The sequence below is a fragment of the Sulfitobacter sp. M13 genome (assembly GCF_053474885.1).
Map to the genome: position 1 here is coordinate 1,686,115 of NZ_CM130281.1, position 53,840 is coordinate 1,739,954.

63 protein-coding genes (2 of these 63 only partly in view) are annotated in these 53,840 nt (G+C 60.1%); 38 read left to right on the forward strand and 25 right to left on the reverse strand.

From position 1 onward, the window contains the following. On the forward strand, positions 1-42 hold the final stretch of the coding sequence (locus tag ACVBAU_RS08015; RefSeq protein ID WP_448325590.1) for an MHYT domain-containing protein. It extends 1,500 nt beyond the left edge of the window; 42 of the gene's 1,542 nt are visible here — the last part of the coding sequence; its start codon lies off the left edge, out of view; its stop codon occupies positions 40-42. Positions 43-128: 86 nt separating this feature from the next. Here the strand turns inward: ACVBAU_RS08015 and ACVBAU_RS08020 are convergent, their stop codons facing one another. Genes ACVBAU_RS08020 through ACVBAU_RS08030 form a run of 3 tightly spaced genes read right to left on the reverse strand, consistent with a single transcriptional unit; the run spans position 129 to position 2,162 of the window. Continuing rightward, positions 129-920: an iron chelate uptake ABC transporter family permease subunit gene (locus ACVBAU_RS08020; protein WP_448325592.1), complete on the reverse strand. Its 792-nt coding sequence runs from the start codon at positions 918-920 to the stop codon at positions 129-131. Continuing rightward, on the reverse strand, positions 910-1,683 hold the full coding sequence (locus ACVBAU_RS08025) for a metal ABC transporter ATP-binding protein (protein WP_335745487.1): 774 nt from the start codon (positions 1,681-1,683) through the stop codon (positions 910-912). Before ACVBAU_RS08025 ends, ACVBAU_RS08020 begins: the two co-directional genes overlap by 11 nt. Then, a complete protein-coding gene (locus ACVBAU_RS08030; protein WP_093733929.1) occupies positions 1,680-2,162 on the reverse strand; it encodes a Fur family transcriptional regulator in 483 nt (160 codons plus the stop codon). Before ACVBAU_RS08030 ends, ACVBAU_RS08025 begins: the two co-directional genes overlap by 4 nt. Positions 2,163-2,250: 88 nt before the next feature. Between ACVBAU_RS08030 and ACVBAU_RS08035 the strand changes: the two genes are divergently transcribed. Continuing rightward, complete coding sequence (locus ACVBAU_RS08035; protein ID WP_448325595.1) at positions 2,251-3,294, forward strand: zinc ABC transporter substrate-binding protein; 1,044 nt, start codon at positions 2,251-2,253, stop codon at positions 3,292-3,294. Positions 3,295-3,320: 26 nt separating this feature from the next. Here the strand turns inward: ACVBAU_RS08035 and ACVBAU_RS08040 are convergent, their stop codons facing one another. Both ACVBAU_RS08040 and ACVBAU_RS08045 read right to left on the reverse strand, forming a co-directional pair. Continuing rightward, positions 3,321-4,373, reverse strand: a complete 1,053-nt coding sequence (locus tag ACVBAU_RS08040) for a permease (protein WP_448325597.1) — start codon at positions 4,371-4,373, stop codon at positions 3,321-3,323. Beyond that, positions 4,370-4,684, reverse strand: coding sequence for an ArsR/SmtB family transcription factor (locus ACVBAU_RS08045; RefSeq protein ID WP_138923616.1), 315 nt, complete (start codon positions 4,682-4,684; stop codon positions 4,370-4,372). Before ACVBAU_RS08045 ends, ACVBAU_RS08040 begins: the two co-directional genes overlap by 4 nt. A 194-nt stretch (positions 4,685-4,878) precedes the next feature. On the opposite strand from ACVBAU_RS08045, the gene ACVBAU_RS08050 reads away from it, so the two are divergent. The 5 genes from ACVBAU_RS08050 to ACVBAU_RS08070 all read left to right on the forward strand — a co-directional run bounded on the left by ACVBAU_RS08050 (position 4,879) and on the right by ACVBAU_RS08070 (position 8,361). Then, positions 4,879-5,538, forward strand: coding sequence for an ATP-dependent Clp protease proteolytic subunit (locus ACVBAU_RS08050; protein WP_138923615.1), 660 nt, complete (start codon positions 4,879-4,881; stop codon positions 5,536-5,538). A gap of 132 nt (positions 5,539-5,670) precedes the next feature. After that, positions 5,671-6,936: an ATP-dependent Clp protease ATP-binding subunit ClpX gene (clpX, locus tag ACVBAU_RS08055; RefSeq protein WP_138923614.1), complete on the forward strand. Its 1,266-nt coding sequence runs from the start codon at positions 5,671-5,673 to the stop codon at positions 6,934-6,936. 145 nt (positions 6,937-7,081) lie between these two features. Next, positions 7,082-7,441, forward strand: a complete 360-nt coding sequence (locus ACVBAU_RS08060) for a RidA family protein (protein WP_005852785.1) — start codon at positions 7,082-7,084, stop codon at positions 7,439-7,441. A gap of 83 nt (positions 7,442-7,524) precedes the next feature. Beyond that, the gene (locus ACVBAU_RS08065) at positions 7,525-7,908 is read left to right on the forward strand and encodes an NADH:ubiquinone oxidoreductase subunit NDUFA12 (RefSeq protein ID WP_138923613.1); all 384 of its coding nucleotides are present in this window, start codon (positions 7,525-7,527) and stop codon (positions 7,906-7,908) included. Between the two features lie 99 nt (positions 7,909-8,007). After that, on the forward strand, positions 8,008-8,361 hold the full coding sequence (locus ACVBAU_RS08070) for a DUF2155 domain-containing protein (RefSeq protein ID WP_138923612.1): 354 nt from the start codon (positions 8,008-8,010) through the stop codon (positions 8,359-8,361). Here ACVBAU_RS08070 and aat read toward each other — a convergent pair. The 8 genes from aat to ACVBAU_RS08110 form a co-directional block, all read right to left on the reverse strand. Beyond that, positions 8,325-8,960: a leucyl/phenylalanyl-tRNA--protein transferase gene (gene aat, locus ACVBAU_RS08075; protein WP_448328936.1), complete on the reverse strand. Its 636-nt coding sequence runs from the start codon at positions 8,958-8,960 to the stop codon at positions 8,325-8,327. The two genes, ACVBAU_RS08070 and aat, sit on opposite strands and share 37 nt — an antisense overlap. After that, positions 8,953-10,305 (reverse strand): acetyl-CoA carboxylase biotin carboxylase subunit, encoded by a 1,353-nt coding sequence (accC, locus tag ACVBAU_RS08080; RefSeq protein WP_138923610.1) that lies wholly within the window; start codon positions 10,303-10,305, stop codon positions 8,953-8,955. The genes aat and accC overlap by 8 nt, the downstream gene beginning before the upstream one ends. Before the next feature lie 10 nt (positions 10,306-10,315). Continuing rightward, positions 10,316-10,813, reverse strand: a complete 498-nt coding sequence (gene accB / locus ACVBAU_RS08085; RefSeq protein WP_138923609.1) for an acetyl-CoA carboxylase biotin carboxyl carrier protein — start codon at positions 10,811-10,813, stop codon at positions 10,316-10,318. 237 nt (positions 10,814-11,050) lie between these two features. Then, entirely contained in the window at positions 11,051-11,806 is a 756-nt protein-coding gene (locus tag ACVBAU_RS08090) for an ABC transporter ATP-binding protein (protein WP_448325603.1), read from the reverse strand. 58 nt (positions 11,807-11,864) lie between these two features. Then, the gene (locus ACVBAU_RS08095) at positions 11,865-12,629 is read right to left on the reverse strand and encodes an ABC transporter ATP-binding protein (RefSeq protein WP_138923607.1); all 765 of its coding nucleotides are present in this window, start codon (positions 12,627-12,629) and stop codon (positions 11,865-11,867) included. Positions 12,630-12,644: 15 nt separating this feature from the next. Beyond that, positions 12,645-13,853, reverse strand: coding sequence for a branched-chain amino acid ABC transporter permease (locus tag ACVBAU_RS08100; protein ID WP_335745481.1), 1,209 nt, complete (start codon positions 13,851-13,853; stop codon positions 12,645-12,647). Between the two features lie 3 nt (positions 13,854-13,856). After that, positions 13,857-14,888: a branched-chain amino acid ABC transporter permease gene (locus ACVBAU_RS08105; RefSeq protein ID WP_138923605.1), complete on the reverse strand. Its 1,032-nt coding sequence runs from the start codon at positions 14,886-14,888 to the stop codon at positions 13,857-13,859. A 90-nt stretch (positions 14,889-14,978) separates the two neighbouring features. Continuing rightward, positions 14,979-16,343 (reverse strand): substrate-binding protein, encoded by a 1,365-nt coding sequence (locus tag ACVBAU_RS08110; protein ID WP_448325605.1) that lies wholly within the window; start codon positions 16,341-16,343, stop codon positions 14,979-14,981. Positions 16,344-16,574: 231 nt separating this feature from the next. On the opposite strand from ACVBAU_RS08110, the gene ACVBAU_RS08115 reads away from it, so the two are divergent. From ACVBAU_RS08115 to ACVBAU_RS08130, 4 genes are all read left to right on the forward strand, one after another. Beyond that, positions 16,575-17,870, forward strand: a complete 1,296-nt coding sequence (locus tag ACVBAU_RS08115) for a short-chain fatty acyl-CoA regulator family protein (protein ID WP_448325607.1) — start codon at positions 16,575-16,577, stop codon at positions 17,868-17,870. A 108-nt stretch (positions 17,871-17,978) separates the two neighbouring features. After that, complete coding sequence (locus tag ACVBAU_RS08120; RefSeq protein ID WP_138923602.1) at positions 17,979-18,362, forward strand: response regulator transcription factor; 384 nt, start codon at positions 17,979-17,981, stop codon at positions 18,360-18,362. Beyond that, positions 18,359-18,631 (forward strand): hypothetical protein, encoded by a 273-nt coding sequence (locus ACVBAU_RS08125; RefSeq protein WP_138923601.1) that lies wholly within the window; start codon positions 18,359-18,361, stop codon positions 18,629-18,631. The genes ACVBAU_RS08120 and ACVBAU_RS08125 overlap by 4 nt, the downstream gene beginning before the upstream one ends. Beyond that, entirely contained in the window at positions 18,631-21,324 is a 2,694-nt protein-coding gene (locus ACVBAU_RS08130) for an ATP-binding protein (RefSeq protein WP_448325610.1), read from the forward strand. The genes ACVBAU_RS08125 and ACVBAU_RS08130 overlap by 1 nt, the downstream gene beginning before the upstream one ends. 182 nt (positions 21,325-21,506) lie before the next feature. Here the strand turns inward: ACVBAU_RS08130 and ACVBAU_RS08135 are convergent, their stop codons facing one another. The 4 genes from ACVBAU_RS08135 to ACVBAU_RS08150 all read right to left on the reverse strand — a co-directional run bounded on the left by ACVBAU_RS08135 (position 21,507) and on the right by ACVBAU_RS08150 (position 23,174). Then, positions 21,507-21,929 (reverse strand): TIGR01244 family sulfur transferase, encoded by a 423-nt coding sequence (locus tag ACVBAU_RS08135; protein ID WP_138923599.1) that lies wholly within the window; start codon positions 21,927-21,929, stop codon positions 21,507-21,509. An 8-nt stretch (positions 21,930-21,937) separates the two neighbouring features. Continuing rightward, a complete protein-coding gene (locus tag ACVBAU_RS08140) occupies positions 21,938-22,369 on the reverse strand; it encodes a DUF6691 family protein (RefSeq protein WP_448325612.1) in 432 nt (143 codons plus the stop codon). Between the two features lies 1 nt (position 22,370). Continuing rightward, positions 22,371-22,802: a YeeE/YedE family protein gene (locus ACVBAU_RS08145; RefSeq protein ID WP_448325614.1), complete on the reverse strand. Its 432-nt coding sequence runs from the start codon at positions 22,800-22,802 to the stop codon at positions 22,371-22,373. Positions 22,803-22,934: 132 nt separating this feature from the next. Next, entirely contained in the window at positions 22,935-23,174 is a 240-nt protein-coding gene (locus ACVBAU_RS08150; RefSeq protein WP_448325616.1) for a hypothetical protein, read from the reverse strand. Positions 23,175-23,281: 107 nt separating this feature from the next. Here ACVBAU_RS08150 and ACVBAU_RS08155 point away from each other — a divergent pair, with 107 nt between their 5' ends. Together ACVBAU_RS08155 and tig are read left to right on the forward strand one after the other, a co-directional pair. Next, entirely contained in the window at positions 23,282-23,569 is a 288-nt protein-coding gene (locus ACVBAU_RS08155) for a DUF2312 domain-containing protein (protein WP_093733905.1), read from the forward strand. Between the two features lie 213 nt (positions 23,570-23,782). Further along, on the forward strand, positions 23,783-25,114 hold the full coding sequence (gene tig, locus ACVBAU_RS08160) for a trigger factor (protein ID WP_138923596.1): 1,332 nt from the start codon (positions 23,783-23,785) through the stop codon (positions 25,112-25,114). Positions 25,115-25,228: 114 nt separating this feature from the next. Here the strand turns inward: tig and ACVBAU_RS08165 are convergent, their stop codons facing one another. The 4 genes from ACVBAU_RS08165 to rpsF all read right to left on the reverse strand — a co-directional run bounded on the left by ACVBAU_RS08165 (position 25,229) and on the right by rpsF (position 27,148). Next, the gene (locus ACVBAU_RS08165) at positions 25,229-25,678 is read right to left on the reverse strand and encodes a transglycosylase SLT domain-containing protein (protein ID WP_138925130.1); all 450 of its coding nucleotides are present in this window, start codon (positions 25,676-25,678) and stop codon (positions 25,229-25,231) included. Between the two features lie 224 nt (positions 25,679-25,902). Further along, complete coding sequence (gene rplI, locus ACVBAU_RS08170; protein WP_138923595.1) at positions 25,903-26,517, reverse strand: 50S ribosomal protein L9; 615 nt, start codon at positions 26,515-26,517, stop codon at positions 25,903-25,905. Between the two features lie 11 nt (positions 26,518-26,528). Then, complete coding sequence (gene rpsR / locus ACVBAU_RS08175; RefSeq protein WP_005852865.1) at positions 26,529-26,756, reverse strand: 30S ribosomal protein S18; 228 nt, start codon at positions 26,754-26,756, stop codon at positions 26,529-26,531. Between the two features lie 29 nt (positions 26,757-26,785). After that, a complete protein-coding gene (gene rpsF / locus ACVBAU_RS08180) occupies positions 26,786-27,148 on the reverse strand; it encodes a 30S ribosomal protein S6 (RefSeq protein WP_138923594.1) in 363 nt (120 codons plus the stop codon). 315 nt (positions 27,149-27,463) lie between these two features. Here rpsF and ACVBAU_RS08185 point away from each other — a divergent pair, with 315 nt between their 5' ends. Then, positions 27,464-27,958 carry a hypothetical protein gene (locus tag ACVBAU_RS08185; protein ID WP_448325623.1) on the forward strand — a complete coding sequence of 165 codons (495 nt, stop codon included), beginning with the start codon at positions 27,464-27,466 and terminating at the stop codon, positions 27,956-27,958. A gap of 153 nt (positions 27,959-28,111) precedes the next feature. Continuing rightward, entirely contained in the window at positions 28,112-28,681 is a 570-nt protein-coding gene (locus ACVBAU_RS08190; protein WP_171048972.1) for a YceI family protein, read from the forward strand. A 100-nt stretch (positions 28,682-28,781) separates the two neighbouring features. Here the strand turns inward: ACVBAU_RS08190 and ACVBAU_RS08195 are convergent, their stop codons facing one another. After that, positions 28,782-29,978, reverse strand: coding sequence for a cytochrome b/b6 domain-containing protein (locus tag ACVBAU_RS08195; protein ID WP_448325625.1), 1,197 nt, complete (start codon positions 29,976-29,978; stop codon positions 28,782-28,784). A gap of 147 nt (positions 29,979-30,125) precedes the next feature. On the opposite strand from ACVBAU_RS08195, the gene fabD reads away from it, so the two are divergent. The 23 genes from fabD to cysE all read left to right on the forward strand — a co-directional run bounded on the left by fabD (position 30,126) and on the right by cysE (position 50,235). Beyond that, positions 30,126-31,058: an ACP S-malonyltransferase gene (fabD, locus tag ACVBAU_RS08200; protein WP_138923591.1), complete on the forward strand. Its 933-nt coding sequence runs from the start codon at positions 30,126-30,128 to the stop codon at positions 31,056-31,058. Between the two features lie 24 nt (positions 31,059-31,082). Beyond that, on the forward strand, positions 31,083-31,820 hold the full coding sequence (fabG, locus tag ACVBAU_RS08205) for a 3-oxoacyl-ACP reductase FabG (RefSeq protein WP_448325628.1): 738 nt from the start codon (positions 31,083-31,085) through the stop codon (positions 31,818-31,820). Positions 31,821-32,021: 201 nt separating this feature from the next. Beyond that, positions 32,022-32,255 (forward strand): acyl carrier protein, encoded by a 234-nt coding sequence (locus ACVBAU_RS08210; RefSeq protein ID WP_005852881.1) that lies wholly within the window; start codon positions 32,022-32,024, stop codon positions 32,253-32,255. 349 nt (positions 32,256-32,604) lie between these two features. Continuing rightward, on the forward strand, positions 32,605-33,864 hold the full coding sequence (fabF, locus tag ACVBAU_RS08215) for a beta-ketoacyl-ACP synthase II (protein ID WP_138923589.1): 1,260 nt from the start codon (positions 32,605-32,607) through the stop codon (positions 33,862-33,864). Continuing rightward, on the forward strand, positions 33,864-35,048 hold the full coding sequence (mltG, locus tag ACVBAU_RS08220; RefSeq protein WP_138923588.1) for an endolytic transglycosylase MltG: 1,185 nt from the start codon (positions 33,864-33,866) through the stop codon (positions 35,046-35,048). Before fabF ends, mltG begins: the two co-directional genes overlap by 1 nt. Positions 35,049-35,258: 210 nt before the next feature. Then, positions 35,259-35,603 carry a hypothetical protein gene (locus ACVBAU_RS08225; RefSeq protein ID WP_335745471.1) on the forward strand — a complete coding sequence of 115 codons (345 nt, stop codon included), beginning with the start codon at positions 35,259-35,261 and terminating at the stop codon, positions 35,601-35,603. After that, positions 35,539-36,882 (forward strand): DNA-packaging protein, encoded by a 1,344-nt coding sequence (locus tag ACVBAU_RS08230; RefSeq protein ID WP_448328939.1) that lies wholly within the window; start codon positions 35,539-35,541, stop codon positions 36,880-36,882. The genes ACVBAU_RS08225 and ACVBAU_RS08230 overlap by 65 nt, the downstream gene beginning before the upstream one ends. Before the next feature lie 148 nt (positions 36,883-37,030). Next, positions 37,031-38,206 (forward strand): phage portal protein, encoded by a 1,176-nt coding sequence (locus tag ACVBAU_RS08235; protein ID WP_335745470.1) that lies wholly within the window; start codon positions 37,031-37,033, stop codon positions 38,204-38,206. Further along, positions 38,199-38,423 carry a GTA head formation protein, RCAP_rcc01685 family gene (locus ACVBAU_RS08240; protein WP_138923585.1) on the forward strand — a complete coding sequence of 75 codons (225 nt, stop codon included), beginning with the start codon at positions 38,199-38,201 and terminating at the stop codon, positions 38,421-38,423. The genes ACVBAU_RS08235 and ACVBAU_RS08240 overlap by 8 nt, the downstream gene beginning before the upstream one ends. A gap of 25 nt (positions 38,424-38,448) precedes the next feature. Next, positions 38,449-39,063, forward strand: coding sequence for an HK97 family phage prohead protease (locus ACVBAU_RS08245; RefSeq protein ID WP_448325632.1), 615 nt, complete (start codon positions 38,449-38,451; stop codon positions 39,061-39,063). A gap of 4 nt (positions 39,064-39,067) precedes the next feature. Next, complete coding sequence (locus ACVBAU_RS08250) at positions 39,068-40,243, forward strand: phage major capsid protein (protein WP_448325634.1); 1,176 nt, start codon at positions 39,068-39,070, stop codon at positions 40,241-40,243. 159 nt (positions 40,244-40,402) lie between these two features. Beyond that, positions 40,403-40,999, forward strand: coding sequence for a head-tail connector protein (locus ACVBAU_RS08255; RefSeq protein WP_448325636.1), 597 nt, complete (start codon positions 40,403-40,405; stop codon positions 40,997-40,999). Then, positions 40,996-41,334: a head-tail adaptor protein gene (locus ACVBAU_RS08260; RefSeq protein ID WP_448325638.1), complete on the forward strand. Its 339-nt coding sequence runs from the start codon at positions 40,996-40,998 to the stop codon at positions 41,332-41,334. Before ACVBAU_RS08255 ends, ACVBAU_RS08260 begins: the two co-directional genes overlap by 4 nt. Further along, positions 41,331-41,741: a DUF3168 domain-containing protein gene (locus tag ACVBAU_RS08265; protein WP_448325640.1), complete on the forward strand. Its 411-nt coding sequence runs from the start codon at positions 41,331-41,333 to the stop codon at positions 41,739-41,741. Before ACVBAU_RS08260 ends, ACVBAU_RS08265 begins: the two co-directional genes overlap by 4 nt. 34 nt (positions 41,742-41,775) lie before the next feature. Next, positions 41,776-42,216 carry a phage major tail protein, TP901-1 family gene (locus ACVBAU_RS08270; protein WP_138923579.1) on the forward strand — a complete coding sequence of 147 codons (441 nt, stop codon included), beginning with the start codon at positions 41,776-41,778 and terminating at the stop codon, positions 42,214-42,216. 3 nt (positions 42,217-42,219) lie between these two features. Further along, entirely contained in the window at positions 42,220-42,534 is a 315-nt protein-coding gene (locus ACVBAU_RS08275) for a gene transfer agent family protein (protein ID WP_448325642.1), read from the forward strand. 40 nt (positions 42,535-42,574) lie between these two features. Beyond that, on the forward strand, positions 42,575-42,763 hold the full coding sequence (locus ACVBAU_RS08280) for a rcc01693 family protein (RefSeq protein ID WP_448325644.1): 189 nt from the start codon (positions 42,575-42,577) through the stop codon (positions 42,761-42,763). Continuing rightward, on the forward strand, positions 42,763-43,422 hold the full coding sequence (locus ACVBAU_RS08285) for a phage tail tape measure protein (RefSeq protein ID WP_448325646.1): 660 nt from the start codon (positions 42,763-42,765) through the stop codon (positions 43,420-43,422). Before ACVBAU_RS08280 ends, ACVBAU_RS08285 begins: the two co-directional genes overlap by 1 nt. Before the next feature lie 12 nt (positions 43,423-43,434). After that, complete coding sequence (locus ACVBAU_RS08290; protein WP_448325648.1) at positions 43,435-44,067, forward strand: phage distal tail protein, Rcc01695 family; 633 nt, start codon at positions 43,435-43,437, stop codon at positions 44,065-44,067. Continuing rightward, on the forward strand, positions 44,064-44,954 hold the full coding sequence (locus tag ACVBAU_RS08295; RefSeq protein WP_448325650.1) for a DUF2163 domain-containing protein: 891 nt from the start codon (positions 44,064-44,066) through the stop codon (positions 44,952-44,954). The genes ACVBAU_RS08290 and ACVBAU_RS08295 overlap by 4 nt, the downstream gene beginning before the upstream one ends. Continuing rightward, positions 44,951-45,397, forward strand: a complete 447-nt coding sequence (locus ACVBAU_RS08300) for an NlpC/P60 family protein (protein WP_335745307.1) — start codon at positions 44,951-44,953, stop codon at positions 45,395-45,397. The genes ACVBAU_RS08295 and ACVBAU_RS08300 overlap by 4 nt, the downstream gene beginning before the upstream one ends. Next, positions 45,397-49,329 carry a baseplate multidomain protein megatron gene (locus ACVBAU_RS08305; protein WP_448325652.1) on the forward strand — a complete coding sequence of 1,311 codons (3,933 nt, stop codon included), beginning with the start codon at positions 45,397-45,399 and terminating at the stop codon, positions 49,327-49,329. The genes ACVBAU_RS08300 and ACVBAU_RS08305 overlap by 1 nt, the downstream gene beginning before the upstream one ends. An 84-nt stretch (positions 49,330-49,413) precedes the next feature. After that, the gene (gene cysE / locus ACVBAU_RS08310) at positions 49,414-50,235 is read left to right on the forward strand and encodes a serine O-acetyltransferase (protein ID WP_138923571.1); all 822 of its coding nucleotides are present in this window, start codon (positions 49,414-49,416) and stop codon (positions 50,233-50,235) included. Between the two features lie 143 nt (positions 50,236-50,378). Here the strand turns inward: cysE and ACVBAU_RS08315 are convergent, their stop codons facing one another. The 3 genes in view from ACVBAU_RS08315 to pdhA are tightly spaced (at most 12 nt apart) and all read right to left on the reverse strand, a layout consistent with a single transcriptional unit that may run on beyond the window. Next, complete coding sequence (locus ACVBAU_RS08315) at positions 50,379-51,731, reverse strand: pyruvate dehydrogenase complex dihydrolipoamide acetyltransferase (RefSeq protein WP_448325654.1); 1,353 nt, start codon at positions 51,729-51,731, stop codon at positions 50,379-50,381. Between the two features lie 12 nt (positions 51,732-51,743). Then, positions 51,744-53,141, reverse strand: coding sequence for a pyruvate dehydrogenase complex E1 component subunit beta (locus ACVBAU_RS08320; RefSeq protein WP_335745304.1), 1,398 nt, complete (start codon positions 53,139-53,141; stop codon positions 51,744-51,746). 3 nt (positions 53,142-53,144) lie between these two features. Further along, on the reverse strand, positions 53,145-53,840 hold the 3' portion of the coding sequence (gene pdhA, locus ACVBAU_RS08325; protein ID WP_093733072.1) for a pyruvate dehydrogenase (acetyl-transferring) E1 component subunit alpha. It continues 315 nt past the right edge of the window; 696 of the gene's 1,011 nt are visible here — the last part of the coding sequence; the start codon falls outside the window, past its right edge; its stop codon occupies positions 53,145-53,147.

Here is a 53,840-nt window from a genome sequence, read left to right on the forward strand (position 1 = left end):
CTGGTCAGCACCGGGCGTCCGTCTTTGCCCGTGGCGGCGTGATCAGCGCGCTCCTTTAGCGTTCGAGCCAAACACCAAGGGCCGCAGCGCGATGCTGCGGCCCTTGGTGTTTGTGCCGCGCAGAAAACCTAGCGTTTCAGCAAGGGGGCCACGCCGGAGGATACGATGAACAGCAGCGCCGCGACGCTGACGATGCTGGGGCCGGTGGGCGTGTCAAATGCAAAGGACGCGGCCAGCCCGCCCAAGGCGGCGATCACCCCGATGACGCAGGCGGTCGCGGCCATGACCTCGGGCGTGCGTGCAAAGGGGCGTGCCGCGGCGGCGGGAATGATCAGCATCGCCGCGATCAGCAAAGCACCGACGACCTTGATCGCGACTGCAACGGTCACCGCCAGCGCCAGCGTCAGGATCAGTTGTTCACGCCGCGGGTTAACGCCGCTCGCTGTCGCCAGATCAGGGTTCAGCGTCGCCGATAACAATGCTTGCCAGCGCCAGACCAACAGGGCGATCGACAGCAATGCGCCGCTCCAGATGATCGCAAGATCGCCTTTGGTGACGGCCAGAATCTCTCCGAATAGATAGGCGCTAAGATCAACGCGCTGGTTGGGCAGCAGCGACACCGCGACAAGACCGATGGCCAGCGCCCCGTGGGCCAGCACCCCCAGAAGCGTATCCGTGCCTAGGCTGCGCCCGTTCAGCGCCGTCACAATCAGCGCCATCGACAGGGCGACCAACAGGACCCCGGCAAAGATCGGCAGTTCAAACGCCAAGGCCAGTGCGACCCCCAGCAAAGCCGCATGCGAGGTCGCATCGCCGAAATAAGCCATCCGCCGCCAGACCACGAAGCACCCTAAAGGGGCGGCTGCGAATGCCACGCCAATACCGGCAAGCCCGGCGCGTATCAAAAAGTCATCTAGCATCTTGGTCCCCGTGCGCGTGGTTGCAGCCCGCATCATGTGTATGGTCGTGGGTGTGATCATGCGAATGCGAATGTTCGTGCCGATACAGCGCCAGCGCCCCTTGGGTGCCAGTGCCGAACAATGCGCGGTATTCCGGCGCATCGGCGACGATTTCGGGCGTGCCTTCGCAGCAGACATGACCGTTCAGGCACAACACCCGATCCGAGGCCGCCATCACCACATGCAAATCGTGGCTGACCATCAGTACGGCGCAGCCCATATCGCGGCGCACCTCTTCGATCTGGCGGTAAAACGCGGCAGAGCCGGGCTGATCCAGCCCCTGCGTCGCTTCGTCCAGAATGAGGATATGGGGCTTGTTCAGCAGCGCGCGCGCCAACAGGACGCGTTGGAACTGACCGCCCGACAGATCGGTCATCTGCTTTTTCGCAAGGTCGGTCACCCCCGCCTGCAGCAAGGCCTGCGCCACGGTATCACGCGGCTGACGACGGGGCAGGTTCAGAAACCCGCGCACCGTCAGCGGCAGCGTCGCATCGATCTGCAGCTTTTGCGGCACATAGCCGATGCGCAAATCCGGCGCACGGGTGATTGTGCCCGCGGCAGGTTTCAGCGCGCCAATCAGGGCGCGCAGCAGGCTGGACTTGCCCGATCCGTTGGGGCCGACGATGGTGACGATCTCTCCGGCATTTACGGCAATGTCGACGTCGCGCAGCACCGTTTGACCGCCAATGCGCAGGGTCAGGTTATGGGTAGCGATCAGGCTCATACGGCGGCCTCGTTCTGACACGCGGGACAAAGGCCTTGGGCCTCGATCACCGTGCGTTCAATCTGGAACCCCGCCGCGCGGGCCGCGTCGCCCAAACGACCCTGTGTCAACGCCGTTTCGCTTTCGGCGACCGATTGGCAGCTGCGGCAGATCAGAAAGGCCGGCGTGTGGTCCAATCCGACATGGCTACAGGCGGTATAGGCATTCAGCGCCTCGATCCGGTGCGCAAGTCCGGCCTTTACCAGAAAATCCAATGCGCGATAGGCGACAGGGGGCTGCGCGCCAAGCCCTTCGGCGGACAGATGCCCCAGAATGTCATAGGCCCCAAGGGCGCGGTGTTCGGCCAGCAACAGTTCTAACACCCGGCGGCGCACCGGGGTCAGTCTTAAGTCCGAGGCCGCGCAACGCGCCTCTGCGGCGGCCATCGCGTCGTCGACACAGGCACCGTGATCATGCGTTTCAAATCCAAGGGTCGACATATTTGCCTCCGTAGCAGGGTTCGGTATTGATATGTTATAACGTGTGATCTATCAAGGTTATAGTATAACATTTTATGGGAGCCCCCTTATGCGCCGTCTGCTTTGCACCACCCTCCTTTTTTCTGCCGGACTGGCCCACGCAGAGGTACCCCGCGTCGCCACCGACATCGCGCCGGTGCATTCGTTGGTGTCTATGGTGATGCAGGGGGCAGGCAGCCCCGATCTGATCATCCCGCCCGGCGCGTCGCCCCACAGCTATGCCATGCGCCCCACCGAAGCCCGCAATCTGGCGCAGGCTGATCTGGTGGTCTGGGTCGGGCCGTCGCTGACCGCTTGGCTGGAGGGGCCTTTGGATAGTCTGGCACAGGATGCACAGCGCCTGACCCTGCAGGATGTGGACGGCATTCGCCTATTGACCAACCGCAGCGGTGTTGCGTTCGAGGCCCATGATCACGACGATGAAGCGGGGCATGAGGATCATGACGCCCACGAAGGTCATGACGACCATGAGGATCACGAAGGGCACGACCATAGCGGCGATGACCATGGCGACGATAAAGACCACGCCGATCATGAAGGCACTGACGCGCACGAAGGGCACGATCACGCGGCGGGCGCATTGGACCCGCATATGTGGCTCGACCCGCAGAATGCGATCGTCTGGCTGGATCAGATCGCGGCCATACTGTCACAGCAAGACCCTGAAAATGCAGCGATTTATGGCAATAATGCCGCACAGGCGCAGGCCCGTCTGACGGATTTGCAAGCCGATCTACAGGCAGAGTTGGCGCCGCTTGCGGGGCAGAAGTTCATCGTTTTCCACGATGCCTATCACTATTTCGAAGCCCGCTTTGGCGTAGAGGCAAGCGCGTCGATCTCCCTGAGCGATGGGGCGGCCCCCAGTGCTGCACGATTGGCCGACGTGCGCGATGTGGTGAAAGAGACACAAGCCGCCTGCGTGTTCACAGAGCCGCAGTTCAACGCGGGCCTGATCGAGGCCCTGCAAGACGGCGCACCCCTAAAGTCTGCCTCGCTTGACCCGATCGGCGCGCAGCTGGCACCGGGCGTCGAGATGTATCCATCCCTGCTGCGCGATCTGTCGGCGGCTTTCGCCAGCTGTCTGGCAAAGTAACGACCAGCTTTGGGTGTTTTTGGGTGTTACAGTGATACCCAAAGCTGGAACAGCAGCCCCGACACAAACGACCCTGTCAACGCGATCCCGATATACAGCGCAAAGACAGGGCGTTTGACCAACGCCCAAACAGCGATGGCCGCGGGCAGGGACGTGACCCCGCCTGCGACCAGAAACGCGAGCCCCGCACCGGGTGCCATGCCCTGACCAAGCAGCCCGCCGACCAACGGCAGCGCCGCATAGCCGTTCAGATAGGCCGGTACCCCGACCAATGTCGCGACCCCGATTGGTACGATTCCGGTGCCGCCAAGGGCGCGGGTCACCAGCTCTGCGGGAATCCACGCCAGCATGAGGCTCTCGAGCAAGAACGCCAGCGCCAGCCATTTGGTCAGGAACAACGTGGTCTTAACGGCTTCGCGCAGGAATTTTGCCACCCGCGTGTCGTCGTGCCAAAAGGCCCAGACGACCGGCTGGGGCGCGCGCACCTTTGACGCACCGCAGCCGCCATTGCCGACACCGTCGCGCAACGGGTCTGCCAAGGCTCCAGCGCGCGACAAGGCGTGCACGACGGTCCCTCCGAAGATGCCGAGCCCCACGGCGGCAAGGGTTTTGGCGATGGCAAACTCTGCCCCCATAACGCCGGTGGTGAGCATGAACATCGTCGGGTCCATCACAGGCGACGCCAGCCAAAAGGCCATGACAGCGGATAGGGGAACCCCCATGGCAAGAAGCGCCGCGATCAACGGGATCACCCCGCAAGAACAGAACGGCGACAGCCCGCCCGCCACGGCTGCGACGGCGATCATCACGGCGGGCGATCCGGTAAAAGCGCGTGCAATCAACCCGTCGGCCCCTGTCGCGCTGGCGTAGGCAGCGACGCCGATAGACAAGAGCAAGAACGGCGCAACATCGATCAGGTTGCGGATTGTGAACTGCACGCTGCTGGCCCCCAGCGGTGCGTCGACCACAAAGACCACCGCCAGCAGGCCAGCAAAGGCCAGCCATACACGTTCACGGGTCCAGATGTGATGCACCGCGTCGCGCAAGGCACTGCGGGAGGGGTGGGAATGATCGGTCATGCGGCGGCATCCTTATTGAGCGAAACGCCGGTGCAGCATTCCGAGGTCAGAAACGAAAGCGTTGCGCGCATGGCGTCGAAGTCCACGCGGTTGACGACGCTCCGCCCGTCCCGCCGCTGGATAATCAGCCCGGCATCGACAAGCGCCCCAAGATGGTGCGCAAGAGTGGAAGGGGCGGCGTTCAGGTGAGCCCCGATTTCACCCACGGTCAGCGCGTCGTCTCCGGCGCGCACAAGAAGGCGAAAGATCTCGAGGCGGGTGTCGTGGCCAAGGGCGGCGAGCGCGCGCGCGGTTTTTTGATGTGCTGTCATGTAACTGAGATAAAACTATAAAACTAGTTTTGTAAAGATGATTCGGGCGATGCGCACTGCATAACCAGGCCGTAGAATCCTCAGCCAGCCAGATGATCGGACCTGCCCCCCTTGAACCCCTTAGATGCCGCGATTAATCTTAAGCCAAGGTTTCGCGGGTATGGTCCGGCGAACGGCAATATCAGGCAGGCTTTATGAACGATCCACACGATACATATATGAACACGCTGGTCCCTATGGTGGTTGAACAGACCAGCCGGGGCGAACGTGCGTACGACATCTTCTCGCGTCTGCTGAAAGAGCGGATCATTTTCCTGAACGGGCCTGTCCATGACGGTATGTCCTCGCTCATCGTTGCACAGCTTTTGCACCTCGAGGCAGAGAACCCCTCCAAAGAAATCTCTATGTATATCAATAGCCCAGGCGGTGTTGTGACCTCCGGTCTGTCGATCTACGACACGATGCAGTATATCAAACCGAAGGTATCGACGCTGGTCATCGGGCAAGCGGCGTCCATGGGGTCGTTGTTGTTGCAAGCGGGTGAAAAGGGCATGCGATTCTCGTTGCCCAACAGCCGCGTCATGGTCCACCAGCCGTCCGGCGGGTATCAGGGTCAGGCGACAGACATCATGATTCACGCGCAGGAAACGCAAAAGTTGAAAACGCGCCTGAACGAGATTTATGTCAAACACACCGGTCAGCCGCTGGAAAAAGTCGAAGCAGCACTTGAGCGGGACAACTTTATGTCTCCCGAGGAAGCCAAAGACTGGGGCCTGATCGACGAGATCGTCGAAAATCGTGGCAAGATGGATGATCCTGACGCGCCAAAAGCTGGCAACAAAAAAGGCAAGTAAATAAGGCGTGCGTGGCCCGTTATTTTACGATTGTGGACCACGCACCGCTGGCCTAAGCTGGCACCGAGCAAAAAAATATAGATGGCTGCCGTATGGCGGGCACGATCAAACGACAGACCTGAAAGGGTTGAAATGGCTAATACTTCGAGCGGCGACAGCAAAAACACACTTTATTGCAGCTTTTGTGGCAAAAGTCAGCATGAGGTGCGCAAGCTGATTGCAGGTCCGACCGTCTTCATTTGTGACGAATGCGTCGAACTTTGCATGGATATCATCCGCGAGGAAACCAAAGCCTCGGGGCTGAAAGCCACCGATGGCGTGCCGACGCCCAAGGACATCTGTGATGTTCTGGACGATTACGTGATCGGGCAGGCAATGGCCAAGCGGGTTTTATCGGTTGCCGTGCACAACCACTATAAGCGTCTGAACCACGCCCAGAAGGGTGGGGACATTGAGCTGGCGAAATCCAACATTCTGCTGATCGGCCCGACCGGTTGTGGTAAAACGCTGCTGGCGCAAACGCTTGCACGTATTCTGGATGTGCCGTTCACCATGGCCGATGCGACGACACTGACCGAAGCAGGCTATGTCGGCGAAGATGTTGAAAACATCATCCTCAAGCTGTTGCAGTCGTCGGAATATAACGTTGAACGCGCACAGCGCGGGATCGTCTATATTGACGAAGTCGATAAAATTACGCGCAAGTCCGAAAACCCCAGCATCACCCGTGACGTCTCGGGCGAGGGCGTGCAGCAGGCATTGCTGAAACTGATGGAAGGCACCGTCGCCTCTGTTCCGCCGCAAGGTGGGCGCAAGCATCCGCAGCAGGAATTCCTGCAAGTGGATACCACGAACATCCTGTTCATCTGTGGTGGTGCTTTTGCCGGTCTGGACCGGATCATTGCAGCGCGCGGCAAAGGGTCTGCCATGGGCTTTGGTGCCGATGTGCGTGACAAGGATTCCCGCGGTATCGGCGAGATTTTCACCGACCTTGAACCCGAAGATCTGCTGAAATTCGGCCTGATTCCGGAATTCGTTGGCCGTTTGCCGGTTCTGGCAACGCTCGAGGATCTGGACGAGGATGCGCTGGTCACAATTCTGACCGAACCGAAAAACGCATTGGTCAAACAGTACCAACGTCTGTTCGAGATCGAGGACACGCAGCTGACCTTTACCGATGATGCGCTTTCGGCAATTGCGAAACGTGCTATCCTACGCAAAACCGGTGCACGTGGTCTGCGCTCTATCCTCGAAGATATCCTGCTGAACACGATGTTCGATCTGCCCGGCATGGACAGTGTGACCGAAGTGGTTGTCAACGAAGAGGCCGTAAACTCTGACGCGGCACCGCTGATGATCCACGCCGATGCCGAGAAAGAGCCCGCTACCGCAGGCTAATATCGACTGCATATTATCCGATCAAGGCGCGCCTGAGATGGTGCGCCTTTTTCACATCCAGCCGCAGGTTCCAGCTTTGCCGCTTGACCTCTGGCGGGCCAAGCGCTTTGACAGAGGCGTAGGCATGACAGACAAGAGGCGCATCATGACAAGACGTATTTTTTCGGGCGGTGAATTTGAGGCCAAGATCGGCTATTGCCGCGCCGTTGTGGCGGGGGGCTTTGTTCATGTGGCGGGCACCGTGGGGCAGGGCGATACTGTGACCGACCAATGCCGCGCCGCCCTTGCGACCATCGAAGGGGCCCTGCGCGAGGCAGGCTGCACCATGGCCGATGTGGTTCGCGTGAATTACTACCTGCCAGATCGCGCCGAATTTGAACCCTGCTGGCCGATCCTGTCAGAGGTTTTTGGCGATGCGCCACCAGCGGCAACCATGATCGAATGTGGCCTGATCGATGACAAATACCGCATCGAAATCGAAGTCACCGCCTGCCTACCCGGCTGAAAACCGCGGCTATGCGCCCCGAAGCCCGCTAGACCTTTGCGCGGCCTTGGTGCATATATCCATCAAAGCTTCAGGAGACCACTATGGGCATTCTCAACTCTCTTTTGCGCGGCGTGACGTGGTGGAACGGCCAGACGCTAAACACACAGCTGTTCACGTGGCGCAAGGGCATCAAGGTCGGCGAAGACGCCGAGGGCAATGTGTACTACCGCAACGCGGACAGCAGCAAACGCTGGGTCATCTTCAACGGCGAGATCGAAGCGACCCGCGTGAATGCTGACTGGCACGGCTGGCTGCACCATTCGTGGGATGAAACCCCGCAAGATCGCCCGCTGGTACATAAGACGTGGGAAAAGCCCCACCAAGAGAACCTGACCGGCACCGCGCTGGCCTATGCGCCTGCGGGATCAATCCGCCGTGAAAAGCCTGCCGACCGCGGTGACTACGAGGCATGGCAGCCCGAATAAAAGCCCCCGTGCGCCTTTACGGGGGCGCACGAAGCTGCGGACGTCTGGCCGGTGCGTGGCACTGAAAGACGCCGTTTTGACGTTCAAGGAACCCATGTGATGCGCAAGATTTTGATGATCCTCGCCGTGATGGCCGCACCCGTGCAGGCACAGCAAGTCGCCAGCGCCGAGGGCGGCGTCTTGCGGGCGCTGGACAAGGTATCGGGCGTGTCGCGTGACGTGGAGATGCAGCGCGGAGAGACTTCGCGCGTGGGCAGCCTGAATGTGACCCTGAACGAATGTCGCTATCCTGCGGGCAACCCTGCGGGCGACGCCTATGCCGAGCTTGATATCGTCGAGACGGGCGACGAGAACCGGCTTTTTGCCGGCTGGATGATCGCCTCTGCGCCCGCGCTTTCAGCGCTGGAGCATCCGCGCTATGATATCTGGGTCATCCGCTGCACCACATCTTGAGGTGTGGCAGCAACAGGCGCGGTAAAGTCCGCGTTTTTCATCAAGGCCATTTCTAGCCGGGCGTGATAGGCGGCGCGGGTTATTTCCTGCGCACCAAGAGACGCCAGATGCGGCGTCAGGAACTGGGTATCAAACAGGGTAAACCCGCCTCGGGTCAGCCGATCCACCAGGCAGGCCAGCGCGATCTTCGATGCATTATCGCGCCGCGAGAACATGCTTTCGCCAAAAAACGCCCGCCCCAGTGTGACGCCGTAGACGCCACCCACCAATACATCACCTTCCCAGACCTCAAGCGCATGGGCTTGGCCTTGGGCATGTAGCCGCGCGTACAGCGCAAAAATCTCGGCGTTGATCCATGTATCGGCGCGGTCGGCGCATCCGGATACGACGTCTTCAAATGCGGTGTTGATGCTGATGGTAAAGTGGGTCCGCCGCATCGCGCGCGCTAGGGACCGCGAGATGTGGAACCCGTCTAGGGGGAAGATGCCCCGCCGCCGCGGATCGACCCAGAAGATTTCCGGGTCGTCGCGGTGTTCGGCCATGGGGAAGATCCCCATGGAATAGCCGTGCAATAACAGCTCTGGCGTCAGGTCAGGCATTGCCCAGATTTGTTTCAAGCCAATGCTCAAGCCAGTGGATGTTATAGTCCCCTGTCAGCACGTCCTGTTCGTCAAGCAGCGCATGGAACAGCGGGATCGTCGTGTCGACCCCGTCCACGATCAGCTCTCCCAAGGCACGGCGCAGACGCGCCAGCGCTTCGGGACGGTCGCGCCCGTGAACGATCAGCTTGCCGATCAGGCTGTCGTAGTAGGGCGGGATTTTATAGCCGTCATACAGCGCACTATCCATCCGCACACCAAGCCCGCCTGGGGCATGATACTGCGTGATCTTGCCCGGGCAGGGCGAGAAGTTAGGCAATTTTTCAGCGTTGATCCGGACCTCGATCGCGTGTCCGTTGATCTTCAGGTCTTCTTGGGTAAAGGACAGATCCATTCCGGCAGCGACGCGAATTTGTTCGCGCACCAGGTCGACCCCAAAGATGGCTTCGGTGACGGGGTGTTCGACCTGCAAACGCGTGTTCATTTCGATGAAATAGAACTCGCCGTTTTCATACAGGAATTCGACCGTGCCCGCGCCGATGTAGTTGATGTTGGCCATCGCATCTGCACAGACCTTGCCGATACGCGCACGTTCTTCGGCGGTGATCGACGGGCCGGGGGCTTCTTCGAAGACCTTCTGGTGGCGGCGTTGCAGCGAACAGTCGCGTTCGCCCAGATGGACAGCGCGACCTTTGCCATCGCCGAACACCTGAATTTCGATGTGGCGCGGCGTGGTGAGGTATTTCTCGATATAGACTTCGTCGTTGCCGAAGTTCGATTTCCCTTCGGCGCGGGCAGTCATGAAGGCACGTTCCATTTCAGCGGCGGTTTTCGCCACTTTCATGCCCTTGCCACCACCACCGGCGGTTGCCTTGATGATCACCGGATAGCCGATTTCCTCGCCGATACGCTTGGCGTCGGCCAGTGTGGGCACGCCACCGTCAGACCCGGGAACGCAGGGCACGCCAAGCTCTTTCATAGTGTCTTTGGCGGTGATCTTGTCGCCCATAATGCGGATGTGTGCCGCTGTGGGTCCGATAAAAGTCAGGTCGTGGTCTTCGACGATCTGCACAAAGCCCGCGTTTTCGGACAAAAAGCCGTATCCGGGGTGAATGGCCTCTGCGCCGGTGATTTCGCACGCGGCGATGATCGACGGAATCGACAGATAGGATTGCTGCGAGGAGGGCGGGCCGATGCAGACAGATTCGTCTGCCATGCGCACATGCATCGCATCGCTGTCTGCCGTCGAATGGACCGCGACAGACCCGATGCCCATCTCGCGGGCCGCACGGATCACGCGCAACGCGATCTCGCCGCGGTTTGCGACTAGGATTTTTTTGAACATAGGTTTCGCCTTATTCCAGGATCACCAAGGGCGCGCCAAATTCAACGGCGGCGCCGTCATCTACCAAAATCCGCTTTACCGTGCCGGAACGTGGCGCTGGAATGTGGTTCATTGTTTTCATCGCTTCAACGATCAGCAGCGTGTCCCCTTCGGAAACGGAGGTCCCGACAGAGATAAACGAAGGCGCGCCAGGTTCGGCTTGCATATATACCGTCCCCACCATCGGAGAGACGACAGCACCGGGGTGGTCCGCGGGATCGCTGGCTTCTGCTGCAGGGGCTGCGGCTGCCGGGGCGGCGGGCGCGGGCGCTGCATAGTGCGCAGGGGCCGATTGCGCCTGATGCGGTGCTACGATCTGTTGCGGTGGTTTGCGGCTGACGCGCACATTCAGGCTGTCATCCTCGGCGTAATCCCGCTTGACCTGCAATTCGGTCAGATCGTTTTCGTTCAGCAACTCGGCGAGCGCCTGGATAAAAGCCACATCGGCGTCATGGGTGTTTTTTGTCATATTTTCCTCAGCCAGTCAAAGTCGATAGGGCGCTGCCTGTGCCCTTGAATTGCTGCCTTATAGGGCATGGGCGCAGTCATGAAAAGCAAGCAGTTGCCTAACGTCACCTTGGCCGCGAGAGGCGGCGGACCGGGGCAGGGGGTATATGCAATGGGGCAAGGGGGCGCAGGCGCGGGAAAGTGCTGGTATGAAACGCATGTTTCGCCAGAACGTCCCGCGCCCGTAAAGTGTTAGTCGTCAGATCGCCAGATATTCGGAGCGCAATTCGGCGTTGTTCAGCACCTCGTCGGCGGTGCCATCAAAGACCACGCCGCCGGTATCAAGGATCACCGCACGATCCGCGAGCTTGAGCGCACGCACGGCGTTTTGTTCAACCAGAATGGTGGTGATGCCTTGGGATTTGATCAGCGACAGGGTCTTTTCGATCTCGTCCACGATGACAGGGGCAAGCCCCTCATAGGGTTCGTCCAGCAGCAGCACCTTGATGTCACGGGCCAGCGCGCGGGCAATCGCCAGCATCTGTTGTTCGCCGCCCGAAAGGGTCACGCCTTCTTGCTTGCGGCGCTCTTTCAGACGGGGAAACAGGTCATAGATGCGTTCAAGCGACCAGCCGATCGGCGGGGCGATCTGCGCCAGTTGCAGGTTTTCCTCGACCGTGAGGCCCGCGATGATGCGGCGGTCTTCGGGGACAAGCGCCAGACCGTTGGCGGCGGCCTCGTGGCTGGCCATTTTGTGCAGCGGCTTGTGGTCGAGCCAGACCTCGCCCTTGCGCAATTCGGGGTCGCCAATCTGGGCGATGGCCCGCAGGGTCGATGTTTTGCCCGCGCCGTTGCGGCCCAAAAGCGCCAGAATTTCGCCCTCATGGACGTTAAAGCTGACGCCCTGCACAATATAGCTTTCGCCGTAGTAGGCGTGGATGTCCCATACCGACAGATAGGCGGGCGCAGTAGAGGCATGGTTGGCGCTGTTCGAGAAATCGGGTTTCGTGTTCATGTTCTTATCCTTGCAAAGCCGAGGTGCTGTGGCGGGGGCGGGGACCTGCGCCCCCGCATCAGGCGGCGTCTTGGGATTCGCCCAAATACGCCTCGCGCACCTTGGGGTGGCCTTTAATGTTGTCGGGTGTGTCTTCGACCAGCGGCGTGCCTTGAGCCAACACGGTGATCCGTTCCGCCAATGAGAACACCACATGCATGTCGTGTTCGATGATGGCGATGGTGATATTGCGTTCGTCCTTGATCTGTTTGAGCAGGTCGATGGTGTTGTTGGTATCGGCCCGCGCCATACCCGCTGTGGGTTCATCCAGCAGCAAAAGCCGCGGATCTTGCGAAAGGCACATCGCAATTTCCAACCGGCGTTTATCGCCGCGTGACATAGAAGCCGCGTGCATATGGCGTTTGTCGGCGAGCTTCATCTCGACCAGCATTTCTTCGGCTTTTTCGATCACGTCGCGCTGGCTGGACACCGAGGACAGCGCATTCATCTGGAATGCGCCATCGCGTTTGGCAAAGCAGGGGATCAGCATGTTTTCCTGCACACTGAGATCGCCGAAGATCTCGGGCGTCTGGAACACGCGCGAAATCCCCATCTGGTTGATCTCGTAGGGCTTGCGCCCCAGCACCGACTGCCCGTCGAACATGACCGATCCGGTATCGGGGATCAGCTTGCCCACTAAACAGTTCAGCAGCGTGGACTTACCCGCCCCGTTCGGCCCGATAATGGCATGGACCGAATTTTCCGCAACGCTGAGGTTCACGTTGCTCAGCGCTTGCAACCCGCCGAAACGTTTGCCGACATTTTTGACTTCGAGAATGGCCATTTGTTCAGCTCCTTCTTATTCGGCTGGGGGTGTGTTGCGTTGTGCGGCGGCGTCGGCTTCGACCGATCCCGCGTTCCGGTCCTTGCGGCGGAACACGCGACCGATGCGTTGGCCACCTTCGACCAGACCACCGGGCAAGAAGATCACGACCAGCATGAACAGCAGACCCAAGGTCAGGTGCCAGCCCTTGCCGACAAAGGGGTGGATCACCGCGATCAGCATGTCTTCAAGCCCATCGGGCATGAAAGAGAACCAGCCGTGCAGAACGTTATCGTTGATCTTGGAAAAGATGTTTTCAAAATACTTGATAAAGCCCGCGCCCAGTACCGGCCCCAGAAGGGTGCCCGCACCGCCAAGGATCGTCATCAGCACGACCTCGCCAGAGGCTGTCCACTGCATCCGCTCGGCCCCGGCAAGCGGGTCCATTGCGGCCAGCAAACCACCCGCCAGACCGGCATACATGCCAGAGATAACAAAGGCCGCCAGCGTGTAGGGTTTGGTGTTCAGGCCGGTATAGTTCATCCGTTGCTGGTTCGATTTCACGGCCCGCAGCATCATCCCGAAGGGCGACCGGAAGACGCGGATCGAGATATAGAACGCCAGCAGCATGATCACGGCGCACAGGTAATACCCGACCGAGAAGGTGAAGGACCAAGCCCCGAAATCCAACGTCGTCGCGGCATTCATCTGCGCCCCGAAAAGGTTGGGGTAGCTGGGCGCGTTTGCACCGTCCAGAATGCGCGGATCGCTGAGCGAGATTTGCAGCCCGGTTTCGCCATTGGTGATCGGCGTCAGGACCGAATAGGCAAGGTTGAACGACATCTGCGCAAAGGCGAGCGTGAGGATCGAAAAGTAGATCCCCGACCGGCGCAGCGAGACAAAGCCGATCACGACGGAGAACAACCCCGCGACGATCACCGACAACACAATCGCGGGGATCACGTTCATCGACAACAGCTTCATCATCCACACGGCAGAGTAGGAACCGACCCCCAGAAAGGCCGCGTGGCCAAAGGACAGGTATCCGGTCAGCCCGAACAGAATGTTGAACCCGATGGCAAAGATGCCAAAGATCACAAAGCGTTGCATCAGGTCAGGGTAGCCGGCGTTGAATTGTGCAAGTCCGGAGCTCGCAGGGAAGGGGTTCAGGATGACGGGGGCTGCCATGGTCAGGAATGCCACCACCAACAGAAGGAGAAAGTCTTTTTTAGTGAGTGATTGCATGGGTTATTCCTCCATCACGCCTTTGCGGCCCATTAGGCCACGGGGGCGTGTCAGCAAGATAAGGATCGCGACAACGTAAATGATGATCTGGTCAATGCCGGGCAGGATGTTCTTGACCTCGTTCATCGAGGCAAAGGATTCTAGGACACCCAGCAAGAACCCCGCCAGAACGGCCCCGGGCAAAGACCCCATGCCGCCGACAACGACGACCACAAAGCTCAGCACCAGAAAATCCATGCCCATGTGGTAGTTGGGCGAATTGATCGGCGCATACATGACGCCTGCCAGCCCAGCCACCGCCGCGGCGATGCCGAACATAATGGTAAATCGCTTGTCGATGTTGATGCCCAGCAGACCCACGGTTTCGCGGTCAGCCATGCCGGCGCGCACAACCATCCCAAAGGTGGTGAATTGCAAGAAGGCGAAGACGCCGCCGATGATCAGCGCCGAGAAGGCGAAATAGATCAGACGCCAATAGGGATAGATGATCGCATTGGGATCAAAGCCCAGCAACACGCCGAAATCGAACGACCCGCGAAAGGCTTCGGGGGCAGAGGTCGGGATCGGGTTGGCACCGTAGAAGTACTTGATCACCTCTTGCAGCACGATCGCCAGACCGAAAGTCACAAGGATCTGGTCCGCGTGGGGGCGTTTGTAGAAGTGTTTGATCAACCCGCGTTCCATGACAAAGCCGATGACCAGCATGATCGGCACGGCAAAGAGGATCGACAGGGGAACCGACCAATCCAGCAGCCACGCACCGGCTGCATCGCCGAACCACTCTTTGATATACAGCACGTCTTCGAATTTCGGGTTGCCCAAAAAGTCGGTACCAGAGGATTCCGCGGCCTTGTGGCTTAGGTTGAAAATCTTGCTTAGGGTCACAGCACAGAATGCGCCGATCATGAACAATGCCCCGTGGGCAAAGTTGACGACACCCAAGGTGCCAAAGATCAGGGTCAGACCAAGCGCGATGAGCGCATAAGCTGAACCTTTGTCCAACCCGTTAAGAAGTTGCAAAAGAATGGCGTCCATCGCGGTGCCCTCGAATTTTTAAGAAGTGAAAGACGGAAAAATTCCGCCGGCAAGGTAAGGCAGGGGAAGCCCCCCGCCTTAGACTTGGATTTAAGCGCCGGGGTTACAGTCGCCCAACGCGCCGCCTGCAAACATCGGGTGGTCGACGTCATAGGTGACTTGCTCGGCTGGTGTGACTTCGACGATTTCCACGAGGTCGAATTCGTTCTCGGGGTTCTCTTTGCCGCGCACAACCACAACGTCCTTAAAGCACTGGTGGTCGCCAGCACGGTACAGCGTTGGACCGTTGCCCAGGCCGTCGAATTCGAAACCGGCAAGGGCTTCGCCAACGGCGCATGGGTTGAACGAACCGGCACGGGCCACAGCATCCGCATAAAGCAGCGTTTGCGCATAGCATGTCTGAGCCGCCTGGCTGGGTGGGAAGCCGTATTTTTCGCCAAAGGACTGAACGAAAGCGTTTGTTCCTTTATAGCGGTCGCCCATCTGGTTTTCGAGCTTCCAGTCCCAGTTTTGCGAACCGACGATACCGGTGATGTTCTCACCCGCACCGCGGGCCATCAGCTCGGAATACAGCGGCACAACGATTTCGAAGTTTTTGCCGTTCACCTGCTTATCGCGCAGGCCGAACTGCACGGCGTTGGTCAGCGAGTTGACCATGTTTCCGCCGTAGTGGTTCAGAACCAGAACATCGGCACCGGAATTCAGCACAGGCGCGATGTAGGACGAAAAATCGGTCGCGGCGAGCGGCGTACGCACATCGTTGATGGTTTCCCAGCCCATGGCTTCCGTCGCGGCCTGAATGGATTCCTGCTGTGTCCAGCCCCATGTGTAGTCGGCTGTCAGACTATAGACCTTGCGGTCGTCGCCATAGAGGTTCTTTAGCACCGGTGCCAAAGCGGCAGCGGACATGTAAGCGTTAAAGAAGTGGCGGAAGCCATTGGCCTTCTTGTCTTTGCCTGTTGTGTCGTTCGAGTGGGTCAGACCCGCCATAAAGATGACGCCAGCCTCTTGGCAGAGACCCTGAACAGCAACAGCCACACCGGAGGACGAGCCGCCCGAGATCATGATCGCGCCGTCTTTCTGGATCATCGACTGCGCCGATGCGCGGGCCGCGTCCGATTTCGTCTGCGTGTCGCCGGTGACGAACTGGACCTTCTTGCCCATGATCCCGTTACCTTCTAGCGCCTTGGAGCTGAAGGTGTTCAGCATGCCGCCGTCGCCCTGACCGTTCAGGTGTTCGACCGCCAGCTCGAACGCGCGCAGTTCGTCTGCGCCCTCGTCCGCGTAGGGGCCTGATTGTGGCACGTTAAAGCCCAGCGTCACCGTGTCGCCCGTTGGCGCGTTCGTAAAACCTGAATGCGCGGCAGCGCTTAGATACGTCGGCAAGGCCAGACCAGCACCGGCAGCAGCGCCGGTTTTGATCACGCCGCGACGCGTCAAGTTAGAAAATGTCATGTATTTCCTCCCAAATATTGAAACCACGGCCCGATTATTTTTCCGGGTCCATGATGCACAGAGGTGCAAATATGATATGAGAGGAAAACTGAAAACCGATCAACAAGCCCCTTGATAAAAACAACTATTCTGTAAATATATTCGCAGAGGCCTAGGGGGATTTGTAAATTTAATGATATTGCAGCGCAGAAAGCCGTTGATAATGCGGTATAAATCCGGCAGCTGTGTCGCATGACCCGCGATGCGTTGACCGGCAGTCGCATCCGCGAGCGGCGGGTGATGGCAGGGCAAAAGCAGGCTGATCTGGCCAAGCGGATCGGCATTTCGGCCAGCTATCTGAACTTAATCGAACACAACCGGCGCAGAATCGGCGGGAAACTGCTGCTGAACATCGCAGGCGCGCTTGGGGTGGAGCCGACGGCGCTGACCGAAGGGGCTGAAGCCGCCTTGATTGCTACCCTGCGCGAGGCCGCGGATGATGCGCGGCTGAGCGGGCCAGAGGTGAACCGCGCCGACGAATTTGCCGGACGTTTTCCCGGTTGGGCCGATGTGCTGGCCAGCGCGCAACGCCGGATCGCCACGCTTGAACGCACCGTCGAGACGCTGACCGACCGTTTGGCCCATGACCCGCATCTGGCGGCCTCTATGCACGAACTGCTGACCACCGCGGCGGCGATCCGGTCAACCGCGTCGATCCTTGCCGATACCAAGACGCTTGAACCCGAATGGCGCGACCGGTTTCACATCAACATCGATCAGGACAGCCGCCGCCTTGCGGATAGCGCGCAGGCGCTTGTGGGGTACCTTGAGGCCGACCCCGAGATCACCCCCGCCGCCAACTCTCCGCAAGAGGAGGTCGAAGCGTTTCTGGCCGCGCACCGCTATCGTTTTGCAACGCTGGAGGTCACGGATGGGGATGCAGGGGCCATCGAGACGTTGATCCAGGCCGCCCCCGACCTGCAAAGCGTTGCTGCACGGCATATCGCGCGCGATGTTTTACAGCAGATTTCAATCGATGCAGAGGCGCTGCCGATTGCCGGGCTGACCCAAGCACTCGGTCACCTAGGGCCGGACCCCGTCGCACTTGCCGCGCTGCTGCGGCAGCCCGTCGCGCGTGTTTTGCGCCGTATGGCGACGGTGCCGGAACTGGGCGCAGGACTGGTCGTTTGCGACCGGTCGGGTACGTTGATCTTTCGCAAATCCATCGACGGGTTTGTCGTGCCCCGCTTTGGCGCGTGCTGCCCGCTGTGGCCGTTGTTCAGCGTCTTGGGCAGCCCCGGCATGGTGCAGAAACAACGGGTGGCGCAGCTGGGGCGGGGATATGCGTCGTTTGATTGTTATGCGACCTGCGAACCCCAGAACGTGCGCGATTACAACGCGATGCCTTTGCTGCAGTCGGTCATGTTGATCCTACCCGCCAGCCCCGAAACCGTAGCTGTGCACGATGTCGGTGCCACGTGCCGGGTTTGTCCGCGCACCGAATGTCCTGCACGCCGCGAGCCGTCAATCTTGAATGATGGTGTATAAGGGCGGGTAACAGGCTTTTGACAGGGCAGGGTTTTCCGTGCATCCTGCCTCTCGGCCTACCAAGATCGCGTTATAATGCGACCAGGGCCACAGGGAGGGATTTTGCCAATGGGCAAACACGTCGTGCTCGTAGAAGACGAGACGAACATCGCCGAGGCGATACGATTTTTATTGGGTCGCGAAGGCTGGCGCGTCGAAACGCTGGCCAACGGGGCCACCGCTGTCGAGGTCATCCGCAATGCCAGTCCCGATCTGGTGATGCTGGATGTGATGCTGCCCGGTAAAAGCGGTTTCGAAATCCTTAAAGAGCTACGCGCGGACGCAGCGCTGGCCGATCTGCCTATTCTGATGCTGACCGCCCGCGGCCAGACCCGCGACCGCGAAATCGCGCTAGAGGCGGGCGTCAGCCGCTTTATGACCAAACCTTTCTCTAATGCCGATATGCTGGCGGCCGTGCGCGATCTAACAGCTGCAGGCACCGCAGAAGCATGAGTAAACTGCCCGGCTCGCCGCTGTTTCTTGAACGGCGCAGCTACAGGTTTCGCCGCATGATGGACGCCGTTCGGCTGCTGCCGCTGCTGGTGCTGGGGTTCTGGATGGTACCGCTTTTGTGGCCGGTGCAAGATACCTCTGCGGGCGATGCTGTCCCCATGTCACATGCGCTGCGCTATGTCTTTGGCGTTTGGCTGATCGGGATCGCCTGCTGCTTTTTGCTGTGGCGGCGGACAGCGCGTCAGATCGAACAGGAAACCCAAGGCTGATGGTGTCGCTGAACCAGCTGGTTGCCGTCTGTTTGCTGTATGTGGTGGGGCTGTTTGCCGTGGCCTTTGCCGCTGAACGCGCTGCCGCCCGCGGGCGTGGAGACTGGCTGTTGCGCTCGCCGTTGGTCTATACGCTGTCGCTGTCGATCTATTGCACCGCTTGGACGTTTTATGGCGCGGTCGGCTATGCGGCGCGATCAGGGCTGGAATTCGTGACGATCTATCTTGGCCCGTCGCTGGTGATGATCGGCTGGTGGTGGATCTTGCGCCGTTTGGTGCGCATCGGTCGGTCCCATCGCGTGACCTCGGTCGCGGATCTTATTTCTTCGCGATACGGGAAATCGAACCTCTTGGCGATATTGGTCACGATCATGGCAGTCATCGGGGTGACGCCCTATATTGCACTGCAACTACAGTCAGTTACCCTGTCCTTGTCGATCTTTGCCAGCGCCGAGCCACAGGCCACGACCGGGGGCAGCCAGATCAATTCGGCACAGGCGGCGTTTTGGGTCGCGGTGGGGCTGGCGCTGTTCACTGTGTTGTTCGGCACCCGTAATTTGAACGCCAACGAACGCCATCACGGCGTGGTCATCGCCATCGCAGTAGAAGCGGTGGTCAAGCTGCTGGCACTGCTGGCGGTTGGTGCTTTCGTGGTCTGGGGGGTCGCAGGTGGTGTCGAACAGACACTGGCGCAGATTGACCGGTCCGCGATCGGGCAATGGCAGGTCGAAGGGGGCCGGTGGACCGCGTTGACGCTGCTGGCCGCTGCGGCCTTTATCTGCCTGCCGCGCATGTTTCAGGTCTTGGTCGTGGAGAACGGCGACGAGCGCCACTTGCAGACCGCCAGCTGGGCTTTCCCGCTGTATCTCATGCTGATGAGCCTGTTCGTCGTGCCCATTGCCGTGGTCGGGCTCGATCTGCTGCCCGAAGGGTCGAACCCTGATTTGTTCGTCCTGAGCCTGCCGCTGAGCCAGGGGCAGAATTCGCTCGCGATGTTCGCCTTTCTCGGTGGGTTTTCCTCTGCCACATCGATGGTGATTGTCGCGACACTGGCGCTGTCGACAATGGTGAGCAACCATATCGTTATGCCAATCTGGCTGACCTATGGACAAAAAACGGTCCAGCAGTCGGGCGACGTGCGTCACGTGGTGATCCTGTCGCGGCGGTTGTCGATCCTGCTGATCATCTCGCTGGGGTATTGCTATTACCGGCTGTCGGGCGGGGGCGGTGCGCTTGCGGCGATCGGGACAATCTCTTTCGGGGGGGTGGCGCAGTTTTTGCCGGTGCTGCTGGGGGGCATCTTCTGGCGCGGTGCAACGCGGACGGGGGCGATCTGCGGGCTGACCATCGGCTTTGCGTTGTGGGTCTATACGATGCTGTTGCCAAGCTTTGGCGCAGGGGCCGCGCTGTCGGCGTCTACCTTTCAGGACGGGTTGTTCGGCTTGCAGTGGCTGCGACCCGAGGCCTTATTTGGGATCAATGGGTTAGATCCGACAGTTCATGCCGTTCTCTGGAGCCTTTCGATCAACACTTTGGTTTTTGTCACCGTGTCCCTGTTCAGCTTTCCTGCCCCCGTAGAGCGGCTGCAAGGTGCGCAATTCGTGAATATCTTTGACCATTCCACGGCCGCACGCGGATGGAGCGCGTCGGTCGCGGCGAGCGAGGATCTGATGATCATGGCACAGCGCATTTTGGGCGCTGCAGAGGCGCAAGGCTTCTTTCGGGCGCAAGCGCAGTTGCAAGAAAAACACGATGGCCTACCCGAACCGACACCGCGATTTGTTCAGGCGCTAGAACGCGAGCTCGCAGCATCTGTGGGGGCCGCCACGGCGCATGCAATGGTGGCGCAACTGGTGGGCGGGGCCTCTGTTTCGGTTCAGGATCTGCTCGCTGTGGCGGACGAATCGGCGCAGATGCTGGAATATTCCAGCCAGCTGGAAATCAAATCCCGTGCGCTGACAGATACCGCTGCGAAACTGCGCAGCGCCAATGACAAGCTGACCCAACTGTCACATCAAAAAGATAGTTTTCTAAGCCAGATCAGCCATGAATTGCGCACGCCCATGACCTCTATCCGCGCATTTTCAGAGATTTTGCGCGATGCCGAAGGGTTGGGGCCGGAAGAAAAGACCCGCTACGCGTCGATTATTCACTCCGAAACCATCCGGCTTACACGCTTGTTGGATGATCTGCTGGACTTGTCTGTGCTTGAAAACGGCGAGGTCTCATTGAACCGGCAACGCGGCGTTTTGCGCGATGTGTTGGATCAGGCGGTCATCACAGCGCGGGCGGCGAATACGCGTGTGATCAAGATTGATCGGGAAAGCGCGGGTGAAGATATCGTGCTGGATACCGATCTGGATCGTTTGGTGCAGGTTTTCATAAACTTGATTACTAATGCACAGAAATATTGTGTGGCCGATGACCCGCAGCTGTCCATACGGGCACATCAGCGTGGGCGGCGTATCATCGTTGATCTGATAGACAATGGCGTAGGAATTGACGCCGCTTCGCAAGCACTGATTTTTGAAAAATTTAGTCGTTTACCGGGGCAAGGCGGTGAGGGGGCCGGTCTGGGTCTTGCCATTTGCCGCGAGATTATCAAGCGGTTACAGGGGGATATATCGTATCTCACTGATGTCTCGGGCACCGGATTCCGTGTTGAGCTGCCGATCGCGCAGACTGACGTTTAAGCCGATTTCTCATCGCATCTAAGCAGATTCGTAACCTTTGTGCGTCATCTTGAAGGGGATGAAGCAGCGGTAAAGGATGCGCACTATGGGATGATGTAGATGAACGTGGCTGTGTGGGGGATAGCGCCAAAGCGGCGCTATCTGCTGTCGTGACGGACCAGGCGCGCCCTTGTGCGCGGCTCTTAGGCGTAGGGGGCGCTGAGCACGTCGCGCATATGGCTCAGGTCATAGCCGCCGGCACGGGCGGCTTCTATCAGCGTGTCAGCCGGTTGTTTGCCAGCCTGACCCAAAGCCCAAGCAATCGTGGACCGTGTGCCAGAGGCGCAATAGCCCAGAACGACTTCGTCCTGCGCCACGCCGATTTCGCGATTGTGGGCAATGACGTCGGGGGTCATCGTTTGATGGGTCAACTCCTGAAACGCGAAACGCAGTCCGGCAGCCTCTGCGGCGGCTTGAATGGCCGCATGTTGATGGCTGGGGGGAACCTCGGCGTCGGGGCGGTTGCACAAAATTAAGGTGATGCCGGCCTCTTTGATCGCGCCCATATCGGACGGGTCGATCTGAGGGGAAGCATAGAAGCGGGGGGTGATTTTACGAATATCCATAGCTTGATTTATCCAGCCGTCCGCGGTGTGTCTAGTATCCGCCGCGCTTTGGGGGCGATCATCATGCCTGCCAGCATGGCGATCAGGAAAATAATGCCGCCCAAGCCGCCAAAACCCAGCGACGCCAGCGCCGGACCCGGGCACAGCCCGACCAATCCCCAGCCTGCGCCAAACAGCACTGCGCCGATAATCAACTTGCGATCCAAGCGCGCATCGGGGCGGGCGGGAAAGTCACCACCGGTAACAGGGCGACGGGTACGGGTCATCGCCCACGCCACCGCCATAGGCAGAATGGCCCCTCCCATGACAAAGGCTAATGTCGGGTCCCAGCTGCCAAGGAAATCCAGAAACCCCTGGACCTTTTGGGTGTCTGTCATGCCAGACAGGTACAGTCCGGTGCCAAACAGAGCGCCCGCAAGCGCGGCAATCATGTTACGCATCTCAAATCCCTCCGACAAAGCTGCGCAAGACGACGACCATCAAGGCCCCCGCCGCAATATAGACCAACGTGGCGACGATGCCGCGGGGGCTCAGCCGCGAAATCCCGCAAACGCCGTGGCCGGACGTGCAGCCGTTGCCAATACGGGTGCCCAGACCGACCAACAGCCCTGCCACGCCAACCAGCCAAAGGTTTTCGGTCAGGTGGGTCGTCGCTTGGGTCGGGGCCAAGGCCGCGATTGCCGCGGGAATAACAATCAGGGCGGCCAAAAAGCTGACGCGTTCGGCCCAAGTGCTTCGGCCCGACCCGTCGACCAGCCCGCCCACGATGCCACTGGCCCCCATGATGCGGCCGTTGCCCAGCAGATACACCGCGCCACCAAATCCAATCAACAGTCCGCCAATCAGGCCCCAAATCCAATCTGCTTCAATCATATGCTATTTCGCCCTCAAAGACCGCCATAAGTGGCAGGTGTCAGAGAAACATATAGTGACTTTTGAATGTGTGGCAAGGCGCAAGCGTTGTGAGCGCGGCCGGCAGAGCGCGCGATGCCCTGCAAACAAGCGTTACGCGAGGATAATACCCACGACGACCATCATCAGCCCGATCACCGACAACAGCAACGCGCCAAGGTTTAACGGCAGGACTTTCTGCAAGACGACGCGCATCTCTTCTTCGGACAGGGCGGCGCGTTTGGCGCGGGCCACGCGCACGATACACCACACAAGCCCGACCAGCCCAACAAATGAGATAGCTGCGCCAGCCCAGATTAGGGCGTCAAAGATAGATAGAGATGCGTTTTCCATAGGGCGCGAGCTATCCGAATTCCGCCCAATGGGCAAGAGTGGCTTGCGGCAGGGCAGGCACGGGGGTAGTCACTGCGCTGACCCATTCAAGACATAGGACGCCCCAGATGAGCGACAGTGCTACCAATCCCGAATCCGCAGACGCCATCGGTGATGCAACGTATCGTGTCACCGCAAACGAACTTCGCCAGTTCGTAGAGCGGATCGAGCGGCTGGATGCAGAAAAGAAAGACCTGGCCGAGCAGCAAAAAGAGGTCATGGCAGAGGCCAAGTCGCGCGGTTACGACACCAAAGTTCTGCGCAAGGTCATCGCGCTGCGCAAGCGTGAGGCGGATGATATCGCCGAAGAAGAAGCCGTCCTTGAGATGTATAAAGAAGCACTGGGCATGACCTAGGCTTGATCGGGGCCTGAGGCGGTGACCCTTCGCCGCTTGAGGACCACGCGAGACGTTATTTACCACCGGTAGGCGGGGGCAGGGGGCAAATTGCCCCGTCCCACGGGACCCCCGCCGCCAAATCCGCTTGCGCCCAAGCGCAGGCCCCAATAGAAGAGCGGAAATTTTTCCGCCCGCGCCACGCAATGCGCGGCCTTACCCTATGGAGCAAACATGCAGGTCAACGAGACGCTGAACGAAGGTCTGAAACGCGGCTATGCCATCACTGTGACAGCAGCTGAGCTGGAGGCCAAGGTCAACGAAAAGCTGGCCGAAGCGCAGCCCGAAGTCGAGATGAAGGGTTTCCGCAAAGGTAAAGTGCCAATGGCGCTGCTGAAAAAGCAGTTCGGCCAGAAGGTTACGGGCGAAGCCATGCAGGAAAGCATTGATGGCGCCATGCAGGAACACTTTGAAAAGTCCGGCGATCGCCCCGCGATGCAGCCTGACGTCAAAATGGCGAACGAAGACTGGAAAGAAGGCGACGACGTCGAGGTCACCATGACCTATGAAGCGCTGCCAGAAATCCCCGAAGTCGACCTGTCGTCCATCACGCTGGACAAAATGGTTGTCAAAGCTGACGACGCTGCCGTCGATGAAGCGCTGGCCAATCTGGCAGAGACCGCTCAAGACTTTGAAGCCCGCGAAGAGGGTGCCAAGGCCGAAGATGGCGATCAGATCACATTTGATTTCCTCGGCAAGGTAGACGGCGAAGCCTTTGAAGGCGGCGCTGCAGAAGACTACCCGCTGGTTCTGGGTTCCAACTCGTTCATCCCCGGCTTTGAAGAGCAGCTGGTCGGTGTTGTTGCGGGCGACGAAAAAGACGTCACCGTGTCCTTCCCCGAAGATTACCAAGCACCTCACCTCGCGGGCAAAGAAGCCGTATTCGAGTGCAAAGTTAAAGAAGTGAAAAAGCCCGTCGCTGCCAAAATCGACGACGAGCTGGCCAAGAAATTCGGTGCAGAAGACCTCGCCGCGTTGAAAAGCCAGATCGCAGAGCGTCTGGAAGCGGAATATACCGGTGCCTCGCGCGCTGTTATGAAACGCGGCCTGCTGGACGAGCTGGACAAAATGGTCAGCTTTGATCTGCCCCCGTCGTTGGTTGAAGCCGAAGCCGGCCAGATCGCGCACCAGCTGTGGCACGAAGACAACCCCGAAGTTGAAGGCCACGATCACCCCGAGATCGAGACCACAGACGAGCACAAGAAGCTGGCCGAGCGCCGCGTGCGTCTTGGGCTGCTGCTGGCCGAGCTGGGTCAGAAAGCCGAAGTTCAGGTGACCGACGCGGAAATGACCCAAGCGATTATGAACCAGGCACGTCAGTACCCTGGTCAGGAGCGTCAGTTCTTTGAATTCGTTCAACAAAACCAGCAGATGCAGCAGCAGATGCGCGCACCGTTGTTCGAAGATAAAGTGGTCGACCACGTGTTCGAACAAGCGACATTGAACGAAAAAGAAGTGTCGAAAGAAGATCTGCAGAAAGCCGTAGAAGAGCTGGACGACGAATAAGTCTTTCACCCTCGCCGGTGACGTAAAAAGAAAGGGCCGCCCGATTGGGTGGCCCTTTTGCTATCTGGGGGGCGATGCTGGCAGCGGCCTCGTGCCGGACGTCAGCGCAGCGGCTCAGCCCTTGCGCAGGCCGGTTTCAACCAACATGCCGCGCCGTTTTGCTTCGTAATAGTAACCGCGGGCGTACCATTTGATTGCTGTGGCGTGATCGCCATTGGACAGCAGCCAAGCGCCGCGCAGGTATTTTACGCCGTACTTCAAATTGACATCAGGATTTAAAAGTTCGCCGGCGTCGCCGCTAAAGCCCATGCCGCGTGCGGTAGCGGGCAGGATCTGAAGTAGGCCGAAATACGGCCCATTGCGCGCCTCTGGACGGTGCGTGCTTTCGCGGATGGCAAGGCGGTGGACCAAGGGGCGGGGCACTTCGTAGTGATCGGCCCATTTGTTGATCAGGCCACGCAGCTCTGGCGTCTCGTTCGGGTGTAAGGGCATTTTACGGGCCACGGCGGGCGGTTCTGCTTCGGTACTTGCGCAGGCGGATAGGGCGGGTGCGCAAAGCAACATCTGACAAAGGGAGCGGCGTGTGAGCGTATTCATGCGGGTGACTCGCATCGTTGATGGGAGCCCCATGCATACAATCCATGAGATGCTGCGCAACAATGCCGGTTTCGGATGGGCAGGGCGTCGCTTACCTAAGGGCGGCATGTCGCCGATTGGACAACGAAAAACGCCGCCGCTGAAGGCTCAGCGGCGGCGTTTCATTTGGAATCAGGTCGAAAGACTTGAGCTTACGCTTCGTCTTCGTCCGATTTCTCGTTTGTTTGTGGCAGATCATCGTCGTCGGATGCGGCGGAGCCGAGATCGTCAAACAGTTCAGAGATCTCGAATTCGGCTGCAGCTTCTTCTTCTGCGGCCAATTCCTGGATCGACTTGCCAGCAGCCTGAAGCTCGGCCTCTTCGGCGGAACGTGCAACGTTCAGCTGAATGGTGACTTCGACTTCGGGGTGCAGAACGACGGTAACGTCGTGCAGGCCCAGATCTTTGATGGGGCTGCCCAGAATGACCTGCTTGCGGTCGACTGTGAAGCCTTCGGCTGTTGCCACATCTGATGCGTCACGTGTTGTGACGGAACCGTACAGAGCGCCCGAATCGGAAGCTGAGCGGATCACAACGAACTGCTGACCGTTCAGCTTGTCCGCCATGGCTTCGGCTTCTTTTTTGGTTTCGAGGTTGTCAGCTTCAAGCTGTGCCTTGCGGCCCTCGAACGCTTCGATGTTGGCTTTGGAAGCCGACAGCGCTTTGCCCTGAGGCAGCAGATAGTTGCGTGCGTAGCCTGGCTTTACGTCCACGACTTCGCCCATTTGGCCCAGCTTGGACACACGTTCCAGAAGGATAACTTGCATGTGCTTTCTCCTTACTTAACGGCGTAGGGCAGCAAGGCGAGGAAGCGGGCGCGTTTGATGGCACGGGCCAATTCACGCTGCTTTTTCGCGGAGACTGCGGTGATACGGGAAGGAACGATTTTGCCGCGCTCAGAGATGTAGCGCTGCAGAAGACGTGTGTCTTTATAATCGATTGCCGGTGCGTTGTCGCCCGAGAAGGGGCAGACCTTACGGCGGCGGAAAAATGGTTTAGCGGCCATGGTTTATGTCCTTTATTGCAAGCTGATGATCAACGACGTTCGCGGCGTTCGCCACGCTCGGGGCGTTCGTCACGTTTTTGCATCTGGACCGATGGCAGCTCTTTGTGCTCATCAACTTTGATGGTCAAAATGCGCATCACGTCATCATGCAAACGCATCAGGCGTTCCATTTCCTGAACGGCGGTCGCAGGTGCGTCCGAACGCAGGAAGGCATAGTGGCCCTTGCGGTTTTTGTTGATCTTGTAGGCCATCGTTTTGACGCCCCAGTATTCGCTGTCGACGAGCTTGCCGTCGTTGTCAGCCAAAACTGTGCCAAAATGTTCGATAAGACCTTCTGCTTGCGTGTTGGACAAGTCCTGACGCGCAATCATAACATGCTCATAAAGCGGCATGTGCACTCCTATTTATATCAAGGCGCATTTCATAGGTAGGGCATTTGCGTTTTGCGGCCCCACCACGAGAGTCTGCGCGGTTCAAAAGATAATGCAAAACGAAGGGTCGATATACACGGTTTTGCGGGCAGGGCAAGGGCGCGTGACGCGCAGGGACACACGGACCTCGGGTTTGTCACAGACGTATCTTTGGACGGACGTTTGAATAGGTCCACCTTGATCACGGATGGGTCACGAGTGCGCCTCTTTTTCGTCATGAACTCATACGAGAACTGATGGGGAGAGAACATAGGTTGATGAAGGTTGGTCAGAGCAATGGGCGCAGTAACGAATTTTACAGCAGACAGCGTGCAGTTTTCCACGCAGGCCGGAATGGTGGATGGATCGCGGGCAGTGCTGCGCAGCGGTCAGCGGGTGCTCGGGGTGGCTTTGGTGCTGGCAGCGACGGGGCTGTGGCTGACGCCGAGGTCGAACTTTGGCTCTGATGTGATGTTGTTCAAGGTGGGGCTGTCTGTGCTTTCGCTTATGCTGGGCGCAAGCCTGATGCTATCAGGGCAAAAGCCCGCGTTGCCCGACATACAGATTGATACGCTGCGCCGCGAGCTGCGTCTTGTACGCCCCCGCGCGGTCGGGGCCAAACGCGTGCTGCACCGGTGCAACTTTTGCGATCTGGGACGGGTAGAGCGTATCGGCCGGAATTTCCACTTTTGGGACGGGCGGGGCAATTTCATTGTGGATGTTCATATCGCAGAACGTCGTGTGGTCGATAATCTGACCTTTAGCCTGCGGGATTCCGGTCAGGTGGTCTGATCCTATCCGGGTGTTGTACGGCAAAGCGGGCACCTAAAGGGCGCGCGACTGTTCGCCAATGCGCACTAACTGTTGAACGCTGCTGGGTTGCTGAAATGTTGAAATGCTTCATGTATACTCCAGACACACGCCAACAGGAGAATTCCAATGAACATGAAGTCTGTCCTTCTTGCTACTGCCCTTACACTGGGTGCCACATCCGCGTTCGCAGCCGAGAAATACGTGCTGGACGCAAGCCACAGCCAGATCGTTTTCACCTATAACCACCTTGGGTTCTCGACCACCACGTCGATGTTCAGCGGTTTTGACGGTGAAATCATGATGGACGAAGCGGAGCCCGCGAATTCCTCCGTTTCGGTATCGTTCCCCGTCAAAGACATGATCACGGGCTGGGATCCGCGCACCGAGCACTTTATGACAGGTGACTTCTTTGGGGCCGAAGATGGCGACATGGTGACATTTGTCTCCACGGGCATCGAAGTCACGGGCGAGAAAACTGCCTTGATCACCGGCGACCTGACCATGAATGACGTCACCAAATCCGTTGTGCTGGACGCCAAGCTGAACCAGATGGGCGAGCATCCAATGGCCAAAAAGCCTTGGGCCGGTTTCGACGCGACCACCACTGTGACGCGCACCGACTTTAACCTCGGTCAGTTCGCGCCTTTCGTCGGCGACGAAGTACAAGTGAACATCTCTATCGAAGCGATGAAGGCTGAATAAGCTTTTTTTTGATTGAGAAAACGAAAACGCCGGGGCAGGTCCCCGGCGTTTTTGCGTTTATGGGGGCGGGGCCATATGGCCCGCGCCGTTGTTGATCGGATTACTGTCCCCGTGTGGCGGTGAGATCAATGTTGACGGTGACGCTAAAGGCGAGCGTGGTTTCATCCGTCACCGTTTCCCCGATGCCAAAGTTGCGACGGTCCAGCGTAGTGGTGCCCGTCATCTGCGCGGTGTCGTCTTGAAGTGTCAGGGTGAAGGGCAGTTCGACCGGCATGGACTGGTCCTTGATCGTGAGCGTGCCTGCCGCGATGTAGCCATCTGCGGCGACATTGATATCAGCTTGGAAGGTTGCTGTGGGGAAGGCCTCGGTATTGAAGAAATCCGCACCCATCGCCTGATCCGTCACCGACCCGAGGCCGAGCGATGGGATCGCGACCGTGGTCGTCACCTCGCCGGCTTTGCCAGTTTGGACGGTCTCGTCAAAGGTGATCGCGGATGTCCAATCGGCAAAGCTGCCTGCCACGACGGACCCGAACTGCGTGACCTCAAGCGCGATGGTGCCATTTTGGACCTGCCATTCGGACGCCACGGCGTCGAGCGTTGCGGTCTCTTCTGTATCGGCCGGTTGGCCCAGACCCAGCCCCAAACCCAGGCCGATTGCCGCGATCCAGACCACGGTCGCGGTTACCACCGGCGCAGCAGAGTGGTGTTGCGCAGGGAGCGGGCCAATCGCCGGCTCGCCCGGCAACATGCGTCGCAGCGTCGAATCGCGGTCAATCACATGATGTTTCACCGCGCCTGCCACATGCAGGAACAGCGCCCCGATCAGCAATTTGCCCGCGATAATGTGCACCGCGCCAAAGGCGTGTTCGAGAGTGGTGTTTTTAGGAATGAACGGCAGGGATTGCCCCAATGGCCACCATATCGGCGCAAAGCCGGAGGCCGCGGCGTGGCCGATCCAGCCGGCCAGCGGCACGATCACCAAAGACCCGTAGAGCACCCAATGCACCGTTTCGGCCAGCCAGCTTTCCAGTTTGTGATCCGCATTCAGCAGCCCCGGTTTCGTTTGGGTGAAGGCCCAGACAATTCGGGCGAGGGCGACAAAGAACACCGTGACACCCAGCGTTTTATGTAACGAGAAGAACCACGCCTTGCGGGTCAGGGCGTCTTGGGTGTCGTGAGGCAGGTCGCTGGCATAAAGGCCAAGCGCGATCAGCGTCAGGATCAGCAGGGCGGTGAGCCAGTGAAAAAACTTGGTCACCCCGCCATAGCGGATTGCGGTATTGGAATAGGCCATCGGGTTGCTCCGTCGGGAATTAAGGTGGCTTATCCATACTATAGTGGCTGGTCGGGACCAATGCGGATCAGCGCACAGTCGCCGTGCAGGCTTGTTTGACGGGCACCCACGCGCTAAAGCGCTGGAAACGCAAATTCGGGGGACTTTATGACCATTGCATTCGTATATCCGGGCCAAGGCGCGCAAACTATCGGAATGGGCCGCGATCTGGCTGACGCCTATCCGGCGGCAAAAGCCGTGTTTGACGAGGTGGACGAAGCCTTGGGCGAAAAGTTGTCGACGCTGATTTGGGAAGGTGACGCGGACGCGCTGACGCTGACCCAAAACGCGCAACCTGCGCTGATGGCGACGTCAATGGCGGCGATGGCGGCGTTGAAGGCCGAAGGCATTACTGTCGACAAGGCGGCTTATGTCGCGGGCCATTCGCTGGGAGAATATGCAGCGCTTTGCGCGGCGGGGACATTCTCGCTCGCGGATACGGCGCGGTTGCTGCGCATTCGTGGCCGCGCGATGCAGGCGGCTGTGCCTGTGGGGCAGGGTGCTATGGCAGCACTTTTGGGCCTCAGCTTTGATCAGGCCGAAGCCATTGCCGCAGAAGCCGCGCAGGGCGATGTCTGTCAGGTCGCCAACCAGAATGATCCGGCGCAGAATGTTGTATCGGGCAGCAAGGCCGCCGTTGAACGCGCGATTGATCTGGCGAAAGCTGCCGGTGCCAAGCGTGCGTTGCTGTTGCCCGTGTCTGCGCCGTTCCACTGTGCCCTGATGGCCCCCGCCGCAGACGAAATGGCCGGCGCGCTGGCAGATGTGACGATGAACGCCCCCGCCGTGCCCGTTGTGGCGAATGTGGTGGCCGAAGCGGTCACCGACCCCGATCAGATCCGCAAACTGTTGATCGAACAGGTGACCGGTCAGGTGCGCTGGATGTCGTCGGTTGAATGGATGGGCGCGCAGGGGGTAACCGAGGTTTGGGAAATCGGCGCGGGCAAGGCTCTGTCGGGTATGATCCGTCGCATCAACAAGGAAATCACCTGCGTGAACATTGGCACCGCTGCCGATGTCGCTGCCGTGAAAACGGCCTGAGACAGGTCGCGAAAGGAATTATATATGTTTGATCTTACTGGAAAAAATGCGCTGGTTACCGGTGCTTCGGGTGGTATCGGCGCTGAAATCGCGCGCAGCCTGCATGCACGCGGCGCGACCGTGGGCCTGTCTGGCACCCGCACCGAACCGTTGGAGGCGTTGAAGGCGGAATTGGGCGAACGCGCCCATGTGCTGCCCTGTAACTTGAGCGATATGGATGCCGTTGACGCGCTGCCCAAGCAGGCGGCCGAGGCGATGGGATCGGTTGATATTTTGGTCAACAACGCCGGCATCACCCGCGACAACCTGTTCATGCGCATGTCGGATGACGAATGGAATTCGGTGATCAACGTCAACCTGACCGCGACCTTCAAGCTGTGCAAAGGCGTGCTGCGCGGCATGATGAAGGCGCGTTGGGGCCGGATCGTAAATATCTCGAGCGTTGTCGGTGCCACCGGCAACCCAGGTCAGGCGAACTATGCCGCGTCCAAGGCCGGTATGGTGGGGATGTCGAAATCACTGGCCTATGAGGTCGCCAGCCGCGGGATCACCGTGAATGCTGTTGCCCCCGGTTTCATCACCACGGCAATGACCGACAAGCTGACCGACGACCAAAAGGCGGGAATCATGGGGCAGATCCCTGCGGGTCGCATGGGCGAAGCATCCGAAATCGCATCGGCTGTCGTCTATCTGGCCAGCCCTGAAGCCGCCTATGTTACCGGAACCACCTTGCATGTGAACGGCGGTATGGCCATGTTGTGAGCCTGCGCTGCAAAGCGTTTGCCAAATCCGCGTGTTGTGCTAAATGGGGCGCAGAATCCACGACAGGGAGGCTTGATTGCCCCCCTTACCTTGTGACAACAAGGGCCATAGCCGCCCCTCGGGGCACGATCCAAAAGGACCGCATAAGGTTCTGACGGAAACAGAAGAGGGCAGGACTGCCCGAATGAATGAGGACAGAATATGAGCGACGTCGCAGACCGCGTAAAGAAGATCGTTGTAGAGCACCTGGGTGTTGAAGAAGACAAAGTTGTTGAGAACGCATCGTTCATCGACGATCTTGGCGCAGACAGCCTCGACACTGTTGAGCTGGTTATGGCGTTCGAAGAAGAGTTCGGCATCGAGATCCCCGATGACGCAGCTGAGAACATCCAGACCTTCGGCGACGCGGTCAAGTTCATCAAAGAAGCGTCCTAAGACGTTTTCGCCAGTCGGGCCCCAAGGGGCATGGCGGCGGCGCGAGTTTTAAAGAACGGCGTTCTTCCTAAGGGAGGAGCGCCGTTTTTACGTCAGGCTGACGCGGGCTGCTTGGCCTGTGCGTTCGCGGCATGTCACTTGTGGGCGCGAGACGGGAAACCGCGGCGCGACAGTTCCCTATGTTGCGCGTCTTACCCCGCGTAACATAGGGCTTTATGGCGACAAGATACGTTCAATGACGCGCGAAGGCCCGCCGGTCTGGCCGCAGCTTGAACGCTTCGCGTCTTGAAATTTACGGGCTCGGCAAGGTATAGCCGGTCAACGCAAAGAAACACCAAGGGGCTTGGATATGCGCAGAGTAGTTGTGACAGGTTTGGGATTGGTAACGCCGCTTGCCGATGGCGTAGAGGCCAGCTGGTCCAGAATTTTGGATAGTCAGTCCGGTGCGGGCACGATCACGGGCTTTGATCCCAGTAGACTGGTCACGCAATACGCCTGCGAAGTACCTCTTGGTGATGGCACCGACGGCACGTTCAACGGCGACAAATACATGGAGCCGAAGGAACAGCGCAAGGTTGATACCTTTATTCTGTTCGGCATGGCGGCAGCACAGCAGGCGGTCGAGGATTCCGGCTGGATGCCCACCGACCGTGAAGATCTGGAACGCACCGGCGTGTTGATCGGGTCTGGCATCGGCGGCTTGAACTCTATCGCGAACACCGCAGTAATGATGCACGAAAAAGGCCCACGCCGCGTGAGCCCGTTCTTTGTGCCCGGTGCGCTGATCAACCTGATCTCGGGTCAGGTGTCGATTCGCTATGGTTTCCGCGGTCCGAACCATTCGGTCGTGACTGCCTGCTCTACCGGGGCGCACGCGATTGGTGATGCAAGCCGTTTGATCCAACATGGTGACGCCGATGTGATGATCGCTGGCGGGGCCGAGGCCGCGATTTGCGAGATCGGCATGGCAGGGTTTAACGCCTGTAAAGCGCTGTCTACCAAACGTGGCGACGATCCGACCAAGGCAAGCCGCCCCTATGACGCCGATCGTGACGGTTTCGTCATGGGCGAAGGCGCGGGCATTGTGGTGCTGGAAGAATACGAACACGCCAAGGCGCGTGGGGCCAAGATTTATGCCGAGGTTCTGGGCTACGGTATGTCGGGCGACGCCTATCACATCACCGCACCTGCCGAAGACGGCGACGGGGCGGAGCGGTCCATGCGCAACGCGCTGCGCAATGCCGGTCTGGCACCAACCGATATCGATTACATCAACGCTCATGGCACATCGACTATGGCCGATGTGATCGAACTGGGTGCCGTAGAGCGGATGCTGGGCGATGCTGTTGAAACGGTCACGATGTCGTCGACCAAATCTGCCACCGGTCACCTGTTGGGGGCTGCCGGCGCAATCGAAGCGATCTTCTCTATTCTTGCGATCCGCGATCAGGTGGCACCGCCAACCATCAATCTCGACAACCCTGCCGTTGAAACCAAGATCGATCTGGCACCGAACAAGAAGGTCGAGCGCAAGATTGACATCGCGCTGAGCAACTCGTTCGGCTTTGGTGGCACCAACGCGAGCGTTATCTTCGGGAAAGCATCCTAATGTGGCGGCATATCGCGTCTAACGCTGTTACGTTTTTGATTTTAGGTTTGTTTTTGTTAGGCGGGATTATCCTGTGGGGCCGGGGGCAGTATGATGCGCCCGGACCTCTGTCGCAGGCGATTTGCTTGCAGGTGGAACGTGGGTCGAACATGCGGGCTGTGGGCGATGATCTTGCTACACAAGAGGCCGTAAGCTCGGCCGCGATCTTCCGGTTGGGGGCCGAGTATGAGGAAAAGACCCGCGCCTTGAAGGCGGGGAGCTTTCTGATCCAGCCCGAATCCTCGATGAAGGAGATCGTAGAGACGGTCACGCGCGGCGGGGCCAGCACCTGCGGCACCGAGGTTGTGTACCGGATCGGCGTCAATCGTATCAGCACTCAGGTACGCGAGCTGGACCCCACGACCAACCGTTTTGTCGAAAGGGCTGAGTTCTCTCCCGGGGAGGATGAGGTGCCGGAGGTCTATACCCAGACCAAGGCAAAAGCTGACACACGGTTCCGCATCGCAATGGCCGAAGGCGTGACAAGCTGGCAGGTGACCGAGGCGTTGAAATCCATCGACTTGCTGGCTGGCGAGATCGAGGCCGTGCCCGCCGAGGGGACCTTGGCCCCCGACAGCTATGAGGTGTCCGAGGGGGACGACCGCGCCGCGATCCTGACCCGCATGGCTGCTGCCCAAGAACTGCGTCTGGCCGAGGCCTGGGATGCCCGCGATCCTGATCTGCCGATTGAAACGCCGCAGGAGCTGTTGATCCTTGCGTCGATCGTCGAAAAGGAAACAGGCGTGCCGGAAGAGCGCGAGCAGGTCGCCAGCGTGTTCGTCAACCGTTTGAATCAAGGCATGCGTCTGCAGACCGACCCGACTGTGATCTATGGCATCACCAACGGTCAGGGCATTTTGGGGCGTGGTCTGCGCCGCAGCGAGCTGCGCAAGGAGACACCGTTCAACACCTACGTCATCGACGCGCTGCCGCCGACGCCCATTGCCAACCCCGGTCGTGCGAGCCTGATGGCCGCCGCACAACCGGCCAGCGAAGACTATGTTTTCTTTGTTGCCGATGGCACGGGCGGTCACGCCTTTGCCGAGACATTGGAAGAGCATAACGCCAATGTGGCACGCTGGCGCAAGATCGAGGCAGAGCGCGGCGCGGAAGCGGCGGGCAATGCGTCAACGGGCGGAAACTAAGCGTCCGATCGGGTGTAAATTAGGAATTTGTTAACCATCGTAAGGGGTTGAAAGGTTTCGGTAACCTTGTTTTCCTTGACTTTGCGTCCGCTCTGACATAGAAATACGTCCATGCTAGAAGACATGGGCAAACGGCCCCGGATTAAGTTCCGGTGGCCGTTTTTTCGTGTTTGCTCGGGTTGGAGGTCCAAAACGAGAGGTAAGAGCAAGATGACGATGAATACCCCGGAACAAGAAATTGCTGCCAGCCAAGAGCAGCTTCAGGCGTTGCAGACCGCGATCCGTGATTTGCGCCGCGAGATAGAGAGCCTGAGAAAACAGGCCCGATCCGGGGAGGAAATAAACGAAACAGCAGCGTCGAAAGCATTGGGTAAAGCCAGTGGCATGGTGGCGACCTGCGTCAAAGTGGAGACCTATCTGAATGAGTGCAGAAACAGACAAGCGGGCATTGCCCGAGGCGGATACGCGCTGGACATGGAGCAGGCGCGGGCTGACATCGGGTGCAAGCTGGATCGGCTCCGCCGATGTTGCGGTGCAAGACCGGTTCTTGAATGATCTGGATGAGGGAGAGCTTTTGGCTCTCCCTTTTTTGTTCGAGTTCTGGGCGATGCCGCATCAGCTACCCCCTGAAGGTGACTGGCGGTCCTGGGTGATCATGGGCGGGCGCGGTGCGGGCAAGACACGCGCGGGCGCGGAATGGGTGCGTGCGCAGGTCGAAGGGTCGCGGCCCTTGGATGCGGGGCGCTGCAGGCGTGTGGCGCTGGTGGGCGAGACGATAGAGCAGGTGCGCGAAGTGATGATCTTTGGCGACAGCGGGATATTGGCGTGTTCGCCTGCGGATCGGCGACCGGACTGGGAGGCGACGCGCAAGCGGCTGGTCTGGCCCAATGGTGCCGTGGCGACGGTTCATACCGCGCATGACCCCGAAGGGCTGCGCGGGCCGCAATTTGATGCGGCATGGGTAGACGAGTTGGCGAAATGGAAGAAGGCCGAAGAGACGTGGGACCAGCTGCAGTTTGCGTTACGCCTCGGCGATGACCCTCGCGTGTGCGTGACCACGACACCGCGCAATGTAGGCGTGCTAAAGGCCTTGCTGGCGTCGCCATCGACCGTGACCACCCATGCGCCGACGGAGGCCAATGCCGCAAACCTTGCGGGGTCGTTTCTGGAGGAGGTGCGCGCGCGGTATCGCGGGACACGGCTGGGGCGTCAGGAGCTGGATGGCGTGTTGCTGGCGGATGCGGAAGGGGCGCTTTGGACGTCGGAAATGATCGAAGCGGGCCGGGTGCGGGATTTGCCCGTGCTGGACCGCATTGTCGTGGGTCTGGACCCTGCCACGACCGCCGGAGCAGGGTCGGATGAATGTGGGATCGTGGTTGTGGGCGCGCAGACGCAAGGCCCGCCGCAGGACTGGCGTGCGGTGGTGCTGGCCGATTGCACGGTGCAGGGGGCGACCCCGTCGGCTTGGGCGCGGGCCGCTATCAGCGCGATGGAGCAGTTCGGCGCGGACCGCTTGGTCGCCGAGGTCAATCAAGGCGGGCAGATGGTGGTGGAGGTCTTGCGACAGGTCGATCCGCTGGTGCCGGTCAAATCCGTCCACGCCAGCCGCGGCAAGGTCGCGCGGGCAGAGCCTGTGGCTGCGTTGTACGAGCAGGGCCGCGTGGGCCATGTCGCGGGATTGGACGCGCTGGAGGACCAGATGTGCCGGATGACGGCGCGGGGGTACGAGGGCGGCGGATCGCCGGACCGCGTGGATGCGCTGGTCTGGGCGCTGCACGAGCTGATGATCGAGCCTGCGGCGCGGTGGCGGATGCCCGGGGTGCGCGGGTTGTGAGCGGTTCGCGGAGGAAAGCGGCCCTTCGGGGAGGGTTTAACCGGCAAAATGAAGCGGTGTTGCGAGAGCTGCGTTCGGTCTGGTCGGGCGGCGTTAAGGGATTGGTGAGATTTTCATGGGGCGGTCAATGAGCAGGGAGAGCAGCGGCATGGTTTTTGATTTTCTCAAACGGGGGGCGGTAGAGGCGGTTGCGCAGACGAAAGCCTCTGCCGCTGGGCCTGTCGTTGCCTATCAGACCAGCGGGCGCGTGGCCTGGAGCCCGCGCGACGTCGTCAGCCTGACGCGCACCGGCTTTTGCGGCAACCCTGTTGGCTTTCGTTCGGTCAAGCTGATTGCCGAGGCCGCGGCGGCGTTGCCCTTGGTGTTGCAGGATGCAGAGCAACGGTTCGAGACCCACCCACTGCTGGAGCTGGTGGCACGGCCAAACGGAGCGCAGGGGCGGGCAGAGCTGCTGGAGGCGCTCTATGCGCAGCTGCTGTTGACCGGGAACGGGTATATCGAGGCGGTTGGGGCTGGCCCGGTGCCATCGGAGCTGCATGTTTTGCGGTCGGATCGCATGTCGGTGGTGCCAGGGGCGGATGGCTGGCCGGTGGCCTATGAATATGCCGTCGGCGGGCGCAAGCACCGGTTTGACGTCTCAGGGGATACGGCCGCGATCTGTCACATCAAGAATTTTCACCCGCAGGACGATCATTATGGCTTTAGCCCGATGCAGGCGGCGGCGATGGCGTTGGACGTGCACGCGGCGGCGTCGCGCTGGAGCAAGGCGCTGTTGGACAACGCAGCGCGCCCCTCGGGGGCGATTGTGTACCGCGGGGCCGAGGGGCAGGGCAAGCTGAGCGACGACCAGTACGACCGTTTGGTGAGCGAGATGGAGAGCCACCATCAGGGCGCGCGCAATGCGGGGCGACCGATGTTGCTGGAAGGCGGGCTTGATTGGAAACCGATGGGTTTCTCGCCGTCGGATATGGAATTTCACCGCACCAAAGAGGCCGCGGCGCGGGAAGTGGCGTTGGCGTTTGGTGTGCCGCCGATGCTGTTGGGGATCGCGGGAGATGCGACCTATGCCAATTACCAAGAGGCGCATCGGGCGTTCTATCGGTTGACGGTGTTGCCATTGGCCACGCGGGTTGCGGCCGCACTTGGGGCTTGGCTGGCGGGATTCACGAATGAGGCGGTGACGTTGAAGCCCGATCTGGATCAGGTGTCGGCCTTGGCGCAGGAACGCGATGCCCAATGGGCGCGGGTGGCGGGGGCCGATTTTCTGACGCAGGCGGAAAAGCGGTCTTTGTTGGGGCTGCCAGCGGTGGCGGCGGATGGGTGAGGAAATGGGCTTTGACCGGTTTGAATGTGCGCCGGGCTTGCGGTTGCAGGCGCATGAGAGGGTGAGTGCGATCCACCACGAGAACCTTTTGCAGCGGTTGGACCGGCTGGAAGAGATGATGGAGCGGCTGGAGCGGCGGTTGTGGTTGACCGTCTACGGTGTGGTCGCAGTGATTTTGGCGCAGGCGGTGCAGTCGTTTCTGGTGGTCGCGCCGTAGCAATTTGAACGCAAGGGAGGGTGTCATGGAAGATGGCATGCGCTTCGGCCTCGGGTCGGAGAACGGGAGAGGTTTGCCCCACATGGGCGGCGGGTTGGAGCATAAGTTCGCGCGGTTTGACGAGGGGCTTGTGGTGGAGGGCGGCTTCGAGATCAGCGGCTATGCCAGCCTTTTCGGCCGCGTCGATCAGGGCGGCGATCTGGTGGCGCGGGGGGCTTACGGCGCGTCGCTGGCGGCTGCCGGGGAAGCGGGTCGGCGGATCAAGATGCTTTGGCAGCATGATCCGGCCCAGCCCATTGGGGTGTGGGACGAACTGCGCGAAGACGCGCGCGGCCTCTGGGTCAAGGGGCGGCTGCTGGACAGTGTGGCACGGGGACGCGAGGCGGCGGCTCTGATCGAGGCGGGGGCGATTGACGGGCTGAGCATCGGCTATCGCACCCTGCGTGCGGCCAAGAATGACGCGGGCCAACGTGTGCTGCAGACGCTTGATCTGTGGGAGGTGTCGCTGGTGACGTTTCCCATGCTCCCCACCGCGCGGGTCGCGGCGAAGGGGGATTTCATTACCGTCGGAGAGGTCTTGCGCGGCATGGCAGGTGTCTTTGACGAGGCACGGCAGAATTTAAACCGGAACGGAGGGTGAGCGGATGGAGCAGACAGTGGATGACACGGATGCCGAGCGAAACGGTGCAGTGGAGCAGATGCGCCGCGCGGTGAGTGATTTTGTACATGATTTCAAAGGGTTTCAAGACGAGATGACGACCAAGTTGCAACAAACAGAAGAGCGAATGACTATGTTGGATCGAAAGATGACTTTGCCGGCGCGGACCCCTTTGGCGGGGGCTGTAGAGACGGGCGCGCCGCATCAGAAAGCGTTGCAGGCCTATATCCGCAATGGCGACGACGACGGGTTGCGGGGGCTTGAACTGGAGAGCAAGGCGCTGTCGGCGGCGGTGAATTCGGATGGCGGCTATCTGGTGGATCCACAGACGTCGGATCGGGTGAAGTCGGTGTTGAATGCCACGGCGTCGATCCGCGCTATCGCGTCGGTCGTGCAGGTGGAGGCGACGTCCTACGATGTGCTGGTGGACCATGCCGACGTGGGGGCCGGTTGGGCAACAGAGACGGGTGCCGTGTCAGAGACCGACACGCCGCAGATCGACCGGATCACCATCCCGTTGCACGAGTTAAGCGCGCTGCCCAAAGCGTCGCAGCGGTTGCTGGATGACAGTGCGTTCGACATCGAGGCCTGGTTGGCTGGACGGATTGCCGACAAATTCTCGCGGGCCGAGGCTGCGGCCTTTATCCACGGCGACGGGATCGACAAGCCCAAGGGGTTTCTGGCCCATGCCACGGTCGACAATGTGATCTGGGAATGGGGCAACCTGGGCTATGTGCCTACCGGCGTCGCGGGGGAGATCACGGCGGATGCGGTGGTTGATCTGGTCTATGCGCTTGGGGCGCAGTACCGCGCGCATGCGAGCTTTGTCATGAGCTCGAAGACGTCCGGTATCGTGCGCAAGCTCAAGGATCTGGACGGGCGGTTCTTGTGGTCGGACGGCATGACGCAGGGCCAGCCCGCGCGGCTGATGGGCTATCCGGTGCTGGTGGCCGAGGACATGCCCGATGTGGCGGCGGATTCATTTTCGGTCGCGTTCGGGGATTTTGCTGCCGGTTACACCGTGGCGGAGCGGCCAGACCTGCGTATTCTGCGCGATCCCTTTAGCGCCAAACCGCATGTGTTGTTCTACGCAACCAAACGGGTGGGTGGCGACGTGAGCGATTTCGCCGCGATCAAGTTGCTGAAATTCGGCACCGCGTAAGGCGCGGGGTCGAACACGGGGGGGCCGGTGATGTCCGGCCCTCACCCCCGGGCGCGCGATGATGCGCCGGGTGCATTGCCTAGCTGCTGCCTCCGACCGAGCGATGCAGTCGGGGTGCGCGTCCGGGGGGCTTTGGCGGGCTAGATTTGGAGCGATGAGATGTTGATCGAAGAGACAGGGGTGGCGGAGGCCGATCTGCCGCTAGAGCCGTTCAAGGCGCATTTGCGGATGGGCAGCGGCTTTGGCACTGAGACGGTACAAAAGCCCGTGCTGGCGGGATTTTTGCGCGCAGCCATCGCAGCGATAGAGGCACGCACGGGCAAGGCTCTGATCACGCGACAGTTCGCGCTGACTTTGCAGGAGTGGAAAGACACTCAGGCGCAGGCTTTGCCTGTGGCACCCGTGCGGGAGATTGTGAGCGTTACGGTGGTGTCGCGGGATGGGCTGGAGACGATGATTGAGCCGCAGCGGTATTGGTTGGTGCGGGACATGCAGGTGCCGCTGCTAAAACCGTCGGGGGCAATGCTGCCCTATATCCCGCCACAGGGATCGGTCGAGATCGTGTTTGAGGCCGGGCTTGGGCAAAGCTGGGGCGCGGTGCCTGCGGATTTGCAGCAGGCCGTGCTGATGCTGGCGGCGCATTACTATGAGTATCGCCACGAAACGCGGTTGGGCGACGGCTGTATGCCCTTTGGTGTAAGCAGCCTGATGGAACGCTACCGCCCGCTGCGGATCGGCTTGGGGGCACGCGCATGAGCCGGCTGTCGTTGAACCGCCGCTTGGTGCTGGAGGCGCAGTTGCCCCAGCCTGATGGCGCTGGTGGAGAGAGCCGGACATGGGTGCGGGTGGGCGATCTGTGGGCGGATGTCACAGCACGGCGGGGGCGGCGATTGGGCAAGGGCGGTATCGCGGTCAGTCGCGGGGTTTATGTGGTGACGGTACGCGGTGCCCCTGTGGGCGATCCGGCCCGCCCCTTGCCCCAGCAGCGGTTTCGCGAGGGCGCGCGGGTCTATCAGATCCAGTCTGTGGCCGAACAAGACGCACAGGGGCGGTATCTGGCCTGCCTGACCCATGAGGAGGTCGCGGTATGAGCTATGGCATGGGGTTTGCACTACAGCAGGCCGTCTTTGGTGTGCTGCGCACAGATCAGGCGGTCACGGCGCTGGTGGGGGATGCGGTTTTTGACGCGGCTCCGGCGGGTGAGGTGCCTGCGCTTTATGTGCAGTTAGGGGCAGAAGCGGTGCGCGATGCCTCTGACGGGACAGGCGGCGGGGCCGAGCATCGGTTCACGGTTGTCGTGGTGACGCATCACGCGGGGTTTGCCACAGCAAAACAGGTCGCGACCGCGGTGAGTGATGCGCTGATCGGAGGGCAGTTTGCCCTGAGCCGCGGGCGGCTGGTGAGCTTGCGGTTCGAGCGGGCCGTGGCGCGTCAGGTCGGGGCGGATGCGCGTCGCCAGATAGAGATGCGGTTCAAGGCACGGGTTCAGGACGGCTGAGCCGGAGTTTCAGGAAATTATCAGGAGAGTGGATATGGCTGTTCAAGCGGGAAAAGACCTTTTGGTTAAGGTGGACATGACAAGCGATGGTCAGTTCGAGACGATCGCGGGGCTGCGTGCCACGCGGGTGAGTTTCAATGCGGAGCCAGTGGAGGTGACCTCGCTTGATAGTGACGGGGGGTGGCGAGAGCTGCTGGCGGGGGCCGGTGTGCGATCTGCGGCGATTAGCGGATCGGGCGTGTTTCGCGATGCCGGTACGGACGAACGGGCGCGGCAGCTGTTCTTTGACGGGCTGACGCCGGACTTTCAGATCGTGATCCCCAGTTTCGGTATCATCGAGGGCCCGTTTCAGGTGGCCGCGATCGAATACGGCGGGTCGCTCAATGGGGAGGCGACCTATGAGCTGAGCCTGCAATCGGCGGGGCAATTGAGCTTTACCGCCGATACTGATGATGCACCGCAGGGTGGGAACTAGGGGATGGTGAACCGGTGGCGAGGAGATGTGGTGCTGGTGGTGAACGGGCAGCGGCGCGTGGCGCGGTTGACCTTGGGTGCATTGGCCGAGCTGGAGGATGCGCTGGAAGAGCCGTCACTGGTGGCTTTGGTCGAACGTTTCGAGGGGAACGGGTTCAGCAGTCGGGACGTGCTGTTGCTGCTTGCCGCAGGGCTGCGTGCAGGGGGGACCGAGGTCAGCGCCGAGACGCTGGCACTGGCCGAGATCGAGGGCGGACCGGTGGTCGCTGCACAAGCGGCGGCAGAGCTTTTGGCGCGCGCGTTTGTGGTGCCGATATGAGCGTAGGGCTTTGAATGCGGGGATAGAGACAGCGCAGGGCATGGACTGGCCCGCCTTGATGCGCGCGGGGCTGAGAGGCTTGCGTCTCACGCCCGATGCTTTTTGGGCGCTGACCCCTGCAGAGCTTCAGCTGATGCTGGGGGGTGAGACAGCGCAGGCACCGCTGCTGGGGGATGGGCTGGCGGCCTTGATGGCGGCTTATCCCGATAGGGAGAGAGAGGAAGACTGATGGCACAGGATGATACATTCGACGCACTGGAGGACGGAGCGGAACGGTTGAACGGCACGCTTGACCTAACTCAGTCGCTGGTTGCCGGTTTCGATACCGAGCTGCGGCGCATGCGGAGTGCTTTGGCCGCGACGGGCAAGGATGTCGCCACGCTGGAGAAAGGGCTGAGCCGCGGCTTGCGCAAGGCATTTGACGGCGTTGCCTTTAACGGGATGAAGCTGTCCGACGCTTTGTCGACGGTGGCACGGTCCATGGTGAGCACGACCTATAGCGCGGCGATGAAACCGGTCACAGATCATGTGGGGGGGCTGATCAGTCAGGGGGTGGGATCGCTGATGCAGGGGATATTGCCCTTTGCGGACGGAGCGCCGTTCTCGCAGGGGCGGGTGACGCCCTTTGCCCAAGGGGGAATTGTCAGCACCGCCACGGGTTTTGGCATGCGCGGGGGGATGGGGCTGATGGGCGAAGCGGGGCCGGAAGCAATCATGCCACTGGCACGGGGGCCGGACGGCAAGCTGGGTGTCAAAGGTGGCGGAGGCGGAGGGCCGACCGTGGTCATGAATATCGCCACCCCCGATGTGCAGGGGTTCCAGCGCAGTCAAAGCCAGATCGCCGCTCAGCTGAGCCGTGCATTAAGCAGTGGCAATCGAAACCGCTAAGGGAGCAAACCTATGAATTTCCACGATGTCAGATTTCCGCCCGGCCTTAGCTTTGGATCTTTAGGGGGGCCACAACGACGTACAGATGTTGTGACCCTTGCCAACGGGTACGAGGAACGCAACACGGCCTGGGCCCATTCCCGTCGTGTCTATGATGCGGGGTTAGGTATGCGGTCTATCGATGATGTCCAGGCGCTTACGGGGTTCTTTGAAGCACGTATGGGACAGATGTACGGGTTTCGCTGGAAGGACTGGGCTGACTTTAAATCCTGTGCTTCCTCTGTCGGTGTCGCGTTCGAGGATCAGAACCTCGGGTACGGGGATGGTGTGAGGACGGAATACCAGTTGGTGAAGACCTATGCCTCTGGTGGACACAGCTATCTGCGGCCAATCACCAAGCCTGTTGCCGGAACGGTGCGGGTGGGGATAGAGCAGGATGCCCTACAAGAGGGGAGCGATTATCACGTCGATCTAAGCACCGGGGTCATTCAATTTGTCCATGCGCCGGACATCGATATGCATGTCTCTGCCGGCTATGAATTCGACGTGCCCGTGCGGTTTGACACGGACCGCATTCTGGTCAGTGTCGCAAGCTTTCAAGCGGGGCAGGTGCCTGATGTGCCCGTGATCGAGGTGCGGGTATGAACGGCGCGGATAAGAGCGCGTTGTTGACCCATGCGCGGACAGGTCTAACGACGCTGTGCTATGCTTGGGCGATCCAGCGACGGGACGGTGTGACTTTGGCTTTCACCGATCACGACCGGCCGCTGGCCTTTGACGGGCTGGAATTTCGGGCAGACAGCGGGCTTAGCGCGCGGGCTTTGGCGCAGAGCACGGGGTTGTCGGTGGATAATACAGAGGCGCTGGGCGCGCTGAGCGATGACGCAATCCGCGAAGACGAGATCGAGCAGGGGCGCTTTGATGGGGCGGACGTGCGGTGCTGGCGGGTGAACTGGGCCGATTTGACCGCGCGATGCGTGATCTTTCGCGGCAGTATCGGTGAGATGCAGCGCGCCGGTGGGGCCTTTCGGGCGGAGCTGCGCGGGCTGACCGAGGCGCTGAACCGGCCTATGGGGCGGGTGTTTCAGAAGCCCTGCACGGCGGTGCTGGGGGATGCGGCCTGCGGGTTCGATCTAGCGACTGCGGGCTATACGGTCACCTTGGCCGCCGAGGACCACGACGACGGGCTGGTGTTTCGCTGGGATGGCATCGGCGGGTTTGAGGATGGGTGGTTCGCGCGAGGGCGGCTTGAGGTGCTAGACGGCCCTGCGACAGGGCTGTGGGGGATCATCAAACACGACCTCGTGTTAAACGGTCAGCGCGAGGTCGAACTGTGGGAGCCGATACGCGGTATTGTCGCCACCGGGCAACAGCTTCGACTGATCGCTGGGTGCGACAAACGCCAAGCGACCTGCCGGTTGAAATTCAACAACTTGCTGAACTTTCAAGGCTTTCCCGATCTGCCGAGCGCGGATTGGATGATGGCGGTGCCGAAATCCTCGGGCAGCAATACCGGGGGATCACTGCGATGATCGCGCGAGGGGCATCCGTGGTTGAAGCAGCGCGGGGATGGATCGGTACACCCTATGTGCATCAGGCGGCGCGCAAGGGGGCGGGCTGCGACTGCCTGGGCCTGCTGCGCGGCGTCTGGCTAGAGGTCGTCGGGCAGGTGCCCGAGGCGATCCCTGCCTATTCGATGGATTGGTCCGAGCCGCAGGGCGAGGAGCGCTTGTGGCAGGCCGCATTGCGCCACCTGTCGGCGAAATCCCTGACCGATGAAGCCCCCGGCGACGTGCTGCTGTTTCGCATGCGCAGCGGGGCGGTGGCGAAACATTTGGGCATGGCGACAAAGGTCGGCCCGCAGGCGCGCTTTATCCATGCCTACAGCGGTCACGGGGTTACTGAAAGCCCCCTGAGCATGCCGTGGCGCAGGCGCATTGTAGCACGTTTTGAATTTCCGGCGGAGGCGATCTGATGGCGACGATACTTCTTTCAACGGCAGGTGCCGCGATTGGCGGATCGGTCGGGGGGACGCTCGCGGGGCTTTCCTCGGTCGCGGTGGGGCGTGCGGTGGGTGCGACCCTTGGGCGCGTGATCGACCAGCGGCTGTTGGGACAAGGGGCGCAGGCGGTAGAGACCGGCAAGGTCGACCGGTTTCGGCTGACGCAAGCGGGCGAGGGCGCGGCTGTACCGCAGGTCTTTGGCCGGATGCGGGTCGGGGGGCAGGTGATCTGGGCCGCTGACTTTTCCGAAACGACGACGGTAACGGGCGGCGGCGGCGGCAAGGGGGCCCCTTCGACACCCCAAACGACCGAATACAGCTATAGCGTCAGCCTTGCGATTGCGCTGTGCGAGGGTGAAATTACCAGCGTTGGCCGGATTTGGGCCGATGGGGAGGAAATCTCGGGCCAAGCGCTGAACATGGCCGTTTATCGTGGCACGCAAGACCAGTTGCCCGATCCGACGATTGCCGCAATCGAGGGCGCGGATGATGTACCGGCCTATCGCGGGACGGCCTATGTGGTGATGGAGAACCTCGCGCTTGGACAGTTCGGCAACCGTGTGCCGCAGTTCTCGTTCGAGGTGCTGCGCGCCGAAGAACCCGGCGCGCCCGACGCCGAGATAAGCGTCACACACAGCGTCAAAGGGGTCGCGCTGATCCCCGGTACGGGTGAATACGCCTTGGCCACGACGCCTGTGCATTACAGCGACGGTAAAGGCGGGCGGTGGAGCGCCAATGTCTCTACCCCTGACGGGCGCACGGATTTCGTCGCGTCGCTGGAGGACGTGACCCAGGAGCTACCGCAGCTGGCGGCCGCGTCGCTTGTTGTGTCGTGGTTCGGCAATGACCTGCGCTGCGGGGAATGCCGTGTGCGCCCAATGGTTGAAAGCGCGGTCATCGAAGGCGAGAATATGCCATGGCAGGTGGCGGGGCTCGCCCGTGGCGACGCCGATGTGATCGCCCGCGAGGACGACCGTCCCGTCTATGGTGGCACGCCGACGGATGCCTCTGTGATTGAGGCGATCCACGCGATGAACGTGGCGGGGAAGGCAGTGATGTTCTACCCGTTCATTCTGATGGACCAGCTGGACGGTAATACGCTGCCCGATCCCCATAGCGACGCGGCCACACAGCCCAAACTGCCGTGGCGCGGGCGGATCACGCTGGACAGGGCTCCGGGGCGGGCGGGCAGCACGGATGGGACACTGGCAGCGCACAACGAGGTGGCGCAGTTTTTCGGAACTGTCACGGCGGCTGATTTCTCGGTCTCGGGTGGGGACGTGGTCTATACCGGCCCACAGGAATGGTCGATGTCGCGGTTCGTTCTGCATTACGCGGCGCTGTGCAAAGCCGCTGGTGGGGTCGACGCGTTTTGTATCGGCACAGAGATGCGCGGGCTGACGCAAATCAAGGGGGCAGGTAACAGCTTTGTCGCGGTGCAGGCGTTTCGCGCCTTGGCCGCAGAGGCACGTACCCTATTGGGGTCGGACACTAAGATCAGCTATGCCGCTGATTGGTCAGAATATTTTGGCTATCATCCGCAGGATGGCAGCGGCGATGTGTTCTTTCACCTTGATCCATTGTGGGCCGATGACAACATCGATTTCATCGGTATCGACACCTACATGCCGTTGTCCGATTGGCGCGACGGTAGGGATCATCTGGACGCGCAGCACAGCGATAGCATCTACGCGTTGAGCTATCTGTCGGGCAATGTGGCGGGCGGCGAGGGGTTTGACTGGTTCTACCATTCAGACGAAGCGCGCGCGGCGCAGATCCGCACGCCGATCACCGACGGTGCCTATGGGGAACCTTGGGTCTACCGGTATAAGGACCTGCGCGGCTGGTGGGAAAACCTGCATCACGACCGGATTGGTGGCGTACGCGCGGCGGAACCGACTGGCTGGAAACCCGGATCCAAGCCGATCTGGTTCACGGAATACGGCTGTGCTGCGGTGGACAAGGGGACAAACCAACCCAACAAGTTTCTCGACCTCAAAAGCTCGGAAAGCAGCCTGCCGCGGTATTCGACCGGCGCGCGGGATGAGTTGATGCAGATGCAATATCTGCGGGCGATGGCCCGTCATTGGGGGGATGCAGAAAAAAACCCTCTGTCGGCAGAATATGGTGGCGCAATGGTGGATATGACCCGCGCCTTTGTCTGGGCATGGGACACGCGGCCCTATCCGTTTTTTCCCAATAACCGGACCTTGTGGGACGATGGTCAAAATTATGCACGCGGGCATTGGTTGAACGGACGCAGCACGGCGCTGCCGCTGTCGGTGTTGGTATCCTCGATCTGTCGTCGTGCTGGCATTAACGGTTTTGATACCTCTGGGCTATATGGCTATGTGCGCGGCTATGTGGTGGCCGAAATCGCCGATGCGCGTGCGGCATTGCAGCCGCTGATGCTGCGCTTTGGCTTTGATGCCGTTGAACGCGACGGCGTGTTGCGTTTCATCATGCGGGATGGATTGGATGCCGTACCGCTGGCCCGTGAAATGTTTGCTGTCTCTGGCGATCTGGAGGTATCGTTGGAACAAACCCGCGAGGCCGAGGCCGAACTATCAGGCCGGATGCGTTTACGGTTTGTGCAGGCGGATGGAGATTACGATGCGATCGCCGAAGAAGCGGTCTTGCCTGACGATGCGACCCATGCGGTGGCGACGTCGGAGTTGAATATGGCGCTTACCCGGGCGGAGGGGCATCAGACAGCCGAACGCTGGCTGACAGAGGCACGTGTCGCCCGGGAAGGTGTGCGTTTGGCGCTGCCGCCGTCTATGATGGATGTCGGTGCGGGGGATGTGATCGCTGTGCCGCCTGATGAGGGGGAAGGCGATGCGCTGTACCGTGTGGATCGGGTCGAAATGGGAGAGTTAAGCCTGATCGATGCTGTACGCATTGAGCCGGAGGTGTACGCCCCCGCGCCGTTCGATGATGATCTGGTCGCGCTCAAGCCGTTTGTCGCGCCTGTGCCGGTGCATGCGGTGTTTCTGGACCTGCCGCTGCTGCGCGGCGACGAGGTGCCACACGCGCCCTATGTTGCCGCGACAGCGCGGCAATGGCCGGGCAATGTCGCGGTCTATGCGTCTCGTGGGGCATCGAATTTCAGGCTGAACACGGTGGTGCCTTTGCGTGCGACGATGGGTGTGACGCATAATGATTTGCTGCGGGCGCGCCCCGGGGTTCTGGATCGGGGGGGGGCTTTGCAGGTAACGCTGTCGAGCGGCGGGTTAGAGAGTATCGAGCCCGACGATCTGCTGGGTGGGGGCAATCTGGCTGCGATCGGAGACGGTACCGCCGACCGGTGGGAGGTGTTCCAGTTCACCACTGCCGAGTTGATCGCACCGCAGACATATCTGCTGCGCGACCGGCTGCGGGGGCAGGCGGGATCGGATGGGCTAATGCCAGAGGTGTGGCCTACGGGCTCGCAGTTTGTTCTGCTCAACTCGGTACCGCGTCAGATCGAGCTTGGCCCGAACCTTCTGCGGATCGCCCAGACCTATCGCATTGGCCCCGCAGCCCGCCCGCTGGATGATCCGAGCTACGTTCAAAAAAACGAGAGCTTTAATGGCAACGGGCTGCGTCCCTACCGCCCCTGTCATTTGCGGGTGGAGGTCGATGCGGGTGATATGACCTTTAACTGGGTGCGACGGACGCGTCTTAATGGCGACCAGTGGTCGGCGTTCGATCTGCCCATTGGGGAGGAAAGCGAACAATATCAGGTGCGTATCATGCAAAATGGCGCGGTGAAGCGCGAAGAAATCGTCGATAACCCCCGATGGAGCTATACCGCGTCGATGCGGTCAGGCGATGGGGGGGGCGGGCCAGCTTTGATCAGTATCGCGCAGATATCCGCATTGTATGGGGCCGGTCCGGCACTGTTTGGTGAGATCAATTTGTGATAACCTGTCAGTATTAACGGGCGGCTTTGCGTTTGGCACTTGGGTGGAACCTGCTATAGCGTGATGTCAAAGAAGGATGGTTTCATGGCAAATGCACGCACAAATATCGCCTCGGTTGATCCGGTTTGGGATCAAATCCAGACAGAAGCCCAAAACGCGGTACGCGACGAGCCGCTGATCGGCGGCTTTGTCCACGCTACGATCCTGCATCATAAATCCATTGAAAAAGCACTGTCGTACCGCATCGCGGCCAAGCTGGCGTCGAACGAGATGTCGATGATGGTGGTGCACGAAATGGTCGAACAAGCCTTTGCCAGCGATCCCGATCTGATCAAGGCCGCGCGCGCTGATCTGGTGGCAATCTATGAACGTGACCCCGCTTGCCACCGGCTGTTGCAGCCGATCCTTTATTTCAAAGGCTATCAGGCCGTGCAGGCGTACCGTGTGGGCCATTACCTGTGGAAGCAGGGCAAACGGGATCTGGCCTATTTTGTGCAGATGCGGGTGAGCGAGATTTTCGGCGTCGATATCCACCCTGCCGCCACCATCGGCAAGGGGATCATGATCGACCACGCGCACTCCGTCGTGATCGGCGAAACAGCGGTGGTGGGCGACAACGTGTCTATGCTGCACTCGGTCACTCTGGGCGGGACCGGCAAGGAAGAACAGGACCGGCACCCTAAGATTGGCAATGGTGTGTTGATCGGCGCGGGGGCAAAGGTGTTGGGCAATATCTCGATCGGGCATTGCTCGCGCATCGCGGCGGGGTCTGTCGTGCTGGAATCCGTGCCGCCTTGCAAGACCGTGGCGGGCATCCCCGCACGTGTGGTGGGCGAGGCGGGCTGCGATCAACCGTCGGTTCTGATGGACCACATGCTTGGGCCGCAGGGCGACATTAATATGTAATTCTTGGGGCTTGGGGCCGCGCGCGCTTTAGTTTCGGATGTGAAAAAGGTCGGATCGTTTAACGGGTCCGACCTTTTTTGTGGTTAGGCGGGGGGCTGTCTGCCCCCCGACCCCCGAGGATTTATACCCATTTGGAAGTGGCGTCAGGCCAGCATCATCATGGGGTTTTCGAGGTTGTCCTTGATCGCGCTAAGCAGTTGCGCGCCCAAAGCGCCGTCGATGACGCGGTGATCGACAGACAGGGTGACCGACATGACTGTGGCAACGGCAAGTTCGCCGTCCTTGCCAACGACGGGTTTCTTGATTCCAGCCCCGACGGCCAAAATCGCACCATGCGGTGGGTTGATGACCGCGTCGAAGTTGTCGATCCCGAACATGCCGAGGTTCGAGATGGCGAAGCTGCCCCCTTGATATTCATGCGGCGCGAGCTTGCGGTCGCGGGCGCGGGCAGCGAGGTCTTTCATCTCTGCCGAGAGGGTGGAGAGCGATTTCATCTCGGCGTCTTTCAATACCGGGGTAAACAGGCCGCCTTCAATGGCCACAGCAACCGCGACATCCGATGGTTTTAGCTTGAGAATGCGGTCGCCGGCCCAAACCGCGTTGGCGTCAGAGACTGTTTGCAACGCCAATGCACAGGCCTTGATAATAAAATCGTTAACCGAAAGCTTTACATCACGGGCTTCGAGTTGTTTATTTAGCTCGCCCCGGAATTTCAACAATGCGTCGAGTTCGATATCCCGGCGCAGGTAAAAATGCGGGATAGACTGTTTGGCTTCGGTCAGGCGCGCGGCGATGGTTTTGCGCATCCCGTTGAGAGAGATTTCTTCAAATTCCCGGCCTTCGTACATTTTCATGACAGCATCGGCAGAGGGGCCAGTCGCAAGGGCAGCTTTGGCGGCCGGAGCGCTAGACGTTTCTGCCGCTTCGGCTGATTTTGCCTTGGGGCTGTCGGAGGCGGAGGCCGCTTCCACGTCTGCCTTGATAATGCGCCCGTGCGGGCCGGACCCGGAGAGGGCGGTCAGATCCACACCTTTGTCTGCCGCGATGCGGCGGGCCAGCGGGGTCACAAAGAGCCGTTTCCCGTCGCTGTCTTTGGGTGAAGCAGGTGCCGCATTGCCAGTGTCATTGGCGTCGCTTTCGCCGCGGCCATACCCTTTTTCGGCCGTGGCGTCCTGATCTGGCGCGTCTTCTTTGGCGCTGGTGTCCTTTGCCTCGGGGGCAGGGGCGCTGGCGTCGATGTCATCTGCGCTTTCGCCCTCTTCCAGCAGCACGGCGATGGGGGCATTCACCTTGACCCCTTCGGTGCCGTCCTGGATCAGGATCTTGCCGATGGTGCCTTCGTCCACGGCTTCGAACTCCATCGTCGCCTTGTCGGTTTCGATCTCGCACAGGATATCGCCGGAGGAGACGGTATCGCCTTCGGAGACGAGCCATTTCGCGAGCGTGCCTTCTTCCATTGTGGGGCTGAGGGCGGGCATGAGGATTTCTATGGGCATGTTGACCGCTCCTTACTTGTAGGTGACTTTTTTGACCGCCGCGATGACCTCGTCGGTGGTGACCAGCGCCAGACGTTCGAGGTTTGCAGCATAGGGCATGGGCACGTCTTTGCCCGTGCAGTTGATCACCGGAGCGTCCAGATAGTCAAAGGCTTCTTGCATGATCACGCTCGAGATGTAGTTGCCGACCGACCCTTGCGGCCAGCCTTCTTCGACGGTGACACAGCGGTTGGTCTTCATCACCGATTTGATGATGCTGGCAGTGTCCATCGGGCGCAGGGTACGCAGGTCGATGACTTCGGCGTCGATGCCTTCTTCGGCAAGCTTTTCAGCGGCTTCCAGTGCATAGGTCATGCCGATGCCGAAGCTGACGATGGTGACATCTTTGCCTTCACGCCAGATACGGGCCTTGCCAAAGGGTACAGTGTAATCTTCGACATCCGGCACGTCGAAGGATTTGCCGTACATGATTTCATTTTCAAGGAAGACGACGGGGTTGGGGTCGCGGATCGCCGTTTTCATCAACCCTTTGGCGTCTGAGGCCGAATAGGGCATCACCACCTTGAGGCCGGGGATCTGCATATACCACGCAGCGTAATCCTGGCTGTGCTGCGCACCGACGCGGGCGGCGGCACCGTTTGGACCGCGGAAAACCATTGGGGCGCCCATCTGGCCGCCGGACATGTACAGTGTTTTCGCGGCAGAGTTCAGAATGTGGTCGATGGCCTGCATCGCAAAGTTCCAGGTCATGAATTCGACGATGGGGCGCAGCCCGCCAAAGGCGGCACCTACACCGATCCCGGCAAACCCGTGTTCGGTGATGGGCGTGTCGATGATGCGTTTCGCACCGAATTCGTCCAGCAACCCTTGCGAGATTTTATAGGCACCTTGGTATTCGGCGACTTCTTCACCCATGAGGAACACGTCGTCGTCGCGGCGCATCTCTTCGGCCATGGCGTCGCGCAGGGCCTCGCGCACGGTCTGCTGCTTGAGCTTGGTGCCTTCGGGCCAATCGGGTGTGCTGTCCGTTTCCGGGGCCTTGGGCGCAGCGACGTCGAGCTTGGCAGCCGCAGGGGCTTTGTCGGATTTGGCAACGTCGCTGTCGTCGGATGTCGCTTCTTTGACTGGGGCGGCGCTGGATGCACTGTCGATGTCAGAAGCGTCTTCACCTTCTTCGAGCAGTACGGCGATGGCGGTGTTGACCTTAACGCCTTCAGTGCCGGCTTCGATCAGGATCTTGCCGATAGTGCCTTCGTCAACGGCTTCGAATTCCATCGTCGCTTTGTCTGTTTCGATTTCGGCCATGATGTCACCGGAGGACACGGTATCGCCCTCTTTGACCAGCCATTTGGAAAGGGTGCCTTCTTCCATTGTGGGGCTCAGTGCGGGCATGAGAATTTCGATTGCCATGGTTCAAGCCTCCTGTGGGACTTCGGTTGCGTAGATGTCTGTCCAAAGCTCTTCGGCCGCCGGTTCGGGGCTTTCTTTGGCAAACTCGGCGCTTGCGTTAACGATTTCCTTGATCTCTTTGTCGATCGCCTTGAGGTCATCCTCGCTGGCGTGTTTGTGTTCCAGCAGAATGTTGCGGACCTGTTCGATGGGATCGCGTTCATCGCGCATTTTCTGCACTTCTTCGCGGGTGCGGTATTTCGCAGGGTCCGACATAGAGTGTCCGCGATAGCGATATGTCTTGATTTCCAGAATATAGGGGCCGTCGCCCGAACGGCAGTGTTTCACCGCGCGTTCGCCTGCTTCCTTGACTGCAAGCACGTCCATGCCGTCCACTGCTTCGCCGGGGATGCCGAACGCCTTGCCACGTTCCCAGATTTCAGCGCTGGAGGTGGAGCGTTGCTGCGAGGTGCCCATGGCGTATTGGTTATTTTCAATGATGAAGATCACCGGAAGTTTCCAAAGCGCCGCCATATTGAATGTCTCGTAGACCTGACCTTGGTTCGCGGCACCATCGCCGAAATAGGTAAAGGTAACGTTGTCATTGCCCTTGTATTTGTCGGCAAAGGCGATGCCGGCCCCGAGGGGGACGTTCGCGCCCACAATGCCGTGGCCACCGTAGAATTTTTTCTCTTTCGAGAACATGTGCATGGAGCCGCC

Bases quoted from the DNA above. Each gene is read 5' to 3' on its own strand.
- ACVBAU_RS08255 (WP_448325636.1), top strand. From the start codon at position 40,403: ATGTTGATCGAAGAGACAGGGGTGGCGGAGGCCGATCTGCCGCTAGAG.
- ACVBAU_RS08285 (WP_448325646.1), top strand. From the start codon at position 42,763: ATGGCACAGGATGATACATTCGACGCACTGGAGGACGGAGCGGAACGG.
- ACVBAU_RS08280 (WP_448325644.1), top strand. From the start codon at position 42,575: ATGGACTGGCCCGCCTTGATGCGCGCGGGGCTGAGAGGCTTGCGTCTC.
- ACVBAU_RS08190 (WP_171048972.1), top strand. From the start codon at position 28,112: ATGAAGTCTGTCCTTCTTGCTACTGCCCTTACACTGGGTGCCACATCC.
- ACVBAU_RS08195 (WP_448325625.1), bottom strand. From the start codon at position 29,978: ATGGCCTATTCCAATACCGCAATCCGCTATGGCGGGGTGACCAAGTTT.
- ACVBAU_RS08300 (WP_335745307.1), top strand. From the start codon at position 44,951: ATGATCGCGCGAGGGGCATCCGTGGTTGAAGCAGCGCGGGGATGGATC.
- ACVBAU_RS08145 (WP_448325614.1), bottom strand. From the start codon at position 22,802: ATGATTGAAGCAGATTGGATTTGGGGCCTGATTGGCGGACTGTTGATT.
- clpX (WP_138923614.1), top strand. From the start codon at position 5,671: ATGGCTAATACTTCGAGCGGCGACAGCAAAAACACACTTTATTGCAGC.
- ACVBAU_RS08265 (WP_448325640.1), top strand. From the start codon at position 41,331: ATGAGCTATGGCATGGGGTTTGCACTACAGCAGGCCGTCTTTGGTGTG.
- ACVBAU_RS08270 (WP_138923579.1), top strand. From the start codon at position 41,776: ATGGCTGTTCAAGCGGGAAAAGACCTTTTGGTTAAGGTGGACATGACA.
- ACVBAU_RS08250 (WP_448325634.1), top strand. From the start codon at position 39,068: ATGGAGCAGACAGTGGATGACACGGATGCCGAGCGAAACGGTGCAGTG.
- ACVBAU_RS08165 (WP_138925130.1), bottom strand. From the start codon at position 25,678: ATGTTGCTTTGCGCACCCGCCCTATCCGCCTGCGCAAGTACCGAAGCA.
- ACVBAU_RS08060 (WP_005852785.1), top strand. From the start codon at position 7,082: ATGACAAGACGTATTTTTTCGGGCGGTGAATTTGAGGCCAAGATCGGC.
- ACVBAU_RS08100 (WP_335745481.1), bottom strand. From the start codon at position 13,853: ATGCAATCACTCACTAAAAAAGACTTTCTCCTTCTGTTGGTGGTGGCA.
- ACVBAU_RS08315 (WP_448325654.1), bottom strand. From the start codon at position 51,731: ATGCCCATAGAAATCCTCATGCCCGCCCTCAGCCCCACAATGGAAGAA.
- ACVBAU_RS08030 (WP_093733929.1), bottom strand. From the start codon at position 2,162: ATGTCGACCCTTGGATTTGAAACGCATGATCACGGTGCCTGTGTCGAC.
- fabF (WP_138923589.1), top strand. From the start codon at position 32,605: ATGCGCAGAGTAGTTGTGACAGGTTTGGGATTGGTAACGCCGCTTGCC.
- ACVBAU_RS08125 (WP_138923601.1), top strand. From the start codon at position 18,359: ATGAGTAAACTGCCCGGCTCGCCGCTGTTTCTTGAACGGCGCAGCTAC.
- rpsF (WP_138923594.1), bottom strand. From the start codon at position 27,148: ATGCCGCTTTATGAGCATGTTATGATTGCGCGTCAGGACTTGTCCAAC.
- ACVBAU_RS08065 (WP_138923613.1), top strand. From the start codon at position 7,525: ATGGGCATTCTCAACTCTCTTTTGCGCGGCGTGACGTGGTGGAACGGC.
- ACVBAU_RS08045 (WP_138923616.1), bottom strand. From the start codon at position 4,684: ATGACAGCACATCAAAAAACCGCGCGCGCGCTCGCCGCCCTTGGCCAC.
- ACVBAU_RS08185 (WP_448325623.1), top strand. From the start codon at position 27,464: ATGGGCGCAGTAACGAATTTTACAGCAGACAGCGTGCAGTTTTCCACG.
- rplI (WP_138923595.1), bottom strand. From the start codon at position 26,517: ATGCAAGTTATCCTTCTGGAACGTGTGTCCAAGCTGGGCCAAATGGGC.
- accC (WP_138923610.1), bottom strand. From the start codon at position 10,305: ATGTTCAAAAAAATCCTAGTCGCAAACCGCGGCGAGATCGCGTTGCGC.
- ACVBAU_RS08105 (WP_138923605.1), bottom strand. From the start codon at position 14,888: ATGGACGCCATTCTTTTGCAACTTCTTAACGGGTTGGACAAAGGTTCA.
- ACVBAU_RS08135 (WP_138923599.1), bottom strand. From the start codon at position 21,929: ATGGATATTCGTAAAATCACCCCCCGCTTCTATGCTTCCCCTCAGATC.
- ACVBAU_RS08155 (WP_093733905.1), top strand. From the start codon at position 23,282: ATGAGCGACAGTGCTACCAATCCCGAATCCGCAGACGCCATCGGTGAT.
- cysE (WP_138923571.1), top strand. From the start codon at position 49,414: ATGGCAAATGCACGCACAAATATCGCCTCGGTTGATCCGGTTTGGGAT.
- ACVBAU_RS08240 (WP_138923585.1), top strand. From the start codon at position 38,199: ATGGGTGAGGAAATGGGCTTTGACCGGTTTGAATGTGCGCCGGGCTTG.
- fabG (WP_448325628.1), top strand. From the start codon at position 31,083: ATGTTTGATCTTACTGGAAAAAATGCGCTGGTTACCGGTGCTTCGGGT.
- ACVBAU_RS08150 (WP_448325616.1), bottom strand. From the start codon at position 23,174: ATGGAAAACGCATCTCTATCTATCTTTGACGCCCTAATCTGGGCTGGC.
- aat (WP_448328936.1), bottom strand. From the start codon at position 8,960: ATGCCTGACCTGACGCCAGAGCTGTTATTGCACGGCTATTCCATGGGG.
- ACVBAU_RS08035 (WP_448325595.1), top strand. From the start codon at position 2,251: ATGCGCCGTCTGCTTTGCACCACCCTCCTTTTTTCTGCCGGACTGGCC.
- ACVBAU_RS08070 (WP_138923612.1), top strand. From the start codon at position 8,008: ATGCGCAAGATTTTGATGATCCTCGCCGTGATGGCCGCACCCGTGCAG.
- ACVBAU_RS08235 (WP_335745470.1), top strand. From the start codon at position 37,031: ATGGTTTTTGATTTTCTCAAACGGGGGGCGGTAGAGGCGGTTGCGCAG.
- ACVBAU_RS08130 (WP_448325610.1), top strand. From the start codon at position 18,631: ATGGTGTCGCTGAACCAGCTGGTTGCCGTCTGTTTGCTGTATGTGGTG.
- tig (WP_138923596.1), top strand. From the start codon at position 23,783: ATGCAGGTCAACGAGACGCTGAACGAAGGTCTGAAACGCGGCTATGCC.
- ACVBAU_RS08025 (WP_335745487.1), bottom strand. From the start codon at position 1,683: ATGAGCCTGATCGCTACCCATAACCTGACCCTGCGCATTGGCGGTCAA.
- ACVBAU_RS08095 (WP_138923607.1), bottom strand. From the start codon at position 12,629: ATGGCCATTCTCGAAGTCAAAAATGTCGGCAAACGTTTCGGCGGGTTG.
- rpsR (WP_005852865.1), bottom strand. From the start codon at position 26,756: ATGGCCGCTAAACCATTTTTCCGCCGCCGTAAGGTCTGCCCCTTCTCG.
- ACVBAU_RS08245 (WP_448325632.1), top strand. From the start codon at position 38,449: ATGGAAGATGGCATGCGCTTCGGCCTCGGGTCGGAGAACGGGAGAGGT.
- fabD (WP_138923591.1), top strand. From the start codon at position 30,126: ATGACCATTGCATTCGTATATCCGGGCCAAGGCGCGCAAACTATCGGA.
- ACVBAU_RS08275 (WP_448325642.1), top strand. From the start codon at position 42,220: ATGGTGAACCGGTGGCGAGGAGATGTGGTGCTGGTGGTGAACGGGCAG.
- accB (WP_138923609.1), bottom strand. From the start codon at position 10,813: ATGACAAAAAACACCCATGACGCCGATGTGGCTTTTATCCAGGCGCTC.
- ACVBAU_RS08040 (WP_448325597.1), bottom strand. From the start codon at position 4,373: ATGACCGATCATTCCCACCCCTCCCGCAGTGCCTTGCGCGACGCGGTG.
- ACVBAU_RS08305 (WP_448325652.1), top strand. From the start codon at position 45,397: ATGGCGACGATACTTCTTTCAACGGCAGGTGCCGCGATTGGCGGATCG.
- mltG (WP_138923588.1), top strand. From the start codon at position 33,864: ATGTGGCGGCATATCGCGTCTAACGCTGTTACGTTTTTGATTTTAGGT.
- ACVBAU_RS08020 (WP_448325592.1), bottom strand. From the start codon at position 920: ATGCTAGATGACTTTTTGATACGCGCCGGGCTTGCCGGTATTGGCGTG.
- ACVBAU_RS08290 (WP_448325648.1), top strand. From the start codon at position 43,435: ATGAATTTCCACGATGTCAGATTTCCGCCCGGCCTTAGCTTTGGATCT.
- ACVBAU_RS08050 (WP_138923615.1), top strand. From the start codon at position 4,879: ATGAACGATCCACACGATACATATATGAACACGCTGGTCCCTATGGTG.
- ACVBAU_RS08320 (WP_335745304.1), bottom strand. From the start codon at position 53,141: ATGGCAATCGAAATTCTCATGCCCGCACTGAGCCCCACAATGGAAGAA.
- ACVBAU_RS08140 (WP_448325612.1), bottom strand. From the start codon at position 22,369: ATGCGTAACATGATTGCCGCGCTTGCGGGCGCTCTGTTTGGCACCGGA.
- ACVBAU_RS08225 (WP_335745471.1), top strand. From the start codon at position 35,259: ATGACGATGAATACCCCGGAACAAGAAATTGCTGCCAGCCAAGAGCAG.
- ACVBAU_RS08260 (WP_448325638.1), top strand. From the start codon at position 40,996: ATGAGCCGGCTGTCGTTGAACCGCCGCTTGGTGCTGGAGGCGCAGTTG.
- ACVBAU_RS08295 (WP_448325650.1), top strand. From the start codon at position 44,064: ATGAACGGCGCGGATAAGAGCGCGTTGTTGACCCATGCGCGGACAGGT.
- ACVBAU_RS08090 (WP_448325603.1), bottom strand. From the start codon at position 11,806: ATGAACACGAAACCCGATTTCTCGAACAGCGCCAACCATGCCTCTACT.
- ACVBAU_RS08115 (WP_448325607.1), top strand. From the start codon at position 16,575: ATGACCCGCGATGCGTTGACCGGCAGTCGCATCCGCGAGCGGCGGGTG.
- ACVBAU_RS08120 (WP_138923602.1), top strand. From the start codon at position 17,979: ATGGGCAAACACGTCGTGCTCGTAGAAGACGAGACGAACATCGCCGAG.
- ACVBAU_RS08110 (WP_448325605.1), bottom strand. From the start codon at position 16,343: ATGACATTTTCTAACTTGACGCGTCGCGGCGTGATCAAAACCGGCGCT.
- ACVBAU_RS08210 (WP_005852881.1), top strand. From the start codon at position 32,022: ATGAGCGACGTCGCAGACCGCGTAAAGAAGATCGTTGTAGAGCACCTG.